This window comes from Noviherbaspirillum malthae, from assembly GCF_015352985.1.
Classification (GTDB): Bacteria; Pseudomonadota; Gammaproteobacteria; order Burkholderiales; family Burkholderiaceae_D; genus Noviherbaspirillum; species Noviherbaspirillum malthae.
Map to the genome: position 1 here is coordinate 166,472 of NZ_JACYXF010000001.1, position 57,128 is coordinate 223,599.

Sequence of the window (57,128 nt, forward strand, 5' to 3'; positions counted from 1 at the left end):
CCGGTCCGCGATTTTGCGCAGTAACAAACGAGTGGAAGAAAAGAAAGAACGGCGCGGGCGCGTGAAATGCGCTTCTCGCAAATGGCACACCGGCGGACAGGCGAAGCGCTCGGGCAGCTGCCAGAGCGGGTTGCAGGTCCGTATAGGGTCGCGTTCGAGCGGATCGCCGCCCCGGTCAAAAGGGGTGCAGTGCTAGGCGCGGTGCGCCGCACAGGGTGGCCCCCTGCGCAAGCATCGCAACGACGCAATGTGCCCCTTTTGGTTCGAACCCTTCGGGCAGCTCCGGGAACCGGTCGCCTGCGTTGTTACGGGGGGACGCCGAGTCCTCCTTGCCGTAGCCCCGCTACGACGCGTCGCCGTGCCTAGCAGTCAACCGGTTCCCGGAGCTGCGCGATCCCTACACGGACCTGCAAACCGCTCTAAGGCATGCCCGCGCAGCGGTCAGAGGATCTGGTGCTGCTTCAGGTATTGATGAACGATTGACAAGCGCGTCTGCGCATCGTCCAGCTCGAGCAGCTTCTGCTTCGCCTTCAGGGGAATGGGCAGGATCTCGCACCAGCGGTTGGCGACCCATCCGGCGCTGTCAAGGCGAATGGGCTGCGCGAACGGGCTGATGAACTTGCCGCCTTCTTCCTGGCGGCCCTGTTGATCGACTTCCTCGATGACGGACTTCAGCGCCGTTGCGCATTCGACATGCATGTCGCTGACAGGCGGCGACGCATCGGCCGGCAGCATGCCGATGCGCGCTTCAAGCCGCTGGTCGGCGCGCACACGGGTTTCAAGAATGCGGAAGCGCTCTCCGCCTTCGGTGCGCAGCATCATCACGCCCAGGTTTTCCATGTCCCAGTCGGTGATGGCCGCGAGGCAGCCGACGTCTTCCGGCTCTGCCGCCTGTCCGACTTCCTGTCCCGCCTTGATCAGCACCACGCCGAACGGCGCGTTGCGTTTCATGCAATCACGCACCATGTCGATGTAGCGGGTCTCGAAGACCTTGAGCGGCAGCACGCCGCCGGGGAAGAGCACCGTCTTCAGCGGGAACAGCGGGATCCATTCGTCATCGGGCGGCATGGTGAGAGTGAATGCTCAGTTGAGTTCGCGGTGGCGCAGCAGGACGCGCTCGGTCGCACGGAAGTGCCTGGCCAGCTGTTCGACCATGTACACCGAACGATGCTGGCCGCCGGTGCAGCCGATGGCGACCGTCAGGTAGCTGCGGTTGTCATTCTTGAACGCCGGCAGCCACTTCTCGACGAAGTTGCGGATGTCGGCCAGCAGTTCGGCGACATGGGCCTGGGTATCGAGAAAGGCGATGACGGGCTCGTCGCGCCCGGTGAACGGGCGCAGCGCCGTGTCGTAGTAGGGATTGGGCAGGACCCGCACATCGAAGACCAGGTCGGCATCCAGCGGTACGCCGAACTTGAAGGCGAAGGACTCGAAGAGCAGGGTCAGCGGCGTGCGGTCGGTTTCGACCAGATCCTTGATCCATGCCCGCAGCTTGTTCGCCGACAGGCCGGAGGTGTCGATCACATGGCCGATGCCTTCGATGGTCGACATCATTTCCCGCTCGCGCAGGATGCACTCGGTCAGGGTCGGCTGCTCGTGTCCGGCCTCGGGCGGCACCCGGTGCGACAGCGGATGGCTGCGGCGGGTTTCCGAGAAGCGGGTGATCAGCGACTCGGTCTTTGCGGTGAGAAACAGGACCTTGACATCGTGCCCCTCTTCTTTGAGCACACGGATGTCGGCCGGCAGGCCGGCCAGGGAGGCGGCGCTGCGGGCATCGACCGCCACGGCAAGATTGTCGCCGCCTTCTTCCTGGCGGGTTTCAACCAAGTGACGCAACAGCTTGGGAGGCAGATTGTCGACGCAGAAATAGCCTGCATCTTCGAGAGCATTCAGTCCGACCGATTTACCCGAGCCGGAAATGCCCGTAATAAGGATAATGCGCATGGCATCAATCATACCCCAAGCGCGCTTTGGGGATTTTATGTGCTGAATTGAAACCTTGTAGCGGGAAAAGACTGTTGCATTCCGGCTGCTGCGGCAGCTTTCGCGGCCGTTCCAGGTTAATCGTTGCCCATCGCCTTCTGCTGGCGCTCCATGAATTCCTTCAGGGTATCGATTCCGCGCAGTTGAAGGATGGTGTTGCGCACCGCCGCTTCCAGCAGGACCGCGAGGTTGCGGCCGGCCTCGACCGGGATGATGACCTTGCGGATCGCCAGGCCGAGCACTTCTTCGGTCTGGGAGTGCAGGGGCAGGCGCTCGTAGTTTTCCTCGAGCGTGCTGCGCCGGACCAGATGGACGATCAGCTTGAGCCGCATTTTGCGGCGCACTGCAGTTTCGCCGAAGATGGTCTTGATGTCCAGCAGGCCGAGGCCGCGTACTTCGAGCAGGTTCTGCAGCAGCGGCGGGCAGCGGCCCTCGATCATGTTGGGTGCGATGCGCGAGAATTCGACGGCGTCGTCCGCCACCAGGCCGTGGTTGCGGGAAACCAGTTCCAGCCCCAGCTCGCTCTTGCCGAGGCCGGATTCGCCGGTGATCAGCACGCCGACGCCGAGCACATCCATGAAAACGCCGTGCATGGTGATGCGCTGGGCGAGTTCCTTGGACAGGTAGACGCGCAGGTAATCGATGACCTGCGCGGCCGGCAGCGGCGTCGAGAACAGCGGAATGTTCTTTTCGTCGCAGATGGCAAGGATGTAGGGCGGGGTTTCCAGGCCTTGGGCAATGATGAAGGCCGGCGGCTCGCCGGCTACCAGTTCTTCCGTCTGATACTTGCGCGAGGCCGGGGACAGCTTGTTGTAGTACTGGATTTCCTGGTGTCCGAACACCTGCAGCCGGCCGGGGTGGATCAGGTTGAGATGGCCTACCTGGTCGGCCGCGGAAGTGGCGTCGCCGGAAATGCGGCGTTCGCCGCCGGGAAAGCCGGCGAACCAGCCGAGCTGCAGCGCCTCCCTGGTGTCGTCGAACAGCTGCTGGATGGTCAGATGCGTGGATGAGGGCATTGCAGGCGGCGGCGGCAGGAAATCAGGCGTGGATGCTGGGTTGCCATGCAAGGATGCGGGCATGTACCGAAGCCGCATCCGGGTCTGCCGCCAGCTGGTTGCGGAAATTCTCGTCCGAGAACATCTCCGCGACTTCCGACAGGATTTCGAGATGCTGCTGGGTGACGTGATCCGGAATCAGCAGGAAGATCAGCAGCTTGACGGGCTGTCCGTCCGGCGACTCGAAGGGAATCGCATCCTTGAGCCTGACGAAGGCCGCCAGCGGCGCTTTCAGGCCCTTGATTCTGCCGTGGGGAACCGCGACGCCATGTCCCAGGCCGGTGGAGCCGAGGCGCTCGCGCGCGAAGAGATTGTCCGAGACCATCGAACGGGCGATGCCGCAGTTGTTCTCGAAAATCAATCCTGCCTGTTCGAATGCGCGTTTCTTGCTTGAGACCTCAAGATCAAGAACGACATTGTTCAATGCCAGGATTTTTGCAAGGTTGGTCATGTTACGCAAACTTATGGTGCGATGCACAAAATGAGCTGTCGAGACGCATTATAGGCCTGTTTCCGTTCTGCGTAATCCAAAGCATAGGATGGAAGGCGGTTTGCTTCTTGACTGTAAGCAGAATGCCGAAGCACATGTTTCAACTTTCATCAGCATTCTGTTCGTTCTGTTCAGGAACTCAGGCAATTGACCCCAAAACCGAAGAATAGTTTCTTTCAAGGAAAAACGTACCTTTTCCGCCACAGCGCCGTTGCAGCCCTAGCTTGCCGCCCATCCTATCGACGCCGGCTTGCAGCAGGCTTACGGGTGTGCCTCACTGCCGCCCGTTGCGCAGGTTGGATGGCCGCTGCGACGTGGTGAAATTGCTGCGCCAGGGATTGATGTCCAGCCCGCCGCGGCGGGTGTAGCGCGCATAGACCGCGAGTTTCTGCGGATGGCACTGGCGCATGATGTCCATGAAGATGCGCTCCACGCACTGCTCGTGGAATTCATTGTGTTCGCGAAAGCCGATCAGGTACTGCAGCAGGCCTTCCTGGTCGATCTGCGGCCCGACATAGCGGATCTGCACGCTGCCCCAGTCAGGCTGGCCGGTGACCAGGCAGTTCGACTTGAGGAGATGCGACACGAAAGTTTCCTCGACGATGGCTTCCTCGGTATTGGCCTTGAGCAGCGCGGCATTCGGCTGGTAATCGGCGACTTCGATGTCGAGGCGGTCGAGGAGCAGTCCGTCCAGTTCGCCCATGCCGAGCTTGGAAAAGTCTTCGGGCAGGGTCAGCTTCACTGACACCGAGGCGCCGAAACCGTCCGACAGGTCGGCGCGCAGCATGTCGGCCAGCGCTTCCGGGCTCGCTATTCGCGTCTGGTTCAGGGAGTTGAGATAGAGCTTCAGCGATTTCGACTCGATGATGTTGGGCGACTCCGCCGGCACCGTGAACGTCGCAATCGCGACCTGCGGCTTGCCGCGCATGTTCAGCCAGGACAGCTCATAGGCATTCCAGATGTCGACGCCGAAGAAGGGCAGGGTGCCGGTGACGCCGATTTCCTCGCGCTTCTGCTGGCGGGCAATCGGAAACAGCAGCGAGGGATCGTACTGGGTCTGGTAGGCGGTGGGTTTGCCGAGCGGTGACGCTTCGGGCTGATTCGGGCTGGTCATGATCTGCAGAACTGATGATAAGGCAGCCGCCGCAATTGTCGTAGCTGCTTGTGTAAGTGGTTACTGACAGTGCTGGCGGCTGCCGGAGGAATGAGAGACAAATGAAAGACGAAAGGCAAAAGCCGTTTCGACCATGCCGCCGGCCGCCGGTTCAGGCCGGCGGCCGGCATGGGATCAGAGGAAGAGCTTGTAGGCCGGATTCTCGCTCTCGTCCCAGTAGCGGTAGCCGAGGCCGGCGAGGAACTGGCGGAACAGCTTCATCTCCTTCTTCGGCACCTGGATGCCGACCAGAATGCGGCCCACGTCGCCGCCCTGGTTGCGGTAATGGAAGAGGCTGATGTTCCAGTTCGGCGCCATGCTGTCGAGGAAGCGCATCAGTGCGCCCGGCCGCTCGGGAAATTCGAAGCGGTACAGCAGCTCGTCATTGGCGAGCGGGCTCTTGCCGCCGACCAGGTGGCGCACGTGCAGCTTGGCCAGTTCGTCGTGCGTGAGATCGAGCGTCCTGAAGCCGTGCTTCTCGAAGTTCTTCGTGATGCGGCCGGGTTCGTCGCGGCTGGAAATCGTCATGCCGACGAAGACATGCGCTTCCTTGGCGTCGCTGATGCGGTAGGTGAATTCGGTCACGTTGCGCGGACCGACCTGCTCGCAGAAGCGCTTGAAGCTGCCGCGCTCCTCGGGGATGGTGACTGCGAACACCGCTTCGCGCGCCTCGCCGACCTCGGCGCGCTCGGCGACGAAGCGCAGGCGGTCGAAATTCATGTTGGCGCCGCAGGCGATGGTCACCAGCGTCTGGCCGCGCACCGGCTTCTTGGTAGTTTTCGCGCGCTCGATGTATTCCTTGGCGCCGGCCACCGCCAATGCGCCGGCGGGTTCGAGAATGCTGCGGGTATCCTGGAACACGTCCTTGATCGCCGCGCAGACGGCGTCGGTATCGACGATGATGATGTCGTCGACCAGCTTCCTGGCGATGCGGAAGGTTTCCTCGCCCACCAGCTTGACCGCCGTGCCGTCGGAGAACAGGCCGACGTCGGGCAGCGCAACGCGGCGCCCGGCCTTGATGCTGCGCGCCATGGCGTCGGAATCGACGGTCTGCACGCCGATGATCTTGATCTCGGGACGCACCGCCTTGATGTAGGACGCCACGCCGGAAATCAGCCCGCCACCGCCGATGGCGACGAAGATCGCATCGATGGGGCCGGTATGCTGGCGCAGGATTTCCATGGCGATCGTGCCCTGGCCGGCGATCACGTAGGGATCGTCGAAGGGATGGACGAAGGTCAGCTTTTCCTTCTTTTCCAGCGTGAGCGCATGGTTGTAGGCATCGGTATAGGAATCGCCGAACAGCACGACTTCGCCGCCGCGCGCCTTGACCGCCTCGATCTTGACCGGCGGCGTGGTCGTCGGCATCACAATCACCGCGCGGCAGCCCAGCCTGGCCGCCGACAGCGCCACGCCCTGGGCATGATTGCCGGCCGAGGCGCAAATGACGCCGCGCTTCAACTGTGCCGGCGTCAGGTGCGCCATCTTGTTGTAGGCGCCGCGCAGCTTGAAGCTGAAGACGCTCTGAATATCCTCGCGTTTGAGATAAATCTGGTTGTCCATGCGCTCGGACAGCGTGGGCGCAAACTCCAGCGGCGATTCAACGGCAACATCGTAGACGCGGGCGGTCAGGATTTTCTGTAGATAGTCGGTAGTCATAGGCTTGGCTCGTCGGCATGCCTTCCCCAATGCGGCATGCGAACCCGCAATTATAATGGACGCCCCTTGCCGGACCCGGATTGCGCCGCATACCGGGTATCGGCCGACCTTGATTGACCATTTGATGATTGAATCCGCCGTACGCTGGCTGCTGGACGTCCTCTCCGTGCCCGATGTCGGGCTGACCTCGGTATTCCTGATCAGTATTTTGTCGGCGACGCTGCTGCCGCTCGGCTCCGAGCCTGCGGTCTTCGCCGTCACCAAGGCCAACCATGCGCTGTTCTGGCCGGCCATCCTGGTCGCCACCGCCGGCAATACCATCGGCGGCATGATCGATTACTGGATGGGCTACGGCGCCAAGATGGCGCTGGCCAAGGAGCGGGAAAGCCGCTGGTTCGGCTGGCTGCAGCGCTACGGCGCCAAGACCTTGCTGCTGGCCTGGCTGCCGGCGATCGGCGACCCGCTGTGCGCGCTGGCCGGCTGGCTCAAGCTGCCATTCTGGCCGTCGGTGTTCTACATGGCGATCGGCAAATTCCTGCGCTACGTGACCATGACGGCTGCATTGTTGTATGTTCCCGACGGATTCTGGCGCAGTCTTGTCAATTTGTTCTGAAAAATGTTTCCCGCCTGCCAATTTTGATCGGCCTGATGACAAATCGGCCATGCCGGCAGAGATTTAGGCGCACGGATCGTAAGGCTGTTACCGACTGCTGCATGGCATTACGCTAAAATGCGCCTTTAAGGGTTCAGTCCTACCACTTCTTGATGAACGCCCCAGCTCAAATCCAAGCACTGCTTTCCGATACGCCCGGCGATGCCATGCCCGACCGCCTGCGCGAGATTCCCTACAACTACACGTCGTTTTCCGATCGCGAGATCGTCAAGCGCCTGCTCGGCGAAGAATCCTGGCTGGTCCTCGACCAGTTGCGCGGCGAACGCCAGACCGGCCGCTCCGCGCGCATGCTGTACGAAGTGCTCGGCGACATCTGGGTGGTGCGCCGCAATCCCTACCTGCAGGACGACCTGCTGTCCAATCCCAAGCGCCGCCAGGACCTGATCGACGCGCTCAACCACCGCCTCTCCGAAGTCGAGAAGCGCCGCCTGACCACCGACCTGGCCGACGCCGGCGACGCCCATGCGCGCCACCGCAGCGCCAACGTCGAACTGCTGGTCAAGGCCGCGCGCAAGGCGGTGGCCGAGTTCGGCGAGGAATTCCGCCGCATGTACGACCTGCGCAAGCGCGCAACCCGAGTGCTGGGCCGCTACACCGCCAAGGACAACATCAAGTTCGACGGCCTGTCGCGCGTCTCGCATGTGACCGATGCGACCGACTGGCGCGTCGAGTATCCGTTCGTCGTGCTCACGCCCGATGGCGAAGACGAGATGGCCGGCCTGGTGAAGGCCTGCATCGAACTCGGCCTGACCATCATCCCGCGCGGCGGCGGCACCGGCTATACAGGCGGCGCCATTCCGCTGACGCCGATGTCGGCCGTGATCAACACCGAAAAGCTGGAACAGCTCGGCGAAGTCGAGATGACCATGCTGCCGGAAGTCGACCGTCCGTACGCCACCATCTATTCCGGCGCCGGCGTGGTGACCAAGCGCGTCTCCGATGCGGCCGAGAAGGCCGGCTTCGTGTTCGCGGTCGATCCGACGTCCGCCGAAGCCTCCTGCATCGGCGGCAACGTGGCGATGAATGCCGGCGGCAAGAAGGCCGTGCTGTGGGGAACCGCGCTCGACAACCTCGCCAGCTGGCGCATGGTCGACCCCAACGGCGACTGGCTGGAAGTGACCCGCATCGGCCACAACCTCGGCAAGATCCATGATGCGCCGGTGGCGAAGTTCAAGCTGGAATGGACCAAGCCGTCCGAGCGCGGCGCCAAGGCCGGCGCTCCGTTCAAGACCGAGTATCTGGAAATCGAAGGCCGCCGCTTCCGCAAGGAAGGCCTCGGCAAGGACGTTACCGACAAATTCCTCGCCGGCCTGCCCGGCGTGCAGAAGGAGGGCTGCGACGGCCTGATCACGTCGGCGCGCTGGATCCTGCACAAGATGCCCAAGCACACCCGCACCGTCTGCCTGGAATTCTTCGGACAGGCGCGCGATGCGATTCCGTCCATCGTCGAGATCAAGGATTTCCTCGATGCGGAAGCGAAGAAGGGCGGGGCGATCCTCGCAGGTCTCGAACACCTGGACGAGCGCTACCTGCGCGCGGTCGGCTACGCGACCAAGTCCAAGCGCGGCGTGCTGCCGAAGATGGCGCTGTTCGGCGACATCGTCGGCGACGACGAGGAAGCCGTCGCCCGCGCCGCATCCGAAGTGATCCGCATGGCCAATACCCGCGTCGGCGAAGGCTTCGTCGCGGTCAGCCCGGAAGCGCGCAAGAAATTCTGGCTGGACCGCGCCCGCACCGCGGCGATCGCCAAGCACACCAATGCGTTCAAGATCAATGAAGACGTCGTGATTCCGCTCGACCGCATGGGCGAGTACACCGACGGCATCGAGCGCATCAACATCGAACTGTCCATCCGCAACAAGCTGCAGCTGCTCGACCAGCTGGGCAAGTTCTTCGCCTCCGGCCACCTGCCGCTGGGCAAGAGCGAGGATGCGGAAGCCAACGACATTCCGCCGGAAGAACTCCTCGGCGACCGCGTCGCGCAGGCGCGCCAGCTCATCGACGATACCGATGCGCGCTGGGGCTACCTGCTTGCCAACCTCGACAAGCCGCTCGCCGAAGCGCACGACGACCTGGCCGCGCGCGGCGTGTCGATGACCTGGATCGACGAGCGCCTGCAGCGCCAGCCCGATGCCAAGGTTTTCCATGTGGTGCAGGACCGCACCATCCGCGTGTCATGGAAGGGCGAAGTGCGAGCGCAACTGCGCCAGATCTTCAACGGCGGCGCGTTCAAGCTCATCCTCGACGAGTGCAGCGCGATCCACAAGCGCGTGCTGCGCGGGCGCGTGTTCGTGGCCTTGCACATGCATGCGGGCGACGGCAACGTTCACACCAACCTCCCGGTCAACTCCGACCATTACGAGATGCTGCAGGACGCGCATGCCGCCGTCGAGCGCATCATGGTGCTGGCGCGTTCGCTCAACGGCGTGATCTCGGGCGAGCACGGTATCGGCATCACCAAGCTGGAATTCCTGACCGAGGACGAAATCCAGGATTTCCGCGACTACAAGCTGCGCGTCGATCCGGAAGGCCGCTTCAACAAGGGCAAGCTGCTCAACGATCCGGCCATGCCGGCCGACCTGCGCAATGCCTACACGCCGTCCTTCGGCCTGATGGGCCACGAATCGCTGATCATGCAGCAGAGCGACATCGGCGCCATCGCCAACAGCGTCAAGGACTGCCTGCGCTGCGGCAAGTGCAAGCCGGTCTGCTCGACCCACGTGCCGCGCGCCAACCTGCTGTACTCGCCGCGCAACAAGATCCTGGCGACCTCGCTGCTGGTCGAAGCCTTCCTGTATGAAGAGCAGACCCGCCGCGGCGTGTCGATCAAGCACTGGGAAGAATTCGAGGACGTGGCCGACCACTGCACCGTCTGCCACAAGTGCGTCACGCCTTGCCCGGTCGACATCGATTTCGGCGACGTGTCGATGAACATGCGCAACCTGCTGCGCAAGATGGACAAGAAGTCCTTCAATCCCGGCACTGCGGCGGCGATGTTCTTCCTGAACGCAACCGATCCGGCCACCATCAACGCGACCCGCGCGGCGATGACCGGCCTGGGCTACAAGGCCCAGCGCATCGCCAACGACATGCTCAAGAAGTTTGCGAAGAAGCAGACCAAGGCGCCGCCCGCCACCCACGGCAAGCCGCCGGTGAAGGAGCAGGTGATTCACTTCGTCAACAAGAAGATGCCGGGCAACCTGCCGAAGAAGACCGCGCGTGCGCTGCTCGACATCGAAGACGACAAGATCGTGCCGATCATCCGCGATCCGAAGAAGACCACCGCCGACACCGAAGCGGTGTTCTACTTCCCCGGCTGCGGCTCGGAGCGCCTGTTCTCGCAGGTCGGCCTTGCTACGCAAGCGATGCTCTGGCATGTCGGCGTGCAGACCGTGCTGCCGCCGGGCTACCTCTGCTGCGGCTATCCGCAGCGCGGCGCCGGCCAGTACGACAAGGCCGAGAAGATGATGACGGACAACCGCGTGCTGTTCCACCGCATGGCCAACACGCTGAACTACCTCGACATCAAGACAGTCGTAGTGTCGTGCGGCACCTGCTACGATCAGCTGCAGAGCTATGAATTCGAGAAGATCTTCCCCGGCTGCCGGATCATCGACATCCATGAATATCTGCTCGAAAAGAATGTGAAGCTCGAAGGCGTGAACGGTACCCGCTACATGTACCATGACCCCTGCCACACGCCGATGAAGCAGCAGGATCCGCTGAAGACGGTGAACGCGCTCATTACCACCGGCGACGGCGCCAAGGTCGAGAAGAACGACCGCTGCTGCGGCGAATCCGGTACCTTCGCGGTCAGCCGGCCCGACATCTCGACCCAGGTCCGCTTCCGCAAGGAAGTCGAAATGAAGAAGGGCGTGGACAAGGTGCGCAGCGACGGTTTCGGCGGCGATGTGAAGATTCTCACTTCCTGCCCGTCCTGCCTGCAGGGCCTGAACCGCTACAATGAAGATGCGGGCACCACCGCCGACTATATCGTCGTGGAAATGGCGAAGCATCTGCTCGGCGAGAACTGGCTGCCCGAGTATGTGGCGCGGGCAAACAGCGGCGGTATCGAACGCGTCCTCGTTTGAGTTGCAGCCGGGCCGGCGTTCACGCATCCTGAACGCTGGCCCGGCCTGGCTTGTTCAACATGTCGACAGGAAAAAGATGGCCAAAGAAGCGTGTGAACTGTGCATGCATCCCGGTGGCGAAGTCATCTACCGGGATGACAATTATCGAATCGTGCTGGTCGACGACGAGCGCTATCCCGGCTTTTGCCGCGTGATCTGGAATGCGCATGCCGCCGAGATGACCGACCTGTCGACTGCCGAGCGGGCGATCCTGATCGCCGCCGTATGGCAGGTGGAAGAAGCCATCCGCGAAACCATGCAGCCGCACAAGATCAATGTGGCCAGCCTCGGCAATGTCGTGCCGCATCTGCACTGGCATGTGATTCCGCGCTACGAGAACGATGCGCATTTTCCCAACCCGATCTGGGGCGAGGTCAAGCGTACCCCGAACTCCAGCGAACTCGCCAAGCGCAAGGCGATGGTGGCGCGGCTGCGGGAAGCGCTGCAGGACCGCTTCGAGGAATCGCTGCTGTAGGCAGCGCAATCCCCCCAGATCCCGAAAGCCGCATTCAGCTTTTCATCTTCATCATTCCAGCCATGGCCAATACCAAGACAGCTGCACCCGCCCCGACATCGCTGACCGTGCGCAGCAAATCCCGCGTGCTGGAAATCGCTTTCGACACGGGCGAGGAGTTTTCGCTGCCTTTCGAATTGCTGCGCGTCTATTCGCCTTCCGCCGAAGTGCGCGGCCACGGCGCCGGACAGGAAGTGCTGCAGACCGGCAAGCGGGACGTCACGATCGCCGACATGGAGCCCGTGGGCAACTATGCGGTAAAACCGCATTTTTCGGACGGACACAATTCCGGCCTCTTTTCCTGGGATTACCTGTACTGGCTGGGCAGCAACCAGGCCGAACTCTGGGAAGACTACCTGCAGCGGCTGGAAGCGGCCGGCCATACCCGCGAAAGCGGCCGCGACGCGCCGATGCCGGAAGCCGGCGGCCATGCCTGCGGCCATCATCACTAAAACTTGCCCGGTTTCCCCCGGCAGCGGCGCTGCCGGTCCTGTCCGCTCCCTTTTTCCCTGCGCTTGCTTTGCCCCGTTTGCGTGCGCGCCATGGAACGCTTGGCGGCGGCGCGTGTCTCCACTTGTATAATGCGCGCTGAACCAATCAGCCTGACGCCATGACCAATACCACCCATTTCGGTTATCAGACCGTTTCTGAAGACGAGAAGGTACATAAAGTCGCCGAAGTCTTTCATTCCGTCGCGGCAAAGTACGACGTGATGAACGACCTCATGTCGGGCGGCCTGCACCGGATATGGAAGGCCTTCACCATCGCCCAGGCAGGTGTTCGCCCCGGCTTCAAGGTGCTCGACATCGCGGGCGGCACTGGCGACCTGTCCAAGGCGTTTGCCAGGCAGGCCGGACCGACCGGCGAAGTCTGGCTCACCGACATCAATGAATCGATGCTGCGCGTGGGACGCGACCGGCTGTTGAACAAGGGAATGACCACCCCCACATTGTTATGCGATGCGGAAAAACTGCCGTTCCCGAGCAATTATTTCGACCGGGTCAGCGTCGCCTTCGGCCTGCGCAACATGACGCACAAGGACGCCGCGCTGGCCGAAATGCGCCGTGTGCTCAAGCCGGGTGGCAAGCTGCTGGTGCTGGAATTCTCTAAAGTGAATGAAGCGCTGCAGAAGCCGTACGACCTGTATTCCTTCTCCGTGCTGCCGTGGCTGGGCAAGCGGATCGCCAACGATGCCGACAGCTACCGCTATCTGGCCGAATCGATCCGCATGCATCCTGACCAGGAAACGCTGAAGGCGATGATGGAGACGGCAGGGCTGGAACGCGTCGAGTATTTCAACCTGACTGCCGGCGTGGCTGCATTGCATACCGGCATCAAACTGTAGGACAACCGTAGGAGAGTGCCATGAAGAAGTTTCTGCTTGCATTGATGATCGCGCTCAGCTCGGCCAGCATGGTCGTCGCCGACGCGGAAGCCAAGCGCCTCGGCGGAGGAAGTTCTTTCGGCCGCCAGTCGCAGGGCATCAGCCGCCAGACGCCTGCGGCTACGCCTAACCATTCGAACCAGGCGACCAACCAGGCCCGTCCGTCCTCTCCTGCGGCCGCTCCGCAAGGCGTGCCGGCCAAGCCGGCCAGCCCGTGGCGCAATATCCTCGGTGGCGCGCTGCTCGGCCTCGGCCTTGGTGCCTTGCTGTCCCACTTCGGCATCGGCGGCGCCTTCGCCAGCGCCATCGCGACCATCCTGATGATCGCGCTGCTGGCCTTTGCCATCATGTTCATCATCCGCATGATCCGCGGCAGGAACGGCAACCAGAGCCGGCCGGCCTATTCGTCCGCCTACAGCCCCGGCAGCTCGTCGGAACCAATGATGCGCACGCCGGAAATCGGTTCGCGCATCGAGCCGCAGATCCGGCCCTCGGCTTTCCAGGCCGAACCGGCGGCAGCCGGAGCGGGTGCGGCAGGTGCAGCAGGTGCGGCGGCCGGCGCATTCAGCGTGCCGGCGGACTTCGACGCCGACAGCTTCCTGCGCCATGCCAAGACGTATTTCATCCGCCTGCAGGCGGCCTGGGACCGTGCCGACATCAATGACATCCGCGAATTCACCACGCCGGAAATGTTTGCCGAACTGCGCCTGCAACTGCAGGAGCGCGGCGCCTCGCCCAACCACACCGATGTGGTGTCGCTCAATGCGGAGCTGCTGAAGGTCGAACCGGTCGGCGACGACTATCTGGCGACGGTGCGTTTCTCCGGCATGATCCGCGAGGCGGAGAATGCGCCGGCGGAATCCTTCGTCGAGGCATGGAACCTCAGCAAGCCGGTTTCGGGGCAGGGCGGCTGGGTCCTGGCCGGCATCCAGCAGCTGTCGGATGTTTCCTGACATAGCTTTGCAAGCATTGCCGGAGCGCATACCGGCAAACTGATAAACTTGGACCGCCCGTGAATCGTCACGGGCGGTTTTCTTTTGCGACCATGATTCGTTCGACCATGCTTTCTCCACTGCATTCGCCCCTCCCGGCTGCAATCAATCATCTCCTCGTCCGCGAGCCATGGGCGCGCGACAAGCTGGCGCGCCACGCCGGCAAGGTTGCCGTCTTCGACGCCGGCGTCATCGCCATTCGCCTCAAGGTCGCTGCCGACGGCATGGTGCAGGCGGCAGCACAGGACGAGGCGGCCGCCGTCACCATCCGCGCCAAGCTGTCCGACCTGCCGCTGATTGCGAGGAATCGCGAGCAGGCGTTCTCCTACGTGCAGATCGAGGGCGATGCCGACTTCGCCAACACCATTTCCCAGCTCAGCCAGTCGCTGCGCTGGGAAGCCGAGGAAGACCTGGCGAAGCTGATCGGCGATGTGCCGGCGGTGCGGCTGACCGGCGGCGTCAGGGCCGCGTTCGATGCGGCGCGGGCGACGCAGCAGAAGCTGGCCGAAAATCTCGCCGAATACTTTCTCGAGGAAAATCCCATGCTGGTCCGGCCGCAGGCGGTGGCCGGCTTTTCCGCCGAAGTGAACCGGCTGCGCGACGACGTCGAGCGCCTGGCCAAGCGCATTGAACGACTGAAGGGAAGCCGCTGATGTTTTTCAAGGTATTGCGGCTTGCAAAAATTACCCGTGTGGCGCTCAAGTACGGCCTGGACAACATGGCCGTGTCCGGCCTGACCAGCCCGCGCATTGCGAAACTTCTCGATGCCCTCGTGTTCTGGCGCGACATTTCCACGCCGCGCGGCGTCAGGCTGCGCCGGGCGCTGGAAGAACTGGGGCCGATCTTCGTCAAGTTCGGGCAGGTGCTGTCGACGCGGCGCGACCTGATGCCGCCGGATATCGTCGACGAGCTTGCCAAGCTGCAGGACAGAGTGCCGCCCTTCGATTCGAAGCTGGCGATCGCCCAGATCCGCAAGGCGCTGGGCGAGCATCCCGACCAGCTGTTTGCCAGTTTCGATCCGGTGCCGGTGGCTTCCGCATCGATCGCCCAGGTGCACTTCGCCACCCTCAAGGACGGCACCCAGGTCGCGGTCAAGGTGCTGCGCCCCGGCATGAAGCGTTCCATCGACGAAGACATCGCGCTGATGCAGATCGCCGCCGGCCTGGTGGAAAAGCTGTGGGCCGACGGCCGCCGCCTGAAGCCGCGCGAGGTGGTCGCCGAGTTCGACAAGTATCTCCACGACGAGCTCGACCTGATGCGCGAGGCGGCCAATGCCAGCCAGCTGCGCCGTAACTTCATCGGTTCCGACCTGCTGCTGGTGCCGGAAATGTTCTGGGACTATTGCTCGACCTCGGTGATCGTGATGGAGCGCATGCGCGGCATCCCGATCTCGCAGATCGACAGACTGGTGGCCGAAGGCGTGGACATGAAAAAGCTCTCGCGCGACGGTGTCGAAATCTTCTTCACCCAGGTATTTCGCGACGGCTTCTTCCATGCCGACATGCATCCGGGGAATATCCTGGTCTCGATCGAGCCGGAAACCTTCGGCCGCTACATCGCGCTGGACTTCGGCATCGTCGGCACGCTGACCGATTTCGACAAGGATTACCTGTCGCAGAATTTCCTCGCTTTCTTCCGCCGCGACTACAAGCGGGTGGCCGAAGCCCACATCGAATCCGGCTGGGCGCCCAAGGAAACGCGGGTCGATGAGCTGGAGTCGGCGGTGCGGGCCTGCTGCGAACCGATCTTCGACCGGCCGCTGCGCGACATCTCCTTCGGCCAGGTGCTGCTGCGCCTGTTCCAGACCTCGCGCCGCTTCAACGTCGAAGTCCAGCCGCAGCTGGTCCTGCTGCAGAAAACCCTGCTCAACATCGAGGGCCTCGGCCGCCAGCTCGATCCGGATCTCGATCTCTGGAAGACCGCCAAGCCCTACCTGGAGCGCTGGATGGAGGAGCAGATCGGCTGGCGCGGCATGCTGGCCCGCTTCAAGGAAGAGGCGCCGCATTACAACAAGGTCATTCCGCAATTGCCGCGCCTGGCGCATCATCTACTGACTGTCAAATCCGAAGAGCCGCGCGAAAATGCCGAGCTGCTGCGGCAGCTGATCGCCGAGCAGAGGCGCACCAACCTGCTGCTCGGCTTCGCGGTATATTTCGGCGGCGGACTGGCCGGCGGCATCCTGGTTACGCAGCTGTTGATGCGCTGGTATCACTTTCTGCATTGGTAACATCGGTAAATGATGGCGACAACCTTCGACAGCCGCGATCCCATGGCGCCGGAATTCTGGTCCGAGCGTTTCGAGAAGCAGTTCACGCCCTGGGACCTCGGCGGCGTGCCCCGGGCCCTGCGGGATTTCGTGGCGCGCTCGCCCGCGCCGCTCGCCACCCTGATACCGGGCTGCGGCACCGGTTATGAAGTCGTTCATCTGGCCGAAGCCGGCTGGGACGTCACCGCCATCGATTTTTCCGAGGCCGCCGTGGCCGCCGCGCAGGCTGCCGCCGGCAAATGGGCCGACCGCATCCTGACCGCCGATTTCTTCACCTTCGCACCGGCACGCGCGCCGCAGCTGATCTACGAGCGCGCCTTCCTCTGCGCATTGCCGCGCGCTCGCTGGCCCGCCGTGGTTCAGCGCTGGTCGGAACTGCTGGCGCCCGGCGCGCTTCTTGCTGGATTTTTCTATTTCGACAAATCGCCGAAGGGGCCGCCTTTCGGTGCATCGGAAGAAGAATTGCATCATCTTCTGGCAACGCATTTCGAGCGCATCGAGGATGCCGCCGTCTCCGACTCCGTGCCGGTATTCGCCGGCAAGGAACGCTGGCAGGTCTGGCGGCGGAAGTGAACGTCGGCGAACGCAGGCAAACGTAGACGATAGGCGACGCCATCGCCAGGATTTTGTTCACCACGGAGAACGCGCCGCTATAATGCCGGCAAACAATTTCCGCCAATTTCCGCCGACCGTTCTTGATCAAGGATCGCCGATGAACACTCTGCTCTGGTTTGTTGTTCTCTACTGGATAATTTCCGTCGGCATCGGCATTTATGCCGCCCGCCGCGTCAAGAACTCCAAGGATTTCGCGGTCGCCGGCAGGTCGCTGCCCATGTATGTGGTCACCGCAACCGTGTTCGCTACCTGGTTCGGCTCCGAGACGGTGCTTGGCATCTCCTCTACCTTCGTCAAGGAAGGCCTGCGCGGCGTGATTTCCGATCCGTTCGGTTCCTCGCTCTGCCTGGTCCTGGTCGGCCTGTTCTTTGCCCGTCCGCTATACCGGATGAATCTCCTGACCATCGGCGACTTCTTCCGCAACAAGTACGGACGCACGGTGGAAGTGCTGATCACGATGTGCATCGTGGTGTCCTATCTCGGCTGGGTGGCGGCGCAGATCAAGGCCCTCGGCCTGGTCTTCAGCGTGGTGTCGGGCGGCTATATCTCGATGGAGGCCGGCATGGTCATCGGTGCCGCCAGCGTGCTGATCTATACCCTGATGGGCGGCATGTGGTCGGTGGCGATCACCGATTTCCTGCAGATGATCATCATTGTGATCGGCATGCTCTACATCGGCTGGGAAGTGTCCGGCATGGCCGGCGGCGCCGGCGCGGTGATCGCGCATGCCGCCGAGGCCGGCAAGCTGGATCTCTGGCCGGAGCCGACGGGCAGGGAAATCCTCTGGTTCTTCGCCGCCTGGATCACCATGATGCTGGGTTCGATCCCGCAGCAGGACGTATTCCAGCGGGTCGCCTCGTCCAAGAATGAAAAGATCGCCGGCAATGCCTCGGTGCTGGGCGGCGTGCTGTATTTCTGCTTCGCCTTCATTCCGATGTTCCTTGCCTACTCGGCAACCCTGATCGATCCCAAGATGGTGGCCGGCCTGATCGACGTCGATCCGCAGCTCATCCTGCCCACGCTCATCATGACCAAGGTGCCGGTGTTTGCCCAGGTAATGTTCTTCGGCGCGCTGCTGTCGGCCATCAAGAGCTGCGCCAGCGCCACGCTGCTCGCGCCTTCGGTTACCTTCACCGAAAACATCCTGAAGGGCATGCTGCCGAGCCAGACCGACAAGCAATTCCTGCTGACGATGCGCATCGTGGTGGTGATCTTCACCGCGGTCGTGACGACCTTCGCGATGAATACCGAATCGAGCATCTTCAAGATGGTCGAGAATGCCTACAAGGTCACGCTGGTGGCCGCCTTCGTGCCGCTCGCCTTCGGCCTCTACTGGAAGCGCGCCACCCGCCAGGGTGCGCTCGGCGCCATCGTCCTCGGTCTGAGCACCTGGGTGCTGATGGAGCTGTTCGGCGGGGAAGAGGCCTACTGGCCGCCGCAACTGGTCGGCTTCCTGTTCAGCCTCGGCGGCATGCTGGCCGGTTCGCTGCTGACGCAGCCGCAGCAGCGCCAGGCAACGGTGCCTCAATAAGGCATACGGAAAGGCGGCCGGCAGGCCGCCTCCGGGTTGCCGCCATCAGCTTCATGACGAAAGCCGCAGACCGTTCCGCGGCTTTCGTCATTGATGGACAGGCTGTCAATGACGAAATGCCCAAAGTAAATCAGTCCGCAACGTCCTGCCGAAAGCCTTTATAATTCAGGGTTTTGGATGATTTTTGCGGGGTTTTTCCATGCCAATTTATGCTTATCGCTGCGAATCCTGCGGTTTCGCTAAAGACGTATTGCAAAAAGTGTCCGACGCGCCATTGACGGACTGCCCGTCCTGCGCCAAAAGCACCTTCAAGAAGCAGCTGACCGCGGCCGGTTTCCAGCTCAAGGGCACCGGCTGGTACGTGACCGATTTCCGCAATGGCAGCGGCGGCAGCGGCGGCACGTCGGCGCCGGCCGCTTCGTCGACTGCGTCGACCGCGGCTCCGGCTGCCGGAGCCAACAAGCCTGCGTCGGGTGGTTCCGGTTCCGATTCCGGCACGGCGGCAAGCTCGTCGAGCTCCACTGCCGCATCGGCCACTTGACGAAAGAACACGCCCGCGACGCTCACGGACAACCACCACCATGCGCAAATATTTTGTCACCGGCCTGCTGATTCTCGTTCCGCTTGCAATCACGCTGTGGGTGCTTAACCTGATCATCAGCACGATGGACCAGTCGCTCCTGCTGCTGCCGGAACGCTGGCAGCCGAAGCAGCTGATCGGCTTCCATATTCCCGGCATGGGGACGATACTGACGCTGGTGGTGATCTTCCTGACCGGCTTGCTGACCCGTAACTTCATCGGCAAGAAACTGGTGTACGCATGGGAATTGCTGCTGACCCGCATTCCTGTCGTCAATTCGATCTACTCGAGCGTCAAGCAGGTTTCGGACACGCTGTTTTCCTCGTCCGGCAATGCATTCCGCAAGGCGATGCTGGTGCAGTATCCGCGCCAGGGTTCCTGGACCATCGCCTTCCTCACCGGCACGCCCGGCGGCGATGTGCGGAACCATCTGGTGGGCGACTATATCAGCGTCTATGTGCCTACGACGCCGAACCCGACCTCGGGATTCTTCCTGATGATGCCGCGTTCGGATGCCATCGAACTGGACATGACCGTCGACGAAGCGCTGAAGTACATCGTCTCGATGGGCGTGGTGTCGCCCGAATACGTGGTCGCCGCATCCAGGAACCTGAAGGCGGTTCCGCCGCAAATCTGATACCGAATACAAGCGTTTTTCCCGGGGTCCCGACCGGCAGCCCATGACGGCGGCAACGGGATCATCCCAAAGAATCTGAAACTGGAAACTGAACATGTCTATGCGAACCCATTATTGCGGCCTCGTCACCGAGGAGCTTCTCGGCCAAACCGTCAGCCTGTGCGGCTGGGTGCATCGCCGGCGCGACCACGGCGGCGTGATCTTCATCGACCTGCGTGACCGCGAAGGCCTGGTGCAGGTCGTCTGCGATCCGGATCGCGCCGACGTATTCAAGACCGCCGAAGCGGTGCGCAACGAGTATTGCGTGCGCATCACCGGCCTGGTGCGCAACCGTCCGGAAGGCACCACCAACGCCAACCTCAAGTCCGGCAAGATCGAAGTGCTGGCGCACAACCTGGAAGTGCTGAACGCCTCGGTCACGCCGCCGTTCCAACTCGACGACGACAACCTGTCCGAGACCACCCGCCTGACGCACCGCGTGCTCGACCTGCGCCGCCCGCAAATGCAGAACAACCTGCGCCTGCGCTACAAGGTCACGATGGAAGTACGCAAGTTCCTCGACGCCAACGGCTTCATCGACATCGAAACGCCGATGCTGACCAAGTCCACGCCGGAAGGCGCGCGCGACTACCTGGTGCCGTCGCGCGTCAACGCCGGCCACTTCTTCGCGCTGCCGCAGTCGCCGCAGCTCTTCAAGCAGCTGCTGATGGTCGCCAACTTCGACCGCTACTACCAGATCACCAAGTGCTTCCGCGACGAAGACCTGCGCGCCGACCGCCAGCCGGAATTCACCCAGATCGACTGCGAAACCTCGTTCATGAACGAGCAGGAAATCCGTGACATGTTCGAAGGCATGATTCGCGGCGTGTTCAAGAACGTGCTCGACATCGACCTGCCGAACCCATTCCCGGTGATGGAATACGCGGAAGCGATGGGCCTCTACGGCTCCGACAAGCCGGACATGCGCGTCAAGCTGCAGTTCACCGACCTTACCGCAGTGATGAAGGACGTTGACTTCAAGGTCTTCTCCGGCGCCGCCAACATGGAAGGCGGCCGCGTGGTCGGCCTGCGCGTTCCGGGCGGCGGCGCGATGCCGCGTTCCGAGATCGATGCCTACACCCAGTTCGTCGCCATCTACGGCGCCAAGGGCCTGGCCTACATCAAGGTCAATGAAAAGGCCAAGGGCCGCGATGGTCTGCAGTCGCCGATCGTCAAGAACATCCACGACGCCGCGCTCAATGCCATCATCGAGCAGACCGGCGCCCAGGACGGCGACCTGATCTTCTTCGGCGCCGACAAGGCTAAGGTGGTCAACGACGCGATCGGCGCCCTGCGCGTGAAGATCGGCCACAGCGATTTCGGCAAGAAGAGCGGCCTGTTCGAGGACACCTGGAAGCCGCTGTGGGTCGTCGACTTCCCGATGTTCGAGTACGACGAAGACGGCCAGCGCTACGTTGCCGCCCACCATCCGTTCACCTCGCCCAAGGACGGTCATGAAGACCTGCTGGAAACCGATCCGGGCAAGGCGCTTGCAAAAGCCTATGACATGGTGCTCAACGGCTGGGAACTGGGTGGCGGTTCGGTCCGTATCCATCGCGCCGACGTGCAGAGCAAGGTGTTCCGCGCGCTCAAGATTGATGCCGAGGAAGCGCAGCTTAAGTTCGGCTTCCTGCTCGATGCGCTGCAGTACGGCGCGCCACCGCACGGCGGCCTGGCATTCGGCCTCGACCGCATCGTCACCATGATGACCGGCGCCGAATCGATCCGCGACGTGATCGCTTTCCCGAAGACTCAGCGTGCACAGTGCCTGCTGACCCACGCGCCGTCCGAAGTCGACGAGAAGCAGCTGCGCGAGCTGCATATCCGCCTGCGCAACGTGGAGCCGGCTGTCAAGGCTTGATGTTTTCGGCTCTTTGTTGACGTAAGAAAAGGCGCAGGCAACTGCGCCTTTTTTATTTCGGCCGCCAGCTCCACACCGTGGAATGCAGGATGCGAAAATGCACGGCATTTGCTTCGGGTATCATTTCCCTACCGCCTGGAGTGTTTTCGGCTTGACTGGACTAGGCGAGGCCGAGGTGATTTGCTTGCGGAACAAGGCGTGGTGACGCGGCATGGCGGGGCCATGGCAAGGAACCACAACGCAGTACCGCTGGCAAATCACCCGGGATCGACAGTACAGTCAGGCCGAAAACACTCTAACTGCGCATTCCACGCCAACGCATGCACAAGCCCTACAAAATCCCGGTATCCGTGCTGGTCGTCATCCACAGCCCCGAACTCGACGTCCTGCTGATCGAGCGTGCCGACAAGCCGGGCTACTGGCAATCCGTCACCGGCTCCAAGGACACGGAAGACGAGCCGCTGCAGCAGACCGCGATCCGTGAAGTCTTCGAGGAAACCGGCATTCGCATCGTGGATGAAACTTCGAACGCGGAACGCCAATCCAACTGCGTGTCCATCAGCAATCTGAACAATTGGCAACTCTCCAACGTCTACGAAATCTATCCGGTCTGGCGGCATCGCTATGCGCCCGGCGTGACGCGCAATACCGAGCATGTGTTCGGCCTGCTGGTGCCGCGCGACATTCCGGTCGTGCTGGCGCCGCGCGAGCATACCAGCCAGATGTGGCTGCCTTACCGGGAGGCGGCGGACAGGTGCTTTTCCCCATCGAACGCCGAAGCCATCCTGCAGCTGCCGAATTACAGCCGGGGGCGCGGGACTTCCTGAGGCTTGCTGCCGCGTCCGGCAGCAGCCGGACGATTGCGGAGTTTGCGCCACATGCGGCCATGGATCGCCGCCCTTCATACAGAATGCAAGCATGAAAATCCGGATAGCCACCTACAACATCCACAAAGGCGTCAGTTCGCTGCGCAGCATGCCGCGCGTGCATGCGCTCAAGCAGGCGCTGTCCTCCATGGAAGCCGATATCCTGTTCCTGCAGGAAGTGCAGGGCCGGCACGACAAGTTCGCGGTACGCCATGCCTCGCTGTGGCCCGAGCAGGAGCAGCACCACTTTCTTGCCGGCGAATCGCACCAGGCGGTGTACGGCATGAATGCGGTCTACGATCATGGGCACCACGGCAATGCGCTGCTGAGCCGCTTTCCGGTGCTGTCCTCGACCAACCAGGACGTGTCCGACCATGCCTACGAATCGCGCGGCATACTGCATTGCGTGGTGCAACTGCCGCAGACCGAACTGCACTGCTACGTGATCCATCTCGGGCTGTTTGCGCGCAGCCGCAAGCGCCAGACCGAGGCGCTGATCGAGGCGGTGGGCACGTCCTCCCCGCCGGATGCGCCGGTGATCATCGCCGGCGACTTCAACGACTGGACCAACCAGCTCAGCGCCACGCTGCGCAGCAGCCTCGGCGTCACCGAGGTATTCGACGAAAACCTGCCGTCGCGCGGCTTCGGCGTCTATCTGCGCAGCCTGAGCGGACGCGGGCCGAAACTCAAGCCGGCACGCACCTTTCCTGCGGCGCTGCCCTGGCTGCGGCTCGATAGAGTCTATGTGCGCGGCCTGCAGATTGAAAGCGCGCAAGTCCTGCACGGGCCGATGTGGGCCAAGCTGTCCGACCATGCGCCCATCGTCGCATCGCTCGCATTGAAATAAGTGGCGGCAAGGCCGGCACGGTAGAATCTGTCGCATTGCCGCTGTCGGATGCCGGCCCCGGTCCTCATCATGCGTCCTATCGAATTCCTTGCCCATAACCATGTCGCGCTCCTGCACCGCGGCATCGAATTCTTTCCCGCCCTGATCTCGGCGATCGATCATGCGCGCACCGAAATCTACCTGGAAACCTATATCTTCACGCTCGACGCCACCGGCGTGCGGGTCAAGGATGCGCTGCTGGCGGCGGCGGCGCGCGGCGTCAGGGTGAATGTCATTACCGACTGGCTCGGCACCGGCCACCGGCAATCGGTCGCGCTGCGCAACGTATTGCGCGAAGGCGGCGTGCATCACCGCATCTTCAACAGCTGGTTTCATCGCGGCGTGGCGCGCACCCATCGCAAGATCTGCGTGGTCGATTGCGAAGTGGCGTTTCTCGGCGGACTCAACATCAACGACGACTTTCTTTCCGACGACGGTTTCGAGACGCCGCTGCCGGCGCCGCGCTGGGACTTCGCGGTGCGCATCCACGGGCCGCTGGTGGAAGCCATCCATTTCGACGTGCAGTCGCAATGGCTGCTGCTGGGCGGGGTGAACCTGCGCTACCGCTGGGAGCGCTTCCGCGAACGGCAGACCAAGTCGTCCGCGGCGGTCGACCATGCGGCGATGGCGGCGCTGGTACTGCGCGACAACCTGCGCAACCGCCGCACCATCCAGCGCACTTATCTCAAGGCGCTGGGCAATGCGCGCCACAGCGCCTGGCTGGCCAATCCCTATTTCGCGCCGGGACGCAAGCTGCGCGACGGTCTCGCCGCCGCAGCCAGGCGTGGCGTCAAGGTGACATTGCTGCTCGGCGTCGGCCAGTTCCGCATCCAGGATGCGGTCGCCCATTCCTTCTATCCCAAGCTGCTCAAGAGCGGCGTGCGCGTGGTCGAGTACCGGAAGACCCAGCTGCACGGCAAGGTCGCCGTCATTGATGATGAATGGGCGACGGTCGGCTCCAGCAACTGGGACGGGCTCAGCCTCTTCGTCAACCAGGAAGCCAATGTCGTCGTGCGCCAGCATGACTTCGCGAGAACGCTGCGCGGCCATATCGAGGAAGCGGTGGAGGAGAGCGTGACGATACGCTACGAAGATTACGCCAACATCCCGTGGTACCAGCGGGCATGGTATGGCGCCGCCTATTTTCTCTACAAGAGCATATTGCGCATCATCACGCTCGGCCGCTATACGGAATGAGGCCTCTCAGCGCGGCCAGGCTGCAGCCAGCCGCTTCATCGCTTCGCGTATGTCGCCGGGTGCAAGCGCGCTGAACCCCATCACGAAGCCTTGGCGGGCCTGCGGGCCGAGATGCAGCCGCGACAGTAGGGGCAGGTCGATGCCGGCGTCGGCCGCGATCGCCGATACGCGCCGGTCGGCATGCCGCTGGTCCGGCAGCAGGCAGCTCATCTGCAGGCCGCCCGCGGCAGCCCCGGGCAGCAGGCGGCCGCCGAGATGGCGTTCGAGTTCTTCCAGGAAGATGTTGCGCCGCGCCCGGTACAGTTCGCGCATGCGCCGGACGTGCGCCATGAAATGCCCGTCCTGCATGAAGTCGGCCAGCACCGCCTGGGTCAGCGGCGAAGTATGGCCGTCGATCTGGCTGCGTCCGTCGACGAAGGCCTGCACCAGCGGCTTAGGCACCACCAGGTAAGCAACCCGTATTCCCGGAAACAGCACCTTGGAAAATGTACCGACGTACAGCACTCGCTGATGTCGGTCGAGGCCGTGGATGGCAGCGATCGGCCGGCTGTCGTAGTGAAATTCGCTGTCGTAATCGTCTTCCACGATCCAGGCCCGTTCGCGCCGCGCCCACTCGATCAGCTGCAGCCGCCGCGGCAGGCTCAGGGCCATGCCCAGCGGGTACTGGTGCGAGGGCGTCACGTAGGCCAGCCGCGCTTTCGGCGCCGCATGCAGGGCGTCGTCGATCCGCATGCCGTCGCCATCCACCGGAACCGGAACCAGGGCCGCGCCGGCCCCAGAGAACGCGGTCTGCGCCCCGCGGTAGCCCGGGTCTTCCAGCCAGATATGGTCGCCGGCGTCGAGCATCATCATGGCGATCAGCGTCAGCGCCTGCTGCGAACTGGTGAGCACCAGCACTTGCCCGGCATCGCAATCGACGCCGCGCGACAGCGAGAGGTACTGCGCGATGACTTCCCGCAATTGCGGCAGGCCTTGGCGGTCGCCGTACATCATCCAGCGCTGCGGCGCATGCCGCGCGTGCCGTGCAAGCAGGCGCTGCCAGATGGCGGCGGGGAAGGAGTCCAGTGCCGGCATGCCGGCGGAAAAGGCGCGCACCTCCAGCGCATCGACACAGCCGCCCATGCGGGCGATGCGCTGGCCGCGTGAAGACAGAAGCGTCTCGGGGGCGGCCTGGGGCAGGGCGGACTTACGCCGCAGGGAACTGCGCACTGTACTGGCGCAGCTGACGAAACTGCCGCTGCCGGTGCTGCGCTCGAGATACCCTTCCTCTTCCAATTGGGCATAGGCGCCCTCGGCGGTGCTGCGCGAGACGCCGAGGTCGGATGCCAGCGCCCGCGTCGAAGGCAGGCGGTCGCCGGCATGCAAGGTGCCGTCCACGATGGCGGTTCGGATCGCGCGGTAAAGCCGGCCGGACAGGCTCGGCTGCCTGTCATGGTTCTGCTCGAGCAGTGTCAGCAATACGCCGCTCAGCTTGCGGCCGGATAAGGGCAAGGACATAAGAAGTGGTCTGCTGTTAAGCTAGAAAATGGTCTGCTGCCGCAAACCAATCGCAGGTAGCATGATGGCATGGATTCAACCCCAGGGACAGGAAAGGAAACCCATGCAAGCGCAACTCCAGCACTACCTCGACAAGCTCGCCTACGAGATCGATTCCTGGGACCTCAGCGTGGCGCTCAGGGCCAACGAGAGGCTCATCGTCATCGACACCCGCGCGCCGGAACTGTATGCGCGCGAGCACATTCCCGGCGCGATCAACCTGCCGCACCGGACCATGTCCGAAGACACCACCCGCGGTTTCGACCGCGATGCACTGGTGGTGAGCTACTGCGACGGCATCGGCTGCAACGGCTCCACCAAGGGCGCGCTGAACATGACGCGGCTAGGGTTCAAGGTCAAGGAGTTGATCGGCGGCCTCGACTGGTGGAAGCGTGACGGGCATCCGACGGCGGGAGTTCAGGGTTCGCAGGGAGACAGCGAGATTATTTGCGGATGCTGAAGCATAGTCGGCGCGCCCAAGTAAATCTGACATACAGCTCGGGCACGCTTAAATCGGTATCGGTGAATTTCGATGGCTATATCTTCTTGCGAATGCAGGATACAAGCGGGCGAATGAGCATTACGCCGATCGTCGAAACAAGCAGCTCACAAACAAGCGTCACCAATAGCTCAATATCGGAAGCAAGGCCGGGATTCTGGCCGCTTTCAATCAGGCCGTTGATCCAGGTCCAGATGGACTCCGACATGCCGGTCGAAAGCCACCAGCGCGCGAGCAGGCCGGTAAACAGGAGGATCACCAATAGGAAGACAATGCGTTGAAGAGGCTTCATTTGACCACCAGCCGGCCATAGGCTTTCAATTTCGTTCCAGGCATGCTGATCGGTTTTGCGCTGGTGAGAATCGCTCGAAGCTGCATTGAAACATCAACTCTCCTTCAGTCTCGCGTTAAAGCCATTAATAGAGACTAGGCCCATCACGGCAAAGGAAAACGCATGTTAGAAGAATTGTTGCTAAAACGTCAATTCTTTACCTGCTACCGCGTATCTCCTTCAACCCCGCTACTTCGCGCCTCCTCCATCACCCAGTCACAAAACGCCTTCACCGCCGGCCGCGCTTCCGCTTCCAGCGGACGCAGCAGATGGAATCGATAAGGCCCACGCATCCTGTGCGGCAGCAGGCGCACCAGCCGGCCGCTGCGCAGATCCTCTTCGATGAACGGCTCGGCCGCGAGGGCAACGCCCTGGCCGTTGGCGGCGGCTTCCAGCGTCAGGTAGGTGTGCGAAAAGCTGGGGCGCTTGCTGCCGGCATAGCGCACGCCGAAATACTGCAGCCAGCGCGGCCACAGGATCTCGTCCGGAATGCGCGGCTCCAGTTCATCATGCAGCAGCGGATGGCGCAGCAGATCGGCCGGCTCCCTGATATCGCCTGCGGCGGCCTTGAACGCCGGGCTGCAGACCGCGGAAAACCATTCTTCCAGCAGCAGGTCGGCCTTGAGGCCGGGATAGGGGCCGGTGCCCAGGCGGATCGCGACATCCACGCCTTCACTCAGGAAATCGACCGGATGCAGCGAGGCGAGCAGCCGCAAGTCGATTTCGGGATGCCGCTCGCGCAGGCGGCCCAGCCGCGGCAGCAGCCAGCGCGACACCAGCGAGGGCACGGAGGTCACGGTGACGACCCGTTCATCGCCCTGGCGCCGCGCCGCTTCCGAGACTTCCGCCAATCCGTTGAGCAGCGGGCGTAGGGCCTGCGCATATTGCCGGCCGGCGCTGGTCAGCACCACGCCGCGCGGCAGGCGCTGAAACAGGGCGATGCCCAGCCAGGTTTCGAGCTGCTTGACCTGATGAGCAATGGCGCCGGCGGAAACATGAAGTTCCTCGCCTGCAGCCTGGAAGCCGCCGTGGCGGGCGGCTGCCTCGAAGGCGCGCACGGCCTGCAGGGGAGGGAGTCGGTATTGCATGAAGGCTCAAAATAATTGGGGCAGACCAGCAAGAATATTGGTTTGTGGCATGAGCTGCAAGCTACTAGACTGCTTCATCGATCCATAGTGCCACCCCCAAAACCTTTTGCCCTGAACTTTTTCCCTGAAAGCATGCCTGCCATGTCCCGCAATACAGCCATCGCCCTCGTCCTGCTGTCCGCCCTCGGCTTCGGCAGCATGGCCCTGTTCGCCAGGACCGCCTATGACGCCGGCGTCAGCCCGAGCATGCTACTGACTCTGCGGTTCGCCATCGCGGTAGCCTTGCTCGCGCCGCTGGTCAGGCTGCGGCGCGCCGCCTTGCCGCGCGGCCGCACGCTGGCCGGCTTCGTGCTGATGGGCCTGCTCTACACCGGCCAGTCGCAGGCATATTTCACCGCACTGATCCATGCCAGCAGCGGCCTGGTCGGCTTGTTGCTCTATACCTATCCGGTGCTGGTCACCATGCTGGCGGTCGCCATCGGCAGCGAGAAGCTCGACCGCCGCACGATGGCGCTGCTGGCCGTAGCGGTGACCGGCATGGCGGTCATGCTCGGCGGCGACCTGCAGGGAACGCCGCTGGGTATCATCCTCGGCCTGGCCGCCGCTGCCATCTATGCGGTCTATATCCTGCTCGGCGGCCGCATCACCAAGGGCATCGACCCGCTGGCGGGTACGCTGGTGATCATGTCGGTGGCATGCCTGGGCAACGGCGGCTTCGCGCTGGCCGACGGCTCGGCGCTGCCGCCCACGCCGGCGGCCTGGATGGCAATCGCCGCCATCGCTGCGCTGACGGCGGTCGCGGTGACGACCTTCCTGGTCGGCATCCGGCATGTCGGGCCGTCGCAGGCATCGATCATTTCCACACTGGAGCCGGTGATCACGCTTTGCCTGGGCGTTGCCTTGCTGTCCGAATCGGTCAGTGCCGGACAGCTGCTGGGCGGCGCGATGGTGCTGTGCGCGGTGATCCTGCTCGCCATGCGCACGCGTGCCGGGGACGAGGCTCCGCGCGCCCGGACGGCGGCGGCTGAAGCCTGAGCCCAGCCATACCGCGGCCATGGCAGGTGCATAGCAGGTATACTGGGCCGTCTTCCGCCCAGTCATTCGCCATGCTCTTCGACTTCGTCCTGCTCGACAAGCTGCGTGCCGCGCGCCATATCGCTGTCTTTTCCGGCGCGGGCATGTCCGCCGAAAGCGGCATTCCCACTTTCCGCGAAGCGCACACCGGCCTGTGGGCCAAGTATCGGCCGGAAGACCTGGCGACTCCCGATGCTTTCCTGCGCGATCCCGTCACCGTATGGAACTGGTATGCGTGGCGGCGCGAACTGCTGCGGGATGCCAAACCCAATCCAGGCCATCTTGCGGTAGCGCAGCTTGAAGGGCTGGTGCCGAAGGTCACGGTCATTACCCAGAACGTCGACGGCCTGCATCAGCGCGCAGGCAGCAGCGACGTCATCGAATTGCACGGCAATATTCTCGACACCCGGTGTTTCGACTGCGGCAGGCCGGCCGAGAGTGCTGCCGTGAAAGCATCCGAAGAAGTCCCGCCGCGCTGCGGGCATTGCGGCGGCATGCTGCGTCCGGGCGTGGTCTGGTTCGGCGAATCCCTGCCGTCGGCGGCATGGAGCCGCGCCTCCGAAGTGCTTGAGGAGGCCGACGTCTTTTTCTGCATCGGCACGTCCAGCCTGGTCGAACCCGCCGCCAGCCTGCCGCGTTACGCCCGCTCCTGTGGCCGCACCGTGATCCAGATCAATCCCGAAGCTACCAGCCATGATGTGATTGCCCAGTACATCCTGCGCGGCAAGGCAGGCGAGGTGATGCCGGAACTGCTTTTCGCCGCATGGCCGCATGGATAGTGCTACCCATTCCTGAACAGGAGACCGTCATGCCGACCGACGAACAGTCCATCCGCAATCTTTTCTTCGAATGGCAGACCGCTTCGGAGGAAGGCGATCCCGACCGCCTGGCCAGGCTGATGTCCGAAGACGTGGTGTTTCTCATGCCGGGGCAGGCGCCGATGCACGGCAGGGACAGCTTTCTCGAGGCCTTTCGTGAAGGCATGCAACATTACCGCATCGAATCCCAGGGCGAGATCAGGGAGTTGCAGATTCACGGCAGGATCGCCTTCTGCTGGACGCAGCTCAACGTGACCATGACGCCGCGCCGCAACGGCCTGTCGATGCGGCGCTCCGGCCCCACCCTGACGATACTGCACAAGGGTGCCGACGATGCCTGGATGATCGTGCGGGACGCCAACATGCTGACCCCTCAACCTGCCTCCACCTAGCCGATACCAGCGTCCTGGCCTGCGCAGGAACTTAATCGCGTTGCATGGGTTCTTCCTACTGTTCGAATCATTACGATTTTGCGATTTTGCGCTTTTGCAGAGGAGAAGCTTATGGACGTGCAACAGCAGGCACATGAGGAACTGCAGGATGTCGCGCAGCTGGTAGAGGAAATCAAGTTCGCGATGATGACCACCGAGGAAGACGATGGCACCCTGCGCAGCCGGCCGATGTCGACGATGCAGATGGATGCCGCCGGCAATCTCTGGTTTTTCACCGGGCTCGATTCGCCCAAGGTCGAGGAGGCGCTTCAGCACCGCCAGGTCAACCTGAGCTATGCGCGCCCCGACAAGCAGGATTACCTGTCGGTATCGGGCATCGCCGAAGTGGTACGCGACAAGGAAAAGATGCGCTCGCTATGGACGCCATGGATCAAGCCCTGGTTCCCCAACGGGCTCGACGACCCCAACCTGGTGCTGCTGAAGGTCGCCATCACCGAAGCGGAATACTGGGTCGCGCCCGGCAGCGCGGTCAAGCGCATGTACGGGCTGGCCAAGGGCATCATGACCGGCAATACCGATGCGCTGGGCGACAACCGCAAGGTCATCATGTAATGCCGGTTGCGGGCGATCGCAGATGAGGACAGCATGAAACAGCCATCCGAAAGAAGCCGGCGCCGCACTTCACGCGCCGCCGCCGGCACCCAGTCACAGCCGTCGCAGCTGCTGCTCGACAAGCTCGCCGAACGGCTGGCCTTCGAACGAGGCGGCATCCAGTTCTACGATGCGCTGATCGGCAAGTTCGAGGCTTCGCAGGACAGCTCCACCAGCATGACCCTGGCCGACCTGCAGAAGATACGGCAGGACGAAGCGCGCCATGCCGACATGCTGGCCGGCGCGATTGCCGGCATCGGCGGCGAGCCGGATGCGCCGACGCCGTCGGCCGAACTGGTCGGCATCGAATCGCAGGGCTTGAAGCAGGTGCTCGACGATCCCGATTCCACGATTGCGCAATCGCTGCACGCGCTGCTGGTCGCCGAGATGACCGACAACGCCGGCTGGGAGCTGCTGATCGCGCTGGCCGAGGACCAGGAGCACATGGCGCTGATCAGCGATTTCAGCGTGGCGCTCGACGAGGAGCGCGCGCATCTCATGCAGGTGCAGCACTGGTACGAGGAAGCGATGATCGGAAGGGCGGTGTCGGACGGCGCGCTGATCGACGACGTGAGCGACATGAATCCCTCGTCGTCGCTGCATTGATATCGCCGCGGCTATCCTGGTGCAATCAGTGCGGCGCCGGGCCGCTCAGGTAATTTACCAGCTGCCTTGCCTGGGCCGACAGCCGGTCGAGGTCGAGCACGCCGAGCCGCAGCTCGCGCGTGGCCCAGGGGTCGTCAAGCACTACGATCGCAGTCGCCGCGTCCGCCTGATACCGCTGCGCTACGGCTTCCGGCAATACGGTCAGTCCTGAGCCCTGTCCGACCAGCTGGGCCAGCGCAAAGAAGCTGGGGGTGCGCACGCGCACCGTCAGCGGCCGGCCTAGCCGCGTGGCCCAGTCTTCCACAAATGCCTGCAAGGCCCGCGCCCGCGGCATGCCGACAAACGGGTAGCCGAGCGCTTCGCTCAGCAGGCAGTGGCCGCGTCCGGCCAGCGCATGATCGCCCGGCACGAACAGCACCAGGCGGTCATGGCGGAAGGGCAGCGTCATGATGCCGGTAAGCGAAATATTCCCGTCCAGCACGCCGACATCGACTTCTTCCGCAAGCACGGCCTGCAGCACCTGCCGGCTCGGCTTCTCCTCGATCTGCAGATCGACTTCCGGAAAATCGTTCAGGAACGGCCCCAGCGCCGTCGGCAGGAAAGTGCTGTTGGCAACGGTGTTGGCCGCCATCCGCACGTTCACGCGGCGCTGGCCAGTCAGCGCCTTGAGCGCTTCGCCGAGCTGCTGCGATTCGCCCACCACGCGGCGCGCATGGTCGAGTGCGATCCTGCCGGCGGGTGTCGGCGTCATGCCGTCGGCATGGCGGAGAAACAGCGGCAGGCCGATGCGCTGCTCCAGCAGGCGCAGGCGGTTGCTGGCTGCCGACAGGGCGATGGGGAATCCGGCCGCGGCCCGGCTCAGGCTGCCGGTATCGGCAATGGCCATCAACAGGCGCAGATCCGTCAGGTCGAAATGCATGCCTTCTCCGTATGCGAAGGATTGCTACAGGAAATAGGCATTCTAACCGGCTTGGCTTCGCTTCAGAATAAGGGCAATCGTCGCAACCAGATCAATCATGCTCAGCACTTTGCAATTCGTCGCGCCGGCCTGGATCAGGGATGGCCGGCTGTACGCCTTTCTTGCCGCCGCTGGCTTTTCCCTTAAGGCCATTTTCGTCAAGCTGGCTTACCAGACGCATGCCATCGAACCGCTGACGCTGCTCGCACTGCGCATGGCATTCGCCTTGCCCCTGTTCCTCTGGCTGGTCTGGAAAAGCCGCAGCCCGAGCAACCCGCCCCTGTCGCTCGGCGATGCCGGGCGGATCTGGATGCTGGCGCTGCTCGGCTATTACCTGTCCAGCCTGTTCGATTTTCATGGCCTGACCTACATCAGCGCCGGGCTGGAGCGCCTGATTCTCTATCTCTATCCGACCATGGTGCTGCTGCTCGACGCCTGCCGTACGCGCAAGGCGCCGTCGGCGCGCACCTGGATGGCGATGGCGGTGTGTTATGCCGGACTGGCGATCGCCTTCAGCCACGACCTGCACCAGGCAGGGCAGGGCAGCGATGTGCTCAAGGGATCGGCCTGGGTATTCGCCAGCGCCGTCACCTATGCGCTCTACTACCTGGGCACCGGCGACATGGTCAAGCGCATGGGATCGATGCGTCTTGCCGGCCTGGCGGGAAGCGCTTCCTGCGTGCTGGTGCTGGGCCACTTCCTGCTTTTCGGACATCCGCAGGCATTGCCCGGGCTGCCGGCCGACATCTACGGTTGGTCCCTGCTGATGGCGGTGCTGTCGACCGCCTTGCCGATCTATTGGCTGGCGCTTGCCATCCGGAGCATGGGGGCGGCGCAGGCGGCGGCCGTGGGCACGATGGGCCCGGTGCTTACCGTGTTTGCCGCATGGGCAATGCTGGGCGAATCGCTCTCCCTGCTGCAGCTTGCGGGACTCGGACTGGTAATGCTGGGCGTCACGCGGCTCAAGCCTTCGGCTGCGGCGAAACCCGCAGCGCCTCCGGTATCTCCGGCTGCGGCAGTCATGGGGCGGAAATCCCGCTGAGCCTGGATATCGGCCCGGCGTCTTCCGCGCTCGGCGGGAGGCTCATCGAATCCTGTAAACGGGCGAGCGGCCAGGTGCAATAGCACCTTCCGGCCGCTTTTCCTTGCCGGATTGCTATTGCCAGGCATACATCCGGCGCTTCACCGACCCCGTATCGCATGCCATTTCCGCGACACAAGGAAGATTTCATATTGCGCTGCAAATAGAAAAAGCACGCTCACGCTATAAAATGCAGGCTTGTTACCTGCATATACATAGATGATGTCCGAATCCGTCCGCATCGATAAGTGGCTGTGGGCAGCCCGCTTTTTCAAAACCCGCTCGATGGCTACCGACGCCGTCGACGGCGGCAAGGTCCGCCTGAACGGCGAACGCATCAAGCCGGCGCGCGGCGTCAAGCCCGGCGATACCTTGGAAATCGACAATGGTTCGACGGAATGGGAAGTCGTCGTGAAGAACCTCGCCGACAAGCGCGGCTCCGCCGCCATTGCCCAGACCCTTTACGAAGAAACCGAAAAGAGTATTGCCGAACGCGAGAAAAAAGCCGAGCAGCGGCGTTTCTTCCATGAACCTAGCGAGTCGATCAAGGGGCGCCCGACCAAGCGCGACCGGCGCCTGATCGACAAATTCTGATCCGGATTCTTCCTTGCGGGAAGCAGGCCGGGCAAGGCCTGCGCAGCGAATCATGCTGCACCGCACGACTAGAATTCTCCCTCTAAGTTCCTGTTTGACATTTATACTACGGTAGATAATAGTACGAGCGTTCGCTTCAGGTTAAACGCCTTCTACGCCGTGCTGAATTTTGATTTTTTGATAGGGCACCACTGTGGCAACCAACATGACTGACTCGACAACCAAACTGATGCGCAAGGGCGAGCTGACCCGCGCCGCGATTCTCGATGTGGCACTCGACCTGGCCAGCCGCGACGGCCTGGAAGGGTTGACCATCGGTTTGCTTGCCGACAAGATGAACATGAGCAAGTCGGGCGTGTTCGCGCATTTCGGGTCGCGTGAGGATTTGCAGATCGAAGTGGTGAAGCTGTATCACCACCACTTCGAGCAGGAAGTGTTCTATCCCAGCATGAAAGAGCCGCGCGGCTTGCCCCGCCTGCAGGCGATGTTCGCCCGCTGGGTCAAGCGCGTGTCGGTCGAGATCGCATCCGGCTGCATCTACATCAGCGGCGCCGTCGAATACGACGACCGCCCCGGTGCGATCCGCGAAGAGTTGGCCGGCATGGTGCGCGCATGGAAAAACGCCTTGCGCCGCTGCGTCGTGCAAACCATCGAGATGGGGCATCTGTCGGCCGATACCGATCCGGACCAATTGGTCTTCGAGACGTACGGCCTGATTCTCGCCCTGCATCACGATGCGCGTTTCCTGAAGTTGCCCGGCAGCGTCAACCGTGCCGAAGTCGGGTTTGAACGCCTGGTCAGGAGTTACCAGAATCCGCAGTCCGCATCCCGGGAGGATGCGCCTGCAAAACCGAATCCCAAATCCGCTGTCAAGTAGACAGCCTAGTTCAGACGTCAGGAGAAAACACCATGGGTCAATACGTCGCTCCCTTGCGCGACATGCAGTTCGTGCTGCATGAGCTGCTGAAAGTGGAAGATGAGTTCAAGCAACTGCCGAAGCATGCAGAAATCGACAAGGACATCATCAACCAGCTGCTGGAAGAGGGCGGCAAGTTCAGCTCCCAGGTGGTATTCCCCCTGAACCATTCCGGCGACCGCGAAGGCTGCCGCCTCGACAAGGAAACCCACGTCGTGCAGACGCCCAAGGGTTTCAAGGAAGCCTATCAGCAGTATGTGGAGGCCGGCTGGCCGGCACTGTCCTGCGACCCGGAGTTCGGTGGCCAGGGCCTGCCCATCGTGGTCAACAACTCCTTCTACGAGATGCTGAACTCGGCCAACCAGGCCTGGACCATGTATCCCGGCCTGTCGCACGGCGCCTATGAAGCGCTGCATGCGCACGGCACGCCCGAGCTGAAGGCGCTCTACCTGCCCAAGCTGGTGTCCGGCGAATGGACCGGCACCATGTGCCTGACCGAACCGCATTGCGGCACCGACCTCGGCCTCCTGCGCACCAAGGCCGAACCGCAGGCCGACGGCTCCTACAAGATCACCGGCGGCAAGATCTTCATCTCGGCCGGCGAGCATGAAATGTCGGCCAACATCATCCACCTAGTGCTGGCGCGCCTGCCGGATGCGCCCTCGGGCACGAAAGGCATCTCGCTGTTCCTGGTGCCGAAGTACATTCCCGATGCGAACGGCAACCCGGGCGAGCGCAATCCTATCTTCTGCGGCGCTATCGAAGAGAAGATGGGCATCCACGGCAATTCCACCTGCCAGATGAATCTCGACAGCGCGCGCGGCTGGCTGATCGGCGAGCCGAACAAGGGCTTGAACGCGATGTTCGTGATGATGAACGCGGCCCGCTTGGGCGTCGGCATGCAGTCGCTCGGCCTGACCGAAGTCGCCTACCAGAACGCCGTCACCTATGCGAAGGACCGCCTGCAGATGCGCAGCCTGTCCGGCGTCAAGGCTCCCGAAAAGGCAGCCGATCCGATCATCGTGCACCCCGACGTGCGCCGCATGCTGCTGACCGCGCGTGCCTATGCCGAAGGCGGCCGCGCCTTCTGCTCGTATGTCGCGCTGCAGATCGACCGCGAACTGAACCATCCCGACGAGGAAGTGCGCAAGGAAGCCGCCGACGAAGTCGCGCTGCTGACACCGATCATCAAGGCCTTCCTGACCGACAACGGCTGGATCGCCACCTCGGAAGCGATGCAGGTCTACGGCGGCCACGGCTACATCTCCGAATGGGGCATGGAGCAGTACGTGCGCGATGCCCGCATCAACATGATCTATGAAGGCACCAACACCATCCAGTCGCTGGACCTGCTGGGCCGCAAGATCCTGATGGACAACGGCGCCAAGCTGCGCAAGTTCGGCGCCAAGGTGCAGGCCTTTGTCGAAGAGAACGGCACCGATGAAGCGATGTCGGAATTTATCACGCCGCTGGCCGACCTCGGCGAGAAGGTCACCAAGCTGACCATGGAAATCGGCATGAAGGCCTTCCAGAACCAGGATGAAGTGGGCGCCGCCGCCGTGCCTTACCTGCGCGTGGCCGGCCATCTGGTGTTCTCCTACTTCTTCGCGCAGATGGCGAAGATCGCACTGGAGAAGCAGGATTCCGGCGACAGCTTCTACAAGGCCAAGCTCGCGACCGCGCGCTTCTACTTCGGCCGCCTGCAGCCGGAAACGGCGATGCTGATCCGCCAGGCGCGTTCGGGCGCGGCGAATCTGATGGCGATGGACGAAGAGCTGTTCTAAGTCGTTCTTGCAGATGATCTTCTAGAAGACATCAACATCACCACTGTCTCGCTTCTCCCCCTTCAAGGGGGAGGTTGGGTGGGGGATGGGGTTTAACGGCAGCCAGTGCGCCATTAAACCCATCCCCACCCTAACCCTCCCCTTGAAGGGGAGGGAACTTCCGCTACGAATTCAAAGATTCAAAGGAATCCCATGTCCAACTTCATCGTCAAGAAAGTCGCCGTCCTCGGCGCCGGCGTGATGGGTGCGCAGATCGCCGCCCACTGCGTGAACGCCAACGTGCCCGTCGTGCTGTTCGACCTGCCGGCCAAGGAAGGCCCGAAGAACGGCATCGTGCTGCGCGCCATCGAAAACCTGAAGAAGCTCAGCCCGGCGCCGCTCGGCAACAAGGACGATGCCTCGCTGATCCAGGTCGCCAATTACGAAGACAATCTCGAAGTCTTGAAGGGCTGCGACCTGATCATCGAAGCCATCGCCGAACGCATGGACTGGAAGCACGACCTGTACAAGAAGGTCGCGCCCTTCATCGGCGCCAACACCATCTTCGCCTCCAACACGTCCGGCCTGTCGATCACCGCGCTGTCCGAAGGCTTCGATGCCGACCTCAAATCGCGCTTCTGCGGCGTGCACTTCTTCAACCCGCCGCGCTACATGCACTTGGTGGAACTCATCCCGACCGTGTCCACCCGTCCGGAAATCCTCGACCAGCTCGAAGGCTTCCTCACCACCACGCTCGGCAAGGGCGTGGTGCGCGCGAAGGACACGCCGAACTTCATCGCCAACCGCGTCGGCATCTTCAGCATGATGGCCACGATGTATGAAGCGCAGAAGTTCGGCCTGCCGGTTGACGTGGTCGACGACCTCACCGGCACCAAGCTCGGCCGCGCCAAGTCGGCGACCTTCCGCACCGCGGACGTGGTCGGCCTCGACACCATGGGCCACGTGATGAAGACCATGCAGGACAACCTGAAGGATGATCCCTTCTATCCGGTCTACCAGACGCCCGAACTGCTGGCCAAGCTGATCGCCGCCGGCGCGCTCGGCCAGAAGACCGGCGCCGGCTTCTTCAAGAAGGTCGGCAAGGACATCCTGCGCTTCGACGGCGAGAAGGGCGACTACGTGCCGTCCACCGGCAAGGCTGACGACATCGTGGTGCGCATCCTGAAGGAAAAGGATCCGGCCAAGAAGATGAAGACGCTGCGCGAGTCGAGCAATCCGCAGGCGCAGTTCCTGTGGTCGATTTTCCGCGACACCTTCCACTACATCGCCGTGCACCTGGAATCGATCGCCGACAATGCGCGCGACGTCGACTTCGCGATGCGCTGGGGCTTCGGCCAGAAGAACGGCCCGTTCGAAGGCTGGCAGGCCGCCGGCTGGCAGCAGGTCGCGACCTGGATCAAGGAAGACATCGATGCCGGCAAGGCGCTGTGCAATGCGCCGCTGCCGCAGTGGGTGTTCGACGGCCGCGACGGCGTGCACAGGCCGGAAGGCTCCTGGTCGCCGGCGAAGAGCGCCTACGTGCCGCGCTCCGACCTGCCGGTCTACCAGCGCCAGGCCTTCCGCGCCACCGTGCTCGGCGAGAATGCCCCGGACGGCAGCAAGGCTGGCACCACGGTGTTCGAGGATGAGTCGGTGCGCATCTGGCACCAGAACGACGACGTGCTGATCCTGTCGCTCAAGACCAAGATGCATGTGATCGGCCAGGGCGTGATCAACGGCCTCGCCAAGGCGATTGCCGAGGCCGAGCAGAATTACAAGGGCCTGGTGATCTGGAGCGCAGACGCGGCCGACGGCGGCGCCTTCTCCGCCGGCGCCGACCTGCAGTCGATGCTGCCGGTGTTCATGTCGGGCGGCGTCAAGGCGATCGAGCCGGAAGTCGCCAAGCTGCAGCAGGCACACCAGGCGCTGAAATACGCGAACGTGCCGGTGGTGGCAGCGGTCGCCGGCCTGGCGCTGGGCGGCGGCGCGGAGCTGATGATGCATGCGGCCAAGCGCGTGGCCTCGATCGAATCCTACATCGGCCTGGTCGAAGTCGGCGTCGGCCTGGTGCCGGCGGGCGGCGGCCTGAAGGAAGCGGCGGTGCGCGCGGCGGCGGACGCCAAGGGCACCGACATCCTGCAGTTCCTGAAGAACTACTTCACCAATGCGGCCACCGCCAACGTGTCTAAGTCGGCGCTGGAGGCGAAGAAGATGGGCTACCTGTCGGCCAATGACGTGATCGTGTTCAACCCCTACGAGCTGCTGCACGTGGCCAAGGTGGAGGCGCGCGCGATGTTCGACGCCGGCTATCGCCCGCAGCTGCCGAAGCTGGTTCCGGTTACCGGACGCACCGGCATGGCCACCATCATGGCCCAGCTGGTCAACATGCGCGACGGTGGCTTCATCTCGGCGCACGACTACAAGCTGGGCGCGATGATCGCCGAAATCGTCTGCGGCGGCGACATCGAGCCGGGCAGCCTGGTGAGCGAGCAATGGCTGCTGGATCTGGAGCGCAAGGCCTTCATGGAACTGCTCAACAATCCCAAGACCCAGGAACGCATCATGGGCATGATGCAGACCGGCAAGCCGGTGCGTAACTAAAACATTCCGCAAAGGCGACGACACCATGGACATGCTGCAGCTCGGACAACAGGCACTGGCCTCGCAGCCGTTCAGCCGCATGGTCGGCACGGTGCTCACGCGTTTCGACGCCGAAGGCACCGAGCTGCGCCTGCCCGTCCAGGACATGCTGAAGCAGCAGCACGGCTTCGTGCACGGCGGCGTGGTCAGCTACCTGGCCGACAACGCCCTCACGTTCGCCGGCGGCGCCGCGCTCGGCACCGGTGTCGTCACTTCGGAATACAAGATCAATTACGTGCGTCCCGCCATCGGACAGGAACTCGTCGCCCGCGCCGCCGCCGTGCATGCGGGCAAATCGCAGGCGGCCTGCCGCTGCGATGTTTATGTCGTCAACGAAGGCAAGGAACTGTTGTGCGCGATAGCGCAAGGCACGATCGCACGGCTCTCTGCCGCGTCGACGGCTGAATGAACCAGGAGAATTTCAAATGACCAAACAATTGCAAGAAGCCTACGTAGTCGCCGCGACCCGCACCCCGATCGGCAAGGCGCCGCGCGGCATGTTCAAGAATGTCCGCCCGGATGACCTGCTGGTGCGCGTCCTGCAGTCGGCGCTGGCGCAGGTGCCCGATCTCGATCCCAAGACCATCGAAGACGCGATCGTCGGCTGCTCGTTCCCGGAAGCGGAGCAGGGCATGAACATGGCGCGCAATGCCGTGATCCTGGCCGGCCTGCCAAACACCGTCGGCGGCGTCACCATCAACCGCTACTGCGCCTCCGGCATCACCGCCGTGGCGATGGCCGCAGACCGCATCCGCGTCGGCGAGGCCGATGTCATGATCGCGGCCGGCGCCGAGTCGATGTCGATGGTGCCGATGATGGGCCATCATCCGGCGATCAACATGGGCGTGTTCAAGAACGAGAACATCGGCCTTGCCTACGGCATGGGCCTGACCGCGGAAAAGGTCGCGCAGCAGTGGAAGATCTCGCGCGAGGCGCAGGACCAGTTCGCGCTGGAATCGCATCGCCGGGCGATTGCTTCCCAGCAGCCGGGCGAGCGCGCCAATGAAATCACGCCGGTCGAGATCGTCGAGAAATTCCCCAACCTCGAAACCGGCCAGATCGACATCAAGACCCGTACCGTCAGCCAGGATGAAGGCGCGCGCGCCGACAGCAGCATCGAAGCGCTGGCGAAGCTGAAGCCGGTGTTCGCCGCCAAGGGTTCGGTCACTGCCGGCAACAGCTCGCAGACGTCCGACGGCGCCGGCGCGCTGATCCTGGTGTCGGAAAAGATTCTCAAGCAGTTCAACTTGACGCCGCTGGCCAAGTTCTCGTCGTTCGCGGTGCGCGGCGTGCCGCCGGAAATCATGGGCATCGGTCCGAAGGAAGCGATTCCCGCCGCCTGCCGCGCCGCCGGCATTACCCAGGACCAGCTCGACTGGATCGAGTTGAATGAAGCCTTCGCCGCGCAGGCGCTGGCCGTGATCCAGGACCTCGGCCTCGACCCGGCCAAGGTCAACCCCTACGGCGGCGCGATCGCCCTCGGCCATCCGCTGGGCGCCACCGGCGCGATCCGCGCAGCGACTGCGATCCATGCGATGCGCAACAAGAATCTGAAGTACGGCATGGTCACCATGTGCGTCGGCGCGGGCATGGGTGCGGCCGGCATCTTCGAACGGGTTTGACGTGCACGGCGCCGGACGCAATCGTGGTTGCGCCGGCAGGCCTACAAGCCTATGACACTTGCACGGCGCCGCGCGGCCACAAGCCATGCGGCGTTTTTTGTTGCGGCGCACGCTCGGGCATGATCGTGCACAATCGTGGGCGATCACTGCTGCATAACAATGGATTTAAAAGGAGAAGACATGGACATCCAGACCAGCAAGGCCAACGGCATTCTTACCATCGAGTTCAACCGTCCCGACAAGAAGAATGCGATCACGTCGGCGATGTACCAGAGCATGGCCGACGCATTGAAGGACGCGGAAGACGATCATGCGGTGCGCGCCATCCTGATTGTCGGCAAGCCGGAAATCTTCACCGCCGGCAATGACCTCGATGACTTTCTCAAGCATTCGGCCGCCATGACCGGCGACCGCCCGGTCGCGCAGTTCATGCGCCATCTCAGCACCGCGACCAAGCCGGTGATCGCCGCCGTCTCCGGTTCCGCAATCGGTATCGGCACCACCATGCTCATGCATTGCGACATGGTGTATGCCTCGGAAACCGCGAAGTTCTCCATGCCCTTCACGCAGCTCGGCCTCTGTCCGGAATTCGCTTCCAGCATGCTGTTTCCGCAGATGGTCGGCTATCAGCGGGCGGCCGAGAAGCTGCTGTTAGGCGAAGCCTTCACCGCCCAGGAAGCGCTGGAAATCGGCCTGATCAGCCGCGTCCTGCCCCAGGCCGACCTGCTGCCTTTCGCGCAGGCGCAGGCCGCGAAGCTGGCGGCCTTGCCGGCCTCTTCGCTGCGCACCACCAAGCGCCTGATGAAGACCGCGCAGGTCGAGGCCGTGCAGCAGCGCATGCTGGAAGAGAACAAGCATTTCGGCGAGATGCTCGGCGCGCCGGAAGCCAAGGAAGCCTTCACCGCCTTTTTCGAGAAGCGCCGTCCCGACTTCACGAAATTTTCCTGATCTTCTACAGGGATGACGGGCCATGCCCGTCCTGCTGCCGGCGGATGCGCTTCCGCCGGCATTTTCAGCCTCTCTTTTCCTGTGGGCTATTTCCAAGGCTGGCTTCCCCGCTGATTGCGTTGTATGTCTGAGGCATGACAGACCTCAGTAGGACGGAGTGATAGGTTTGCTGTTCTCGTCCAAGGCTTACCAAGGTCATTTATGGAAATTACTCAGGAAATGCTGGATGCAGCAGTCAGGAAGGCAATTGAAGCAGGGATTCTTCCGCGCCGAAGCTGTCCCGAGGACATAGAAACCAACTCAGAGATCATGCTGCAGATACTGGAGGCGGCTTTCGAGCACCTGCCTTTTCCGCTTGCAGCCGAAAAGCCCATCCACGTACCCGGCGTGATGAGGCGGAACTGAGCACGGCACCCGGAACCAATGCAGTCAAGCACGCCGGCGGTTCATGCCTTACCTTTGCTCGGGTTCGAGCAGTGAAAGGGATCTCGTGAATGACGGAAAGGGCCGTCGTCGCTTCCTGCAATATTCGATCGCCGCGCTTGCCGTGCCGGAGCCGGTGAGCGCCGCATCGCGGGACGCCGGAGCTGCAAGCATTGCAGGCGGCTCGCCGCATCTCGTCCTGCTCGGCGATTCCATTTTCGACAACGGCGCCTACACCGGGGGCAAGCCCGACGTCATCGCCCAGTTGCGCAAAATACTCCCTCAGCAATGGAAGGCCACGCTGCTGGCCCGCGACGGCGCCACCACCGAAGGCATTCCCGACCAGCTTGCCCGCCTGCCGGCGGACGCTACCCATCTCATACTCAGTGTTGGCGGCAACAATGCATTGATGCAGCAGCACCTGCTGCAGGCGAGGGCCGCAACGGTCGCCGAAGGGCTGGCAGTGCTGGCCGGAGCCGTCAGCAAATTCGAAGCTTCTTACCGGCAGGTCATTTCCGCCTGTCTTGCCCGCAAGCTGCCGCTGACCGTCTGCACGGTCTACAACGGCAATTTCCCCGAAGCGGACTATCGGACCGTGACGACGGCAGCCATTGCCCTGTTCAATGATGCGATACTGCGCACCGCCGCCGAGCACAGGCTGAAGGTCATTGAATTGCGGCTGGTATGCACGCGGCCGGAAGACTACGCCAATCCGATCGAGCCATCGAGCGCCGGCGCCGCCAGGATCGCGCGCGCCATTCTTGCGGCCACAGACCCCCGTGCCGCACAGAGCGGCGCGCAGATCTTTTTATCCTGACCGGTCGCGGCTGGTCCGCGCTAATGCGAAAGGCGCACCGGCGTTGCGCCCAGGTAGATCCAGTCCACCGTTTCTCCCGAATCGAGAGTCACCGTTCCAAACGGCTCCAGACCGTCATCCATGTCTCTGACGGATTCATATACCTGCCGTGCAATATGCGGGTTGCGCGCATAGACGGCAAAAGGCCCGAACATCCATGGCCGCATGCTTGCTTTGGCTTTCGAGGTATTCATCATCAAGGGCAAAGAAAATGCACAATATGACAAGCATGATGCGCTCTTGCGGCCGCTGTTTCAGTAGGGTGGGTGACACATGTGCAAAAAAGCCAGGGATCAGCTATCCGGCGGCAACGGCAGAGTGTAGGCCGGCATACATATAACCGCCGTGTAGGCCCTTTCAAGGGCCGCCTGTTTCGTTTTCACCATGATATGTCAGCCAGCAAACAGACTGCAATGGTGCCTAACTGTCACAATCCGCCGCATTAGAACAACGGGCATCTACAAGAATCGCAGCCAAGCGGCCAACAATGTCTTATCGACAGGAAGCGGTCTTTTCCTCCAAATCATGGCATCCCACCGCCATGCAGACATGGATACGGCCTTTGTTGATGGGCCGGGCAGCTTGTGATGCGCCATTCCCCGCCCTTATCGTGAACATCGCCAATGCCCGCATTACCTACGCCCATCCGTCCCAGCAGTAACCACTTGTTATCCCTGCTTTCCGAAGACGAATTCCAGCGTATTTCCCCATTGCTGCAGATGGTGCATACCGACTTCAAGGAAGTGCTGTTCAAGCGGGACGTCCCGATCGAATATGTGTATTTCCCCTGCGACAGCGTGTTTTCCGTCCTGACCTTCATGCAGAACGGTACGGCGGTCGAGGTGGGAACGATAGGCAATGAAGGCTTTTCCGGCATCGAACTGCTGATCGGCGCCGACACCTCCATCGATACGACGATCTGCCAGGTAGCCGGGAACAGCCTGCGCATGCGGGCCGCCGACTTCAAGGAAGCCATCCATGGCGATACGTCCCTGCGCCGCCTGGCCGAGCGCTTCCTCCAGGTCTTCCTGAGCCAGGTGTCGCAGTCGGTCGCCTGCAATCGCCTGCATACCATCGAGGAACGATTTTCGCGCTGGGTGCTGCTGACCCACGACCGGGTCAAGGGAGAGCATTTCCATCTGACGCAGGAATTCCTGGCCGACATGCTTGGCGTGCACCGTCCCAGCGTCAGCCTGGTGGCGGGCGCCTTCCAGCAGGCCGGCCTGATCAAGTACACCCGCGGCAATTTGACGATCCTGAACAGGAAGGGCCTGGAAGACGCTTCCTGCGAATGCTATTCCGCAGGGAAGAAGCGGCTGGCGCAGCTGCTTGGACTGGAGCGCGGCTAGCGCGCCTTGAACCTGATTCTTGAGCCGCCTACTTGTGCAGGGGCGGCTTTTTCTTTTTATCGATCAGCATTTTCCACCAGCGCTGCTTGGGCGGCGCGGCTTGCGGCGGCTCGGCCGGGGGCATGGTTTCCATCTTGGGCACATGCGGCGGCACCAAGTCGCGCGGCATGTCGGTATGGAAGACCTTGACCCGGGAGCGGTCGATGCCGGGATTGTCTTCAGTCGGCTCAGCCTGCTTGGCGCCGTTCATTTCCTCCGGCGGCGCAGCCGTTACCATCGGGGAGGCGGCCGCCTCCGTCGCAGCCTGCGGCTGGTCGGGTACGGGAGCCGGAGCAGGGGTAGGTGCCGGAACCGCTTCGGCTTGCGCCGGCCGGGCAGGTCCGTTTTCCGCCACCGGTGGTTCCGCCGCCTGCGGCGGTTCAGCCTCCGGCTGGCGCTTCATCGATTCGACCTGTCGATCGTATTCGAGAAACAGCACCTTGCTTTCCAGTACCTTGATGACGCTTTCCTTGTCGGCGATCCGTGCCCGCAATTCATTGGTGACCTGGTCCTTGACCTTGCGCAGTTCCGCTTCCAGCGCCAGTGCCCGCTCCAGCGAGCGGTTGCGCTCCTCCAGCAGGGCGATGCGCAGCTGGTCGCGGGACTGGCCGTCGTCGGCATCATCATCGGGAAGATGCAGCCGGCCATAGGTACGCAGCAATTCCGAGGTGTCGATCTGGGCTTCGCCGTCCGGGGAAACGGTCTTGCTCAGCCTGCCGCGCTCGATATCGCGGTAAATCGTGGAACGGTTCCTTCGAACAAGTTTTGCAGCCTCTGAGATGGAAACGAGTGCCATATGCCAGTAAGCGGCCGTCGGGCCGGGTTGAGTAGGGACGAACGCATGCCGGGCCTGCGCCTTGCATAGGAAGGGTGGACAAGCTTTTTCGGAAAAGATTCTCGAATACGGCAGGCACACCCCGTGCGGCAGCGCCGCCTGCGTTACAATGCCGCCTGAAGCAAGCCAGACAGCCGCTGGCCATCGCAAGATGGCGGGAGGAAGGTCCGGACTCCACAGAGCAGGGTGACGGCTAACGGCCGTCCGCCGCGAGGCGCGGAACAGGGCCACAGAGACGAGCGTATTAAGTTACGGTGAAACGCGGTAACCTCCACCTGGAGCAATTTCAAATAGGCACGCATTGATGCTGCTCGCGGAGCGTGCGGGTAGAAAGCTTGAGCCGTGGAGCAATTCACGGCCTAGAGGAATGGCTGTCATAGCGTGCGGGGTCAAACCCGGGCGCCGTAACAGAATCCGGCCTATCGGCTTGCTTCATTTACTCCTTCCCTGCCGGTTTTTACCGGAGCAACTTATTTCCAGTAGTCATTACAAGCAATTTGAGCGACCTCAACGCAAGGACGGAGCGCTTCGCTACAGTAGAGCCCGTCGCCGGTTCCAAGGACAATCAAGAGCCTGTTGGCCGTGGGATGAATCACTGAGAATAGTGGAGGATTTCAGCTCCGCCCGTGCTTTCAAATAGCGGCCGCTAATGAAACACCAGGCGCGGCAGGACTGCTTTCCCGCTTCCGATACTTCATCTCACGACCAACACGCTTTTGCCGGCTCCCCGCTTCGGGCCGGTTGCTCGCTGCAGCGACTGAGCATCTTTCCTTCCTTCGTAATTCCCTTGCAACTCCCCCGTATCACCCCCGGTTTTTATCGGTTCTCAACCACGTCTGCCGCATGCCGGCCAGCTGCAAAACGCCGGATGAGCCGGACTTGCCAGCCTTTCAAATATTGCTGCGCTCGACAGCCGCGCGTTGCGTTTTCACCCCAGCCGCATTTTCCGTACGGAAAATCAAAATGAGGAACAGCAAGGACTTATCGCGCCAATTGTGTTGCTCTGCAGAATAAAAACAAGTGTAGCTTCCTGAGACAATACCTTCAGATAGTCGCGTAAGTGCTTAATTTTCCTCGACATTCATTCAATGCGTTTCTTCAATGAAACGCGCTAAGTCATTGACTTCATTAGAAAAAATCACATTTTTGTTTCCTTATATTACTTGACCGCAAATTGGGCTCCCTTTAAAGTGGGCGACAGTGTGAAAAAGTGTAGTTTTGTGGGTGAAATGTGGTTTGCCAACCCCGAAAACTTGTTTCACAGACATGACTAAAAATGACAACCACGAGGGTGAATCAGGGTGTTTCAGGGCGCGTCAGCACTGAGTCTCGATGCAAAAGGGCGGATGACCATCCCCGCCAAGCATCGCGACGCCTTGTCGCTTCAGTGCGAAGGCCGCGTCACGCTGACCAAGCACCCTCATGGCTGCCTGCTCTTTTTCCCCCGTCCTGTCTGGGAAGTCCATCGCGAACAGATCGCCGCCTGGCCGATGTCCGCTCGCGCATGGCAGCGTATTTTCCTGGGCAATGCCTCCGATGTCGAAATGGATTCCGCCGGCCGCATTCTGATCGCGCCGGAACTGCGAAGTGCCGTGGGCCTGACGCGTGACGTCATGCTGCTCGGCATGGGCAGCCATTTCGAGATCTGGGATGCGGAAAAGCTTGCCGAGAACGAGGCGGAAGCCGTCGCCAACGGCATGCCGGACGCATTGAGTAATTTTTCCTTCTGACGGGCCGTATGACTGAAAAACCGGTGCCCGAATTGCAGCACCGAACGGTGCTGCTGGAAGAAGCGGTGGATGCGCTGCACATCGACGGCGAACGCGCCAATGGCGTGTATGTCGATGGCACCTTCGGCCGCGGCGGTCACAGCCGCCGGATCCTGGAGCGTCTCGGCCCGCAAGGCCGATTGATCGCTTTCGACAAGGATCCGCAGGCGATTGCGACCGCAGAGGCGATTGCCGACGCACGGTTTGAAATCGTGCACGACAGTTTCGCAACGATGCGCGCGGCCCTGGCCGAACGCGGCATCGGGCAGGTGAACGGCATTTTGATGGACCTGGGAATCTCTTCGCCGCAGGTGGACGAGGCGGCGAGGGGATTCAGTTTTCGGCTGGATGGGCCGCTCGACATGCGCATGGATACCACGCGCGGGATGTCGGCGGCGGAATGGCTCGCGACCGAGTCCGAACAGACGATAGGAAAGGTGATACGAGATTATGGGGAAGAACGGTTTGCTTTTCAGATTGCAAAGGCGATTGCTGCTCGCAGGGCAGTCGCCCCAATTTCAACCACACGACAGCTTGCCGAGATCGTGGCACACGCCGTCAAGACCCGCGAGAAGGGTAAAGACCCGGCCACTCGCACATTTCAGGCTATCCGGATTTACATCAATCAAGAGCTTGAAGAACTCGAAGTAGGACTCGACGCCGCACTGGAAAAACTGGCTCCGGACGGGAGATTGGCTGTGATCAGCTTTCATTCACTGGAAGATCGCATCGTCAAGCGCTTCATGGCCTCCAAGGCCAACGCGCCCCAGCCCGACCGTCGCCTGCCGATCCGTGCGGCCGACCTGCCGCAGCCGCAACTGAAGCTGCTGGCAAAGATGAAACCGTCGGACGCGGAAGTCGCCGGCAACCCGCGGGCCAGGTCGGCCATCATGCGGGTGGCCGGACGCACTTCGGCGCCGCTTGCATTATCCGGGAGCGCTCCGTGAGCGGCCGCATCAACACCGTTTTGACCATTGCCCTGGTCGCCTGCGCCCTGTCCGTGGTGAACGCGCAATACAAGCACCGCAGTCTCTTCATCGAACTGGAGCGCTCGCAGTCCGCGGCGCGCCAGCTTGAAATCGAATGGTCGCAGCTGCAGCTCGACCAGTCCACGCTCGGCAAGCATGCGCGCATCGAGGAAAACGCGCGCCGCAACCTGGCGATGGTCCCGGTGACGCCCAACCGTACCCAATACCTGATTCCGGGAGCGAAATAATGCGCACCGCTTCCCGCACTGCCGCCGGCAAGGGCGTGCAATTCAGCGCAAGCCCCGTGCTTGCCGTCAAGCTTCCGGTCTGGCGCTCGCGCGTTGTGCTGTTTGTCCTGTTCGCCGCGTTCGCCGCGCTGGTCATCCGCGCGCTCTGGCTGCAGGGCCTGTCGACCGAATTCCTGCAGAAGCAGGGCGCCGTCCGCTACGCGCGCACGCTGGAATTGCCGGCCACGCGCGGCAAGATCATCGACCGCAACGGTCAGGTGCTCGCCTCGTCGATGCCGGTGCGGGCAGTCTGGGCGATTCCGGAAGACGTCTCCGAGGCGCCGCCGGAGAAGCTGCGCTCGCTGGCCAGGCTGCTGGACATGAGCGAAGCCGACCTGCGCAAGAAGCTCGATTCCGACCGCACTTTCGTCTACCTGAAACGCCAGGTCGAACAGGAAACCGTCGACAAGATACTGAAACTCGGCATCGCCGGCATCGAGACCCGCAAGGAATACAAGCGCTACTATCCCGACGGCGACGTGATGGCGCATATCGTCGGCTTCACCAACGTCGAGGACGTCGGCCAGGAAGGCATGGAACTGGCCTACCAGAAGAACCTGGCCGGCACCACGGGCAGCCGCAAGGTCATCAAGGACCGGCTCGGCCGCGTGGTCGAGGACCTGCAGTCCACGCGTCCGCCGCACGACGGCAAGGACCTGCCGCTGTCGGTCGACCGCAAGATCCAGCACATCGCCTTCACCCACCTGAAGGAAGCGGTGGACAAGCACAAGGCCAAGGCCGCCGGCATCGTCGTGCTCGACGTGAAGACCGGCGAGGTGCTGGCGCTGGCCAACCTGCCGACCTACAACCCGAACGACCGCTCCGGCCTGACCGGCGCGCAGCTGCGCAACCGCGTGCTGACCGACACCTTCGAGCCGGGCTCCATCATGAAGCCCTTCACGATTGCGCTCGGCCTGGAAAACAAGCTGGTCACGCCGACCACCAACATCCAGACCGCGCCGGGACGCATCACGATCGGCAAGGCCACCATCGGCGACGCCCATCCGCACGGCATGCTGACGGTATCCCAGGTGCTGGAAAAGTCGTCCAACGTCGGCACCGCCAAGATCGCACTGCAGATGCAGCCGCAGACCATGTGGGAAATGTTCACCGCCGTCGGCTTCGGCCAGCAGCCCAAGCTGGGCTTCCCCGGCGCCGTCGCCGGGCGCGTGCGCCCCTACAAGTCATGGAAGCCGATCGAGCAGGCCACGATGAGCTACGGCCACGGCATTTCGACGTCGCTGATCCAGATGGCGCATTCGTACATGATCTTCGCGCGCGACGGCGAAATGATCCCGATCACCTTCCAGAAGGCCGGCGACCATCCGATCGGCCAGCGCGTGATTTCCGAAAAGACCGCACGAGACGTGCGCGCCATGCTCGAACTGGCGGCAGGCCCGACCGGCACTGCGCCTCAGGCCCAGGTGCCGGGCTACCGCGTCGCAGGCAAGACCGGCACCGCGCACAAGCTGGTGGGCCGCCAGTACGGCAACAAGTACGTGGCTTCTTTCGTCGGTTTTGCGCCGGTGTCGAACCCTCGCATCATTGTCGCCGTCATGGTCGACGAGCCGTCCAACGGCCAGCACTACGGCGGCCAGGTGGCAGCGCCGGTATTTTCCTCGGTGGTTGCCAATGCGCTGCGCGCGATGAACGTCGCACCGGATTCGTCGGTGACCGACATCATCATCCCGGCGGAAAGCGTAAAGGAGAGCCTGTGATGAATGTCGCCGCTCCCGTCATCGGCTCCGCCGGTTCCAACATCAACGACATCCTCGCCTGGCTGCATGCCGAGGCGCCGGCGGCGCAGCTGTCGTCCGACTCGCGCAGCGTGCGCACCGGCGATGTCTTCTTTGCCTATCCCGGCGACGCTTCGGACGGCCGCAAGTACATCGAGCAGGCCATTGCCAACGGCGCCCGCGCCGTCGTCTATGAAGCGGAAGGCTTCGACTGGAACGACGCCTGGAGCGTCGCCCATCTGGCCGTGCCGCAGCTGAAGAAGACGGCAGGACCGATCGCCAATGCCTATTATGAGCAGCCGGATGCCGGCCTGTTCACGGTGGCGGTCACCGGCACCAACGGCAAGACATCCTGCACCCAGTGGCTGGGCAAGGCGCTGTCGCGGCTGGGGCAGCCGACGGCCGTGATCGGCACGCTCGGCGTCGGCATCTATCAGCGCGGCAATCATGCCGGCTTCAACGCCACCGGTTACACCACGCCGGATGCGGTGATCCTGCAGCGCGCGCTGGCGCAGCTGCGCGACCGCGGCGCCCGCGCCCTCGCCATCGAGGCTTCGTCGATCGGCATCGACCAGGGCCGCCTGAACGGCATGCATGTCGATGTCGCGCTATTCACCAATTTCACCCGCGACCATCTCGACTACCACGGCGACATGGCGGCCTATGAAGCGGCCAAGCGGGCATTGTTCGACTGGCCGAACCTGCGCCACGCGGTGATCAATCTCGACGACGAGATGGGCCTGCGGCTGGTGAAGCACCTGCAGACCAGCAGGCCGTCGGTCGGCATCACCGGTTACACGGTCGCTGGATGCAGCCTGCCGGGCATCGCGGTCGTCTCCGCGAACGACATCCGCATGCAGCACGGCGCCACCACTTTCAGGCTGGACAGCGACGCCGGCAGCGCACAGGTCAAGACCCAGCTGGTCGGGCAGTTCAACGTCAGCAACGTGCTCGGCATCTTCGGCGTGCTGCGCGCCAAGAGTATCGCCTTCAAGGCATCCGTCGATGCGATCGAGGGGCTGACGCCGGTGCCGGGACGCATGGAGCAGCTCGGCGGACAGGACGCGCCGCTGATGGTGATCGATTATGCGCACACGCCCGATGCGCTGGAAAAGACGCTGGCCAGCCTGCGCCAGGTTGCACAGCAGCGCGGAGGGCAGCTGTGGTGCGTGTTCGGCTGCGGCGGCGACCGCGATCCGGGCAAGCGCCCGCAGATGGGCGCGGTCGCGCAGGCGGCCGATCACGTCATCGTCACCAGCGACAATCCGCGCAGCGAAGAGCCGTCGGCCATTCTCGCGCAGATCGTCGCCGGCATCGACCAGTCGAAGCTGGCGAAGGAAGCATTGCATGTCATTGAAGACCGCGCCGCCGCCATTCTGTGGGCAGGCAGGCATGCGGCGAAGAACGATGTGGTGTTGTTGGCAGGGAAGGGCCACGAGTCGTATCAGGAAATCAAAGGCAAGAAATTGCCGTTCTTGGATGCAGACCATGCCGCGCTGGCATTGGCTGCAAGGGCAACAATGAAGGGGATGATGTAATGAAATCATCATTGGCTGCGCTGCAGCCATGGATTTCTGGGGCGGTTGTTGTCAACGCCGCCACGGGCGATGCCGCATTCGACGGCGTGTCGACCGACAGCCGCCAGGCAGGCGCGGGCAACCTGTTCGTCGCACTGCGCGGCGAGCGTTTCGACGCGCACGATTTCTTGAATCAGGTGGCGGCGCAAGGCGTCGCCGCCGTCGTGGTGGAGCGCGTGCCGGACGGCCTGAGCGTGCCGGCGCTGGTGGTGCCGGATACGCGCATCGCGCTCGGCGAGATCGGGGCATACTGGCGCCGCCAGTTCACGCTGCCGGTCATCGGCGTCACTGGCAGCAACGGCAAGACCACGGTCAAGGAAATGATCGCCTCCATCCTGTCGGCCGCCTACGGTCCCGACAATATCCTCGCCACCCGTGGCAATCTCAACAACGAGATCGGCGTGCCGTTGACGGTCTTCCGTCTCGACGCCGCCTGCAAGGCCGCCGTGGTGGAACTCGGCATGAACCATCCGGGCGAAATCGCGGCCATCACCGGCATCGCCCAGCCTACGGTGGCGCTGGTGAACAATGCGCAGCGCGAGCACCAGGAATTCATGGAAAGCGTGGAAGCGGTAGCAAAAGAGAACGGCGCCGTTCTCCTCGGCCTGCCGGAAGACGGCGTGGCAGTCTTCCCCGCCGATGATACTTACACCACGCTCTGGCGCTCCTATGCCGGGCAGCGTAAAACAATGACATTCGGCCTTGCCCAAGACGTGCAAGACGGTCAAGGGAGCAATGTGCAAGCGGATGTAAGCTGCACATTTCAGGTGAACGATTTCGGCAGTGACCTGTCCATTACTGCCTGTGGGAAACAATTCCAGGTGACACTTTCCGCAGCGGGCGTGCACAACGTCCGCAATGCACTTGCTGCAACGGCTTGCACGCTTGCCATCGGCGTGCCCGAGGATGCGATCAAGCGCGGCCTCGAGGCATTCGCCCCGGTCAGCGGGCGGCTGCAGCGCAAGACGGCGAAGAGTGGCGCACTGGTGATCGACGATACGTACAACGCCAATCCGGATTCGGTGCGCGCGGCAATCGATGTACTGTCGCGCACGAACGCGCCCCGCGTGCTGGTGCTGGGCGACATGGGCGAAGTGGGCGACGAAGGCCCGCAGTTCCATGTCGAGATCGGCAACTATGCGCGGGAGCAGGGCATCGAGCATCTGCTCACGCTCGGCGAGCTGGCAAGGCATGCGAGCGCCGCGTTCGGCGCGGGTGCAAGGCATTTCGACGATATCGCATCGATCAACCAGGCGGCCGAGGCATTGGTTTCCACAGGGTCGACGACGCTGGTGAAGGGCTCGCGTTTCATGAAGATGGAGCGCGTGGTCCAGCATCTCGTCAATCAAATGGATCAAGGACAGGGAACCCACTGACATGCTGCTTTGGCTGGCGCAATACTTTCAACAAGACTTAAACACGCTGCGGGTCTTCAACTTCATCACCTTCCGTGCCGTGTTTGCCACGCTGACGGCGCTGGTGATCGGTCTCATCGCCGGTCCCGCCATGATCCGCATGCTCACACGCATGAAAGTCGGCCAGGCGGTGCGCACCGACGGTCCGCAGACGCACCTGATCAAGACCGGCACGCCCACCATGGGCGGCGCGCTGATCCTGCTCGCCATCGGGATCTCCACCATCCTCTGGTCCGACTTCAGCAACCGCTTCGTCTGGGTGGTGCTGGTGGTGACCCTCGGTTACGGCGCGATCGGCTGGGTCGACGACTACCGCAAGGTGGTCTACAAGAACCCGGAAGGCATGTCCTCGAAGGAGAAGTACTTCTGGCAATCGCTGATCGGTATCGCCGCCGCGATCTACCTCGCCTTCTCGGTGTCGGCCCCGACCAATACCCAGGTGCTGAACCTGTTCATGGAGTGGGTGCAGTCCGGCTTCAACCTCGACCTGCCGCCCAAGGCCGACCTGATCGTCCCCTTCTTCAAGACCATCAGCTATCCGCTCGGCGTCTGGGGCTTCATCGCGCTGACCTACTTCGTCATCGTCGGCACTAGCAATGCGGTGAACCTGACCGACGGCCTCGACGGCCTCGCCATCATGCCGACGGTGATGGTCGGATCGGCGCTCGGACTCGTTGCCTACCTCACAGGCAGCGCAATGTACTCGAAATACCTCTTTATTCCTCACATTCCCGGCGCCGCCGAGCTGTTAATCTTCTGTGGCGCAATGGCTGGAGCGGGATTGGCGTTCCTGTGGTTCAACGCCCATCCGGCCCAGGTGTTCATGGGTGATGTCGGCGCGCTGGCGCTCGGCGGCGCGCTCGGCACCATCGCCGTCATCGTGCGCCAGGAGATCGTGCTGTTCATCATGGGCGGCATCTTCGTGGTGGAGACGCTGTCGGTGATGCTGCAGGTGGGTTATTTCAAATATACGAAGAAGCGGTTCGGTGTCGGGCGCCGCATCTTGCTGATGGCGCCGCTGCATCACCACTTCGAACAAAAGGGATGGAAAGAGACCAAGGTCGTGGTGCGTTTCTGGATCATCACGATGATGCTGGTGCTGTTCGGTCTGTCAACTCTGAAACTGCGGTAATGGAAGGCTGCGTGGAAAACGTCGTGAACTATCAGGGGAAGAAGGTTCTCGTGCTCGGGCTCGGTGAATCCGGGCTGGCGATGGCATTGTGGCTGGCGCGCTGCGGCGCCGCCCTGCGCATCGCCGACACGCGCGCCGAACCGGACCGCCTGCCGGCGCTGCGCTCGGCCGTGCCGGACGCAGAATTCGTCAGCGGACCGTTCAACGCGGCGCTGGTCGACGGCGTCGACTTCGTCGCCGTCAGCCCCGGTCTGGCACCGAACCGCGAACTGGCGGAAATCATCCCGGCCGCGCAGGAAAAGGCCATTCCGCTGTGGGGTGAAATCGAACTCTTCGCCCAGGCGCTGGCCGCACTGCGCGAACAGCGCGAGTACGCGCCGAAAGTCATCGCCATCACCGGCACCAACGGCAAGACCACGGTCACCAGCCTGACCGGCCTCTTGTGCCGCCGCGCCGGCCTGACCACGCAGGTCGCCGGCAACATCAGCCCGGCCGCGCTCGACGTGCTGCGCGAGGCGCTCGACAAGGATGAACTGCCGCAAGCCTGGGTGCTGGAACTCTCCAGCTTCCAGCTGCACACCACCTACAGCCTGCAGGCCGATGTGGCCACGGTGCTCAACGTCACCCAGGACCATCTCGACTGGCACGGCGACATGGATGCCTATGCCGCCGACAAGGCCCGCATCTTCGGCGTCGGCAGCACCCATACCATCCGCCTGCTCAACCGCGACGATGCGCGCGTCATGCAGATGGCCGCGCCGATGGCCACCAATATCAGCTTCGGCAGCGACGAGCCGGACCAGCCCGACTGCTTCGGCCTGGTCGACGACAACGGCATGCAGTGGCTGTCCACCGCGATCGGTTCGGAAGAGGGCGAGAAGCGCCGCCGCAGCAAGAAGGACAGCTATGAAGTGCCGGTCATACTCAACCGCCTGATGCCGACCGACGCGCTCAAGATCCGCGGCCAGCACAATGCAGTCAATGCGCTGGCCGCACTGGCCCTGTGCCGCGCCATCGGCCTGCCGCTGGCGCCGCTGCTGCACGGCCTGCGCGAATACCAGGGCGAGCCGCACCGGGTCGAACTGATCGCCACCCTCGGCGGCATCGATTACTACGACGACAGCAAGGGCACCAATGTCGGCGCCACGGTCGCCGCCCTGATCGGCCTTGGGGTCAACCTCCACGGCAAGCGCCTGGTGCTGATCGCCGGCGGCGACGGCAAGGGACAGGACTTTTCCCCGCTGGCCGAGCCGATCGCGAAGTACGTGCGTTCGGTCGTCCTGATCGGCAAGGATGCGGGCGCAATCCGCGCCGCCATCGCCGACACCGGCGTCGAAGCCATCGACTGCGCCACGCTGGAAGACGCGGTGCACAAGGCTACCGAACTGGCCCACAGCGGCGACGCGGTGCTGCTGTCGCCGGCCTGCGCCAGCCTCGACATGTTCCGCAACTACGCGCACCGCGCTGAAGTGTTCATCGATACGGTCCGCGAGATCGGCCTTGCGCGCGGCGAGGTGATTGCATGAAATTCGCGCTGCCGTCCTTCTCCTCTCCCGCTGAAAAGGCGCCGATGCCCGGCGTCGTGCAGCGGTCGCGGATGATGGAATACGACCAGCCGCTGGTCTGGGTCGTGATCCTGCTGATGCTGTTCGGCATGGTGATGGTGTATTCGGCATCGATCGCGCTGCCGGATTCCCCGAAATACGCGAATTACAAGAACACCCACTTCCTGGTGCGCCAGGCCAGCTTCATTTCGATCGCGCTGGTCGCGGGCCTGCTGGCTTTCCGCGTGCGCATCGCCACCTGGCAGCGGCTGGCGCCTTACCTTTTCGTCGCCACCATCGTGCTGCTGGTGCTGGTGCTGGTTCCGGGCGTCGGCAAGGGCGTCAACGGCGCGCGCCGCTGGCTGTCGCTCAAGGTCTTCAACCTACAGCCGTCGGAAATGATGAAGCTGTTCGTGGTGCTGTATGCCGCCGACTATACGGTGCGCAAGCAGCAGTACATGCACAAGCTGACCAAGGGTTTCCTGCCGATGACGGTGGCGATCGGCTTCGTCGGCCTGCTGCTGCTGCTCGAACCCGACCTCGGGGCATTCGGCGTGATCGTCTGCATCGCGATGGGCATCCTTTTCCTGGGCGGCATCAACGGCATCTGGTTCGGCGGCATCGGCGCGACCCTGGTCGGCATCTTCACCATGGTGATCGTGCTCTCGCCGTGGCGGCGCGAGCGCATCTTCGCCTATCTCAATCCCTGGGAAGAAGAAAACGCGCTCGGCAAGGCTTACCAGCTGTCGCATTCGCTGATTGCATTCGGCCGCGGCGAACTGTTCGGCGTAGGCCTCGGCGGCAGCGTGGAAAAGCTGCACTACCTGCCGGAAGCGCACACCGACTTCCTGCTGGCCGTGATCGGGGAAGAACTCGGCTTCGTCGGCGTGGCGGTCGTGATCGCCATGTTCTACTGGATCGTCAAGCGCTCCTTCGAGATCGGCCGCCAGGCCATCGCGATGGACCTGACCTTCGCCGGCCTCGCCGCCAAGGGCATCGGCATCTGGATCGGCGTGCAGACCTTCATCAACATGGGCGTGAACCTCGGCCTGCTGCCGACCAAGGGCCTGACGCTGCCGCTGATGAGCTACGGCGGCTCCGGCGTGGTGCTCAACTGCATCGGGCTCGCCATCCTGCTGCGCATCGATTATGAAAACCGCCTGCTGATGC

The 57,128-nt window shown here is 62.8% G+C and carries 54 protein-coding genes and 1 other RNA gene (1 of these 55 cut by a window edge); 43 read left to right on the plus strand and 12 right to left on the minus strand.

The window, feature by feature from the left end; all coding sequences use genetic code 11:
• Positions 1-441: 441 nt before the first annotated feature.
• The 6 genes from IGW03_RS00835 to ilvA form a co-directional block, all read right to left on the minus strand.
• Positions 442-1,068 (minus strand): LON peptidase substrate-binding domain-containing protein, encoded by a 627-nt coding sequence (locus tag IGW03_RS00835; RefSeq protein ID WP_194720611.1) that lies wholly within the window; start codon positions 1,066-1,068, stop codon positions 442-444.
• Positions 1,069-1,083: 15 nt separating this feature from the next.
• Positions 1,084-1,944, minus strand: a complete 861-nt coding sequence (gene rapZ / locus IGW03_RS00840) for an RNase adapter RapZ (RefSeq protein WP_194720612.1) — start codon at positions 1,942-1,944, stop codon at positions 1,084-1,086.
• Positions 1,945-2,060: 116 nt separating this feature from the next.
• Complete coding sequence (gene hprK, locus IGW03_RS00845; protein ID WP_194720613.1) at positions 2,061-2,999, minus strand: HPr(Ser) kinase/phosphatase; 939 nt, start codon at positions 2,997-2,999, stop codon at positions 2,061-2,063.
• 22 nt (positions 3,000-3,021) lie between these two features.
• Positions 3,022-3,489, minus strand: a complete 468-nt coding sequence (locus tag IGW03_RS00850) for a PTS sugar transporter subunit IIA (RefSeq protein WP_194720614.1) — start codon at positions 3,487-3,489, stop codon at positions 3,022-3,024.
• A gap of 313 nt (positions 3,490-3,802) precedes the next feature.
• Positions 3,803-4,642: an NADPH-dependent 7-cyano-7-deazaguanine reductase QueF gene (queF, locus tag IGW03_RS00855; protein WP_194720615.1), complete on the minus strand. Its 840-nt coding sequence runs from the start codon at positions 4,640-4,642 to the stop codon at positions 3,803-3,805.
• 174 nt (positions 4,643-4,816) lie between these two features.
• A complete protein-coding gene (ilvA, locus tag IGW03_RS00860; RefSeq protein ID WP_438943617.1) occupies positions 4,817-6,391 on the minus strand; it encodes a threonine ammonia-lyase, biosynthetic in 1,575 nt (524 codons plus the stop codon).
• Positions 6,392-6,464: 73 nt separating this feature from the next.
• Between ilvA and IGW03_RS00865 the strand changes: the two genes are divergently transcribed.
• The 16 genes from IGW03_RS00865 (at position 6,465) to clsB (ending at position 24,511) form a co-directional block, all read left to right on the plus strand.
• On the plus strand, positions 6,465-6,953 hold the full coding sequence (locus IGW03_RS00865) for a YqaA family protein (protein ID WP_194720617.1): 489 nt from the start codon (positions 6,465-6,467) through the stop codon (positions 6,951-6,953).
• A 152-nt stretch (positions 6,954-7,105) separates the two neighbouring features.
• Complete coding sequence (locus IGW03_RS00870; protein ID WP_194720618.1) at positions 7,106-11,104, plus strand: DUF3683 domain-containing protein; 3,999 nt, start codon at positions 7,106-7,108, stop codon at positions 11,102-11,104.
• 76 nt (positions 11,105-11,180) lie between these two features.
• A complete protein-coding gene (locus tag IGW03_RS00875; RefSeq protein ID WP_194720619.1) occupies positions 11,181-11,618 on the plus strand; it encodes an HIT family protein in 438 nt (145 codons plus the stop codon).
• 62 nt (positions 11,619-11,680) lie between these two features.
• Positions 11,681-12,109 (plus strand): gamma-butyrobetaine hydroxylase family protein, encoded by a 429-nt coding sequence (locus IGW03_RS00880; protein WP_194720620.1) that lies wholly within the window; start codon positions 11,681-11,683, stop codon positions 12,107-12,109.
• Between the two features lie 158 nt (positions 12,110-12,267).
• On the plus strand, positions 12,268-13,002 hold the full coding sequence (gene ubiE / locus IGW03_RS00885) for a bifunctional demethylmenaquinone methyltransferase/2-methoxy-6-polyprenyl-1,4-benzoquinol methylase UbiE (RefSeq protein WP_194720621.1): 735 nt from the start codon (positions 12,268-12,270) through the stop codon (positions 13,000-13,002).
• Positions 13,003-13,022: 20 nt separating this feature from the next.
• Positions 13,023-13,994, plus strand: coding sequence for a Tim44 domain-containing protein (locus tag IGW03_RS00890; RefSeq protein ID WP_194720622.1), 972 nt, complete (start codon positions 13,023-13,025; stop codon positions 13,992-13,994).
• A gap of 107 nt (positions 13,995-14,101) precedes the next feature.
• Entirely contained in the window at positions 14,102-14,686 is a 585-nt protein-coding gene (locus tag IGW03_RS00895; protein ID WP_228534878.1) for a ubiquinone biosynthesis accessory factor UbiJ, read from the plus strand.
• Positions 14,686-16,260: a ubiquinone biosynthesis regulatory protein kinase UbiB gene (gene ubiB / locus IGW03_RS00900; protein WP_194720624.1), complete on the plus strand. Its 1,575-nt coding sequence runs from the start codon at positions 14,686-14,688 to the stop codon at positions 16,258-16,260. Before IGW03_RS00895 ends, ubiB begins: the two co-directional genes overlap by 1 nt.
• Before the next feature lie 9 nt (positions 16,261-16,269).
• Positions 16,270-16,872: a methyltransferase gene (locus IGW03_RS00905; protein ID WP_228534879.1), complete on the plus strand. Its 603-nt coding sequence runs from the start codon at positions 16,270-16,272 to the stop codon at positions 16,870-16,872.
• Between the two features lie 139 nt (positions 16,873-17,011).
• A complete protein-coding gene (locus IGW03_RS00910; protein ID WP_194720625.1) occupies positions 17,012-18,445 on the plus strand; it encodes a high affinity choline transporter 1 in 1,434 nt (477 codons plus the stop codon).
• A 199-nt stretch (positions 18,446-18,644) separates the two neighbouring features.
• The gene (locus tag IGW03_RS00915) at positions 18,645-18,986 is read left to right on the plus strand and encodes an FmdB family zinc ribbon protein (protein ID WP_194720626.1); all 342 of its coding nucleotides are present in this window, start codon (positions 18,645-18,647) and stop codon (positions 18,984-18,986) included.
• A gap of 40 nt (positions 18,987-19,026) precedes the next feature.
• Complete coding sequence (locus IGW03_RS00920) at positions 19,027-19,662, plus strand: DUF502 domain-containing protein (RefSeq protein WP_194720627.1); 636 nt, start codon at positions 19,027-19,029, stop codon at positions 19,660-19,662.
• A 94-nt stretch (positions 19,663-19,756) separates the two neighbouring features.
• Complete coding sequence (gene aspS / locus IGW03_RS00925; protein ID WP_194720628.1) at positions 19,757-21,562, plus strand: aspartate--tRNA ligase; 1,806 nt, start codon at positions 19,757-19,759, stop codon at positions 21,560-21,562.
• 320 nt (positions 21,563-21,882) lie between these two features.
• Entirely contained in the window at positions 21,883-22,389 is a 507-nt protein-coding gene (gene nudB / locus IGW03_RS00930) for a dihydroneopterin triphosphate diphosphatase (protein ID WP_194720629.1), read from the plus strand.
• A 91-nt stretch (positions 22,390-22,480) separates the two neighbouring features.
• Positions 22,481-23,275 carry an endonuclease/exonuclease/phosphatase family protein gene (locus tag IGW03_RS00935; RefSeq protein WP_194720630.1) on the plus strand — a complete coding sequence of 265 codons (795 nt, stop codon included), beginning with the start codon at positions 22,481-22,483 and terminating at the stop codon, positions 23,273-23,275.
• A 69-nt stretch (positions 23,276-23,344) separates the two neighbouring features.
• Positions 23,345-24,511 carry a cardiolipin synthase ClsB gene (gene clsB / locus IGW03_RS00940; protein WP_194720631.1) on the plus strand — a complete coding sequence of 389 codons (1,167 nt, stop codon included), beginning with the start codon at positions 23,345-23,347 and terminating at the stop codon, positions 24,509-24,511.
• Between the two features lie 6 nt (positions 24,512-24,517).
• Here clsB and pdxR read toward each other — a convergent pair whose 3' ends face one another.
• Complete coding sequence (gene pdxR / locus IGW03_RS00945) at positions 24,518-26,008, minus strand: MocR-like pyridoxine biosynthesis transcription factor PdxR (protein ID WP_228534881.1); 1,491 nt, start codon at positions 26,006-26,008, stop codon at positions 24,518-24,520.
• A gap of 103 nt (positions 26,009-26,111) precedes the next feature.
• Between pdxR and IGW03_RS00950 the strand changes: the two genes are divergently transcribed.
• Complete coding sequence (locus IGW03_RS00950; protein ID WP_194720632.1) at positions 26,112-26,507, plus strand: rhodanese-like domain-containing protein; 396 nt, start codon at positions 26,112-26,114, stop codon at positions 26,505-26,507.
• A gap of 76 nt (positions 26,508-26,583) precedes the next feature.
• Here IGW03_RS00950 and IGW03_RS00955 read toward each other — a convergent pair whose 3' ends face one another.
• The gene (locus tag IGW03_RS00955) at positions 26,584-26,838 is read right to left on the minus strand and encodes a hypothetical protein (RefSeq protein WP_194720633.1); all 255 of its coding nucleotides are present in this window, start codon (positions 26,836-26,838) and stop codon (positions 26,584-26,586) included.
• A gap of 203 nt (positions 26,839-27,041) precedes the next feature.
• Positions 27,042-27,965 (minus strand): transcriptional regulator GcvA, encoded by a 924-nt coding sequence (gene gcvA / locus IGW03_RS00960; protein WP_194720634.1) that lies wholly within the window; start codon positions 27,963-27,965, stop codon positions 27,042-27,044.
• Positions 27,966-28,106: 141 nt separating this feature from the next.
• Between gcvA and IGW03_RS00965 the strand changes: the two genes are divergently transcribed.
• The 5 genes from IGW03_RS00965 (at position 28,107) to IGW03_RS00985 (ending at position 31,506) form a co-directional block, all read left to right on the plus strand.
• Positions 28,107-29,000, plus strand: coding sequence for a DMT family transporter (locus IGW03_RS00965; RefSeq protein WP_194720635.1), 894 nt, complete (start codon positions 28,107-28,109; stop codon positions 28,998-29,000).
• 71 nt (positions 29,001-29,071) lie between these two features.
• A complete protein-coding gene (locus IGW03_RS00970) occupies positions 29,072-29,818 on the plus strand; it encodes an SIR2 family NAD-dependent protein deacylase (RefSeq protein WP_194720636.1) in 747 nt (248 codons plus the stop codon).
• A 29-nt stretch (positions 29,819-29,847) separates the two neighbouring features.
• Positions 29,848-30,249: a YybH family protein gene (locus IGW03_RS00975; protein ID WP_194720637.1), complete on the plus strand. Its 402-nt coding sequence runs from the start codon at positions 29,848-29,850 to the stop codon at positions 30,247-30,249.
• A 111-nt stretch (positions 30,250-30,360) separates the two neighbouring features.
• Complete coding sequence (locus IGW03_RS00980) at positions 30,361-30,861, plus strand: pyridoxamine 5'-phosphate oxidase family protein (protein ID WP_194720638.1); 501 nt, start codon at positions 30,361-30,363, stop codon at positions 30,859-30,861.
• A gap of 33 nt (positions 30,862-30,894) precedes the next feature.
• Entirely contained in the window at positions 30,895-31,506 is a 612-nt protein-coding gene (locus IGW03_RS00985; protein ID WP_194720639.1) for a ferritin-like domain-containing protein, read from the plus strand.
• Between the two features lie 25 nt (positions 31,507-31,531).
• Here the strand turns inward: IGW03_RS00985 and IGW03_RS00990 are convergent, their stop codons facing one another.
• Positions 31,532-32,425: a LysR substrate-binding domain-containing protein gene (locus tag IGW03_RS00990; protein WP_194720640.1), complete on the minus strand. Its 894-nt coding sequence runs from the start codon at positions 32,423-32,425 to the stop codon at positions 31,532-31,534.
• Positions 32,426-32,522: 97 nt separating this feature from the next.
• On the opposite strand from IGW03_RS00990, the gene IGW03_RS00995 reads away from it, so the two are divergent.
• The 10 genes from IGW03_RS00995 to IGW03_RS01040 all read left to right on the plus strand — a co-directional run bounded on the left by IGW03_RS00995 (position 32,523) and on the right by IGW03_RS01040 (position 43,268).
• On the plus strand, positions 32,523-33,506 hold the full coding sequence (locus IGW03_RS00995) for a DMT family transporter (protein ID WP_194720641.1): 984 nt from the start codon (positions 32,523-32,525) through the stop codon (positions 33,504-33,506).
• A gap of 261 nt (positions 33,507-33,767) precedes the next feature.
• Complete coding sequence (locus IGW03_RS01000; protein ID WP_194721180.1) at positions 33,768-34,139, plus strand: RNA-binding S4 domain-containing protein; 372 nt, start codon at positions 33,768-33,770, stop codon at positions 34,137-34,139.
• A 229-nt stretch (positions 34,140-34,368) separates the two neighbouring features.
• Complete coding sequence (locus IGW03_RS01005; RefSeq protein WP_194721181.1) at positions 34,369-35,016, plus strand: TetR/AcrR family transcriptional regulator; 648 nt, start codon at positions 34,369-34,371, stop codon at positions 35,014-35,016.
• A 32-nt stretch (positions 35,017-35,048) separates the two neighbouring features.
• A complete protein-coding gene (locus tag IGW03_RS01010) occupies positions 35,049-36,839 on the plus strand; it encodes an acyl-CoA dehydrogenase C-terminal domain-containing protein (RefSeq protein WP_194720642.1) in 1,791 nt (596 codons plus the stop codon).
• Positions 36,840-37,031: 192 nt separating this feature from the next.
• Positions 37,032-39,419 (plus strand): 3-hydroxyacyl-CoA dehydrogenase/enoyl-CoA hydratase family protein, encoded by a 2,388-nt coding sequence (locus IGW03_RS01015; RefSeq protein WP_194720643.1) that lies wholly within the window; start codon positions 37,032-37,034, stop codon positions 39,417-39,419.
• A gap of 25 nt (positions 39,420-39,444) precedes the next feature.
• Positions 39,445-39,867, plus strand: coding sequence for a PaaI family thioesterase (locus tag IGW03_RS01020; RefSeq protein ID WP_438943612.1), 423 nt, complete (start codon positions 39,445-39,447; stop codon positions 39,865-39,867).
• Positions 39,868-39,883: 16 nt separating this feature from the next.
• Positions 39,884-41,080, plus strand: coding sequence for an acetyl-CoA C-acyltransferase (locus IGW03_RS01025; RefSeq protein ID WP_194720644.1), 1,197 nt, complete (start codon positions 39,884-39,886; stop codon positions 41,078-41,080).
• Between the two features lie 180 nt (positions 41,081-41,260).
• Entirely contained in the window at positions 41,261-42,028 is a 768-nt protein-coding gene (locus tag IGW03_RS01030; protein ID WP_194720645.1) for an enoyl-CoA hydratase, read from the plus strand.
• 201 nt (positions 42,029-42,229) lie between these two features.
• Positions 42,230-42,433 carry a hypothetical protein gene (locus tag IGW03_RS01035; RefSeq protein ID WP_194720646.1) on the plus strand — a complete coding sequence of 68 codons (204 nt, stop codon included), beginning with the start codon at positions 42,230-42,232 and terminating at the stop codon, positions 42,431-42,433.
• 85 nt (positions 42,434-42,518) lie between these two features.
• Entirely contained in the window at positions 42,519-43,268 is a 750-nt protein-coding gene (locus IGW03_RS01040; protein ID WP_323744913.1) for an SGNH/GDSL hydrolase family protein, read from the plus strand.
• Between the two features lie 20 nt (positions 43,269-43,288).
• Here the strand turns inward: IGW03_RS01040 and IGW03_RS01045 are convergent, their stop codons facing one another.
• A complete protein-coding gene (locus tag IGW03_RS01045) occupies positions 43,289-43,462 on the minus strand; it encodes a hypothetical protein (protein WP_194720648.1) in 174 nt (57 codons plus the stop codon).
• Positions 43,463-43,972: 510 nt separating this feature from the next.
• On the opposite strand from IGW03_RS01045, the gene IGW03_RS01050 reads away from it, so the two are divergent.
• Positions 43,973-44,656 (plus strand): Crp/Fnr family transcriptional regulator, encoded by a 684-nt coding sequence (locus tag IGW03_RS01050; protein WP_194720649.1) that lies wholly within the window; start codon positions 43,973-43,975, stop codon positions 44,654-44,656.
• Between the two features lie 28 nt (positions 44,657-44,684).
• Here the strand turns inward: IGW03_RS01050 and IGW03_RS01055 are convergent, their stop codons facing one another.
• The gene (locus tag IGW03_RS01055) at positions 44,685-45,491 is read right to left on the minus strand and encodes a hypothetical protein (protein ID WP_194720650.1); all 807 of its coding nucleotides are present in this window, start codon (positions 45,489-45,491) and stop codon (positions 44,685-44,687) included.
• Positions 45,492-45,648: 157 nt separating this feature from the next.
• Between IGW03_RS01055 and rnpB the strand changes: the two genes are divergently transcribed.
• The 10 genes from rnpB to ftsW form a co-directional block, all read left to right on the plus strand.
• An RNA gene (gene rnpB / locus IGW03_RS01060) (RNase P RNA component class A) lies at positions 45,649-45,968 on the plus strand.
• Between the two features lie 863 nt (positions 45,969-46,831).
• Positions 46,832-47,260 (plus strand): division/cell wall cluster transcriptional repressor MraZ, encoded by a 429-nt coding sequence (gene mraZ / locus IGW03_RS01065; RefSeq protein WP_194720651.1) that lies wholly within the window; start codon positions 46,832-46,834, stop codon positions 47,258-47,260.
• 8 nt (positions 47,261-47,268) lie between these two features.
• The gene (rsmH, locus tag IGW03_RS01070; RefSeq protein ID WP_194720652.1) at positions 47,269-48,246 is read left to right on the plus strand and encodes a 16S rRNA (cytosine(1402)-N(4))-methyltransferase RsmH; all 978 of its coding nucleotides are present in this window, start codon (positions 47,269-47,271) and stop codon (positions 48,244-48,246) included.
• Positions 48,243-48,515, plus strand: coding sequence for a cell division protein FtsL (gene ftsL / locus IGW03_RS01075; RefSeq protein ID WP_194720653.1), 273 nt, complete (start codon positions 48,243-48,245; stop codon positions 48,513-48,515). Before rsmH ends, ftsL begins: the two co-directional genes overlap by 4 nt.
• Entirely contained in the window at positions 48,515-50,272 is a 1,758-nt protein-coding gene (locus tag IGW03_RS01080; RefSeq protein ID WP_194720654.1) for a peptidoglycan D,D-transpeptidase FtsI family protein, read from the plus strand. Before ftsL ends, IGW03_RS01080 begins: the two co-directional genes overlap by 1 nt.
• Positions 50,272-51,828: a UDP-N-acetylmuramoyl-L-alanyl-D-glutamate--2,6-diaminopimelate ligase gene (locus IGW03_RS01085; RefSeq protein WP_194720655.1), complete on the plus strand. Its 1,557-nt coding sequence runs from the start codon at positions 50,272-50,274 to the stop codon at positions 51,826-51,828. The genes IGW03_RS01080 and IGW03_RS01085 overlap by 1 nt, the downstream gene beginning before the upstream one ends.
• Positions 51,828-53,243: a UDP-N-acetylmuramoyl-tripeptide--D-alanyl-D-alanine ligase gene (locus IGW03_RS01090; protein ID WP_194720656.1), complete on the plus strand. Its 1,416-nt coding sequence runs from the start codon at positions 51,828-51,830 to the stop codon at positions 53,241-53,243. The genes IGW03_RS01085 and IGW03_RS01090 overlap by 1 nt, the downstream gene beginning before the upstream one ends.
• A 1-nt stretch (position 53,244) precedes the next feature.
• The gene (mraY, locus tag IGW03_RS01095) at positions 53,245-54,414 is read left to right on the plus strand and encodes a phospho-N-acetylmuramoyl-pentapeptide-transferase (RefSeq protein WP_194720657.1); all 1,170 of its coding nucleotides are present in this window, start codon (positions 53,245-53,247) and stop codon (positions 54,412-54,414) included.
• A 23-nt stretch (positions 54,415-54,437) separates the two neighbouring features.
• Positions 54,438-55,940, plus strand: a complete 1,503-nt coding sequence (gene murD / locus IGW03_RS01100; RefSeq protein ID WP_194721183.1) for a UDP-N-acetylmuramoyl-L-alanine--D-glutamate ligase — start codon at positions 54,438-54,440, stop codon at positions 55,938-55,940.
• Positions 55,937-57,128, plus strand: partial view of a putative lipid II flippase FtsW gene (ftsW, locus tag IGW03_RS01105; protein ID WP_194720658.1) — the 5' portion only. It continues 17 nt past the right edge of the window; 1,192 of the gene's 1,209 nt are visible here — the first part of the coding sequence; it begins with the start codon at positions 55,937-55,939; the stop codon falls past the right edge of the window. Before murD ends, ftsW begins: the two co-directional genes overlap by 4 nt.

Coding starts and splice junctions, on each gene's coding strand:
- IGW03_RS00950 (WP_194720632.1), top strand. CDS start 26,112: ATGCAAGCGCAACTCCAGCACTACCTCGACAAGCTCGCCTACGAGATC.
- IGW03_RS00905 (WP_228534879.1), top strand. CDS start 16,270: ATGATGGCGACAACCTTCGACAGCCGCGATCCCATGGCGCCGGAATTC.
- IGW03_RS00990 (WP_194720640.1), bottom strand. CDS start 32,425: ATGCATTTCGACCTGACGGATCTGCGCCTGTTGATGGCCATTGCCGAT.
- IGW03_RS01055 (WP_194720650.1), bottom strand. CDS start 45,491: ATGGCACTCGTTTCCATCTCAGAGGCTGCAAAACTTGTTCGAAGGAAC.
- IGW03_RS01015 (WP_194720643.1), top strand. CDS start 37,032: ATGTCCAACTTCATCGTCAAGAAAGTCGCCGTCCTCGGCGCCGGCGTG.
- IGW03_RS00875 (WP_194720619.1), top strand. CDS start 11,181: ATGGCCAAAGAAGCGTGTGAACTGTGCATGCATCCCGGTGGCGAAGTC.
- IGW03_RS01010 (WP_194720642.1), top strand. CDS start 35,049: ATGGGTCAATACGTCGCTCCCTTGCGCGACATGCAGTTCGTGCTGCAT.
- queF (WP_194720615.1), bottom strand. CDS start 4,642: ATGACCAGCCCGAATCAGCCCGAAGCGTCACCGCTCGGCAAACCCACC.
- pdxR (WP_228534881.1), bottom strand. CDS start 26,008: ATGTCCTTGCCCTTATCCGGCCGCAAGCTGAGCGGCGTATTGCTGACA.
- IGW03_RS00955 (WP_194720633.1), bottom strand. CDS start 26,838: ATGAAGCCTCTTCAACGCATTGTCTTCCTATTGGTGATCCTCCTGTTT.
- IGW03_RS00920 (WP_194720627.1), top strand. CDS start 19,027: ATGCGCAAATATTTTGTCACCGGCCTGCTGATTCTCGTTCCGCTTGCA.
- IGW03_RS00865 (WP_194720617.1), top strand. CDS start 6,465: ATGATTGAATCCGCCGTACGCTGGCTGCTGGACGTCCTCTCCGTGCCC.
- rsmH (WP_194720652.1), top strand. CDS start 47,269: ATGACTGAAAAACCGGTGCCCGAATTGCAGCACCGAACGGTGCTGCTG.
- IGW03_RS00870 (WP_194720618.1), top strand. CDS start 7,106: ATGAACGCCCCAGCTCAAATCCAAGCACTGCTTTCCGATACGCCCGGC.
- IGW03_RS00980 (WP_194720638.1), top strand. CDS start 30,361: ATGGACGTGCAACAGCAGGCACATGAGGAACTGCAGGATGTCGCGCAG.
- IGW03_RS00890 (WP_194720622.1), top strand. CDS start 13,023: ATGAAGAAGTTTCTGCTTGCATTGATGATCGCGCTCAGCTCGGCCAGC.
- rapZ (WP_194720612.1), bottom strand. CDS start 1,944: ATGCGCATTATCCTTATTACGGGCATTTCCGGCTCGGGTAAATCGGTC.
- IGW03_RS01000 (WP_194721180.1), top strand. CDS start 33,768: ATGTCCGAATCCGTCCGCATCGATAAGTGGCTGTGGGCAGCCCGCTTT.
- IGW03_RS00965 (WP_194720635.1), top strand. CDS start 28,107: ATGTCCCGCAATACAGCCATCGCCCTCGTCCTGCTGTCCGCCCTCGGC.
- IGW03_RS01035 (WP_194720646.1), top strand. CDS start 42,230: ATGGAAATTACTCAGGAAATGCTGGATGCAGCAGTCAGGAAGGCAATT.
- IGW03_RS00935 (WP_194720630.1), top strand. CDS start 22,481: ATGAAAATCCGGATAGCCACCTACAACATCCACAAAGGCGTCAGTTCG.
- IGW03_RS00995 (WP_194720641.1), top strand. CDS start 32,523: ATGCTCAGCACTTTGCAATTCGTCGCGCCGGCCTGGATCAGGGATGGC.
- IGW03_RS01080 (WP_194720654.1), top strand. CDS start 48,515: ATGCGCACCGCTTCCCGCACTGCCGCCGGCAAGGGCGTGCAATTCAGC.
- nudB (WP_194720629.1), top strand. CDS start 21,883: ATGCACAAGCCCTACAAAATCCCGGTATCCGTGCTGGTCGTCATCCAC.
- IGW03_RS00850 (WP_194720614.1), bottom strand. CDS start 3,489: ATGACCAACCTTGCAAAAATCCTGGCATTGAACAATGTCGTTCTTGAT.
- hprK (WP_194720613.1), bottom strand. CDS start 2,999: ATGCCCTCATCCACGCATCTGACCATCCAGCAGCTGTTCGACGACACC.
- IGW03_RS00895 (WP_228534878.1), top strand. CDS start 14,102: ATGCTTTCTCCACTGCATTCGCCCCTCCCGGCTGCAATCAATCATCTC.
- IGW03_RS01005 (WP_194721181.1), top strand. CDS start 34,369: ATGCGCAAGGGCGAGCTGACCCGCGCCGCGATTCTCGATGTGGCACTC.
- IGW03_RS01020 (WP_438943612.1), top strand. CDS start 39,445: ATGGACATGCTGCAGCTCGGACAACAGGCACTGGCCTCGCAGCCGTTC.
- IGW03_RS00910 (WP_194720625.1), top strand. CDS start 17,012: ATGAACACTCTGCTCTGGTTTGTTGTTCTCTACTGGATAATTTCCGTC.
- IGW03_RS00835 (WP_194720611.1), bottom strand. CDS start 1,068: ATGCCGCCCGATGACGAATGGATCCCGCTGTTCCCGCTGAAGACGGTG.
- ubiE (WP_194720621.1), top strand. CDS start 12,268: ATGACCAATACCACCCATTTCGGTTATCAGACCGTTTCTGAAGACGAG.
- IGW03_RS01090 (WP_194720656.1), top strand. CDS start 51,828: ATGAAATCATCATTGGCTGCGCTGCAGCCATGGATTTCTGGGGCGGTT.
- IGW03_RS00985 (WP_194720639.1), top strand. CDS start 30,895: ATGAAACAGCCATCCGAAAGAAGCCGGCGCCGCACTTCACGCGCCGCC.
- IGW03_RS01030 (WP_194720645.1), top strand. CDS start 41,261: ATGGACATCCAGACCAGCAAGGCCAACGGCATTCTTACCATCGAGTTC.
- IGW03_RS00880 (WP_194720620.1), top strand. CDS start 11,681: ATGGCCAATACCAAGACAGCTGCACCCGCCCCGACATCGCTGACCGTG.
- IGW03_RS00975 (WP_194720637.1), top strand. CDS start 29,848: ATGCCGACCGACGAACAGTCCATCCGCAATCTTTTCTTCGAATGGCAG.
- gcvA (WP_194720634.1), bottom strand. CDS start 27,965: ATGCAATACCGACTCCCTCCCCTGCAGGCCGTGCGCGCCTTCGAGGCA.
- aspS (WP_194720628.1), top strand. CDS start 19,757: ATGTCTATGCGAACCCATTATTGCGGCCTCGTCACCGAGGAGCTTCTC.
- IGW03_RS00970 (WP_194720636.1), top strand. CDS start 29,072: ATGCTCTTCGACTTCGTCCTGCTCGACAAGCTGCGTGCCGCGCGCCAT.
- clsB (WP_194720631.1), top strand. CDS start 23,345: ATGCGTCCTATCGAATTCCTTGCCCATAACCATGTCGCGCTCCTGCAC.
- IGW03_RS01045 (WP_194720648.1), bottom strand. CDS start 43,462: ATGTTCGGGCCTTTTGCCGTCTATGCGCGCAACCCGCATATTGCACGG.
- IGW03_RS01085 (WP_194720655.1), top strand. CDS start 50,272: ATGAATGTCGCCGCTCCCGTCATCGGCTCCGCCGGTTCCAACATCAAC.
- IGW03_RS00915 (WP_194720626.1), top strand. CDS start 18,645: ATGCCAATTTATGCTTATCGCTGCGAATCCTGCGGTTTCGCTAAAGAC.
- mraY (WP_194720657.1), top strand. CDS start 53,245: ATGCTGCTTTGGCTGGCGCAATACTTTCAACAAGACTTAAACACGCTG.
- IGW03_RS01025 (WP_194720644.1), top strand. CDS start 39,884: ATGACCAAACAATTGCAAGAAGCCTACGTAGTCGCCGCGACCCGCACC.
- ubiB (WP_194720624.1), top strand. CDS start 14,686: ATGTTTTTCAAGGTATTGCGGCTTGCAAAAATTACCCGTGTGGCGCTC.